This is a genomic window from Pseudolactococcus piscium (assembly GCF_002441695.1).
GTDB lineage: Bacteria > Bacillota > Bacilli > Lactobacillales > Streptococcaceae > Pseudolactococcus > Pseudolactococcus piscium.
In genome coordinates, this window is record NZ_JXJW01000001.1 from 173,015 (window position 1) to 213,454 (window position 40,440).

The following is a 40,440-nucleotide window of genomic DNA, read 5'->3' on the forward strand; positions in this document are numbered from 1 at the left end:
TATGTCCTACCCAAATCTGGTATCTTACCTGAGACATTTCCTCAATATATGTTCCCTGGGATAATTGGGATGAGCTTACTGCTAACAGGTATTCATGGGACGGCAATACCACTCACGATGGATTTTAATATGTCACGAGAAATCGAGGATAGGCTACAAGCGCCAATTAAAACAAGTTACATTGCTATCAGTAAAATGATTGTCGGGATTATTCAGTCATGGATTGGTGCGCTCATCGTCTTACCAATTTCTCTCTTGTTCATGCGACACTATATTGTTGTTTCAATGACTAGCGGTCAAATAATCGGGTTTTTCTGTGTAATATTTTTAGCGTCCTTCACATCAGCAGCTCTAGGACTTTTGGTGGGGACAATCGTTAAGCCAAATCAAATCGCAGCCATGTTTCCCGGCTTTTTAATGCCAATTGTATTTACAGGTGCAATTTTCTTTACTTGGGATTCTCTGGCAAAAACACCACTTATTCAAAAATTAGTGTTAATCAATCCGCTCTTGTACATTAACGAAGCCCTAAGGTCGCTAATGATTCCAAATGCACCATCAATTCCTATTTTTTATAGCCTATTAGGGATTATTGGGTTTACAATTTTAATGGGTGCTATCGGATATAAACGATTTAAAAGGTTAGTTGTAAAATAAATATCTACTCAGGTTTCCTAAAAGAATAGGCATGAGCAGATATTTAATGATCTAACTAGATGTTTTTGACAGAACAATGAACAAAAAATGTTAAAAAACTAGTGATTTACAAAAGGTTTGAGGGACTTTTTAATGAGAAATTTTGTAATTGATAAAAGTAATTGACATCGCTTTCATGATATGCTAAAATAAAAATTAATAAGGGCTTGTTACCGTAATAAGGGCAATACCTAAATATATGTGTCATCTTTAACGGTGTTTTTCGTATATTTTGGGGTATTGTTCTTTTTTGTTTGGAGAAAATAATGAAAATCAAAAAAGTGCTAAATAATAATGTGGTGATTGCTTCGGAGACAGAAACGGGGCAAGAAAAAATAGTGATGTCAAATGGGTTGGGTTTCAATAATAGCATTGGAGATGAGATAGACAAAACAGACAGTCAAAAAATATTTGTTTTGTCTGATGATGTCTATCAAAAGTACGTCACCTTAACACAACATATTGATCCTAAGGCATCCGTATTGGCAGAAAAAATTATTTCTTATGCACAAGAACAGTACCACATGCCGTTAAATGAAATTATTCATTTAACGCTTACTGACCATGTCGATTCTGTTTTATCACGAGTTGAAGTTGGTCAATTACTGACCAATAAATTGACATTAGAAATCAGTAGAATATACGAAAAAGAATTTCAAATTGGCCAATATGCTCGCCAATTGATTTCAGAGATGGTTGGAAAGGAGATTTTAGCTGACGAGGCAGCATTTATTGCCCTACATATTTTGAATAACAGAATTGATTTAGATGAAAGTGAAAAACAAACGAACACAACGGTGAAATTTATTTCAGATATAGTAAAGGTTGTTGAAACTTATTTTCAGTGTCAGTATGATGAAACATCTTTTTCCTACTATCGATTCGTTATGCATCTAAAAGGATTGGTCAAAAGGTTAGGCTCTAGTAAGTTTAAGGATGATAATACCTTATTTGAGACGATGGTCGTGACTTATCCAGAGGCTGCAAAATGTGCAATAAAAGTTGAAAAAATGATTTTTCTAAAATATCATAAGGGCATCGGGTCGGAAGAGAAAGCTTATTTGATTTTATATATTGAAAAGTTAAACCGTGAAAAAGAATAGTACTCATGCATAGTAAATCGATCCGATTTATTATGCATGGGCATACGTGAAAGAATTGATTGGAGAAGATATGGATTACTCAAAAATTGCATCTAAGATTTTAGCAGGTGTTGGTACACAAGATAACGTGGGGTCGTTAACACATTGTATGACACGTCTGCGTTTTGTTTTAAAAGATGATAGTAAAGCTGATGACGACTTAATTGCTGACCTAGAAGGTGTTGTTGCAGTTAAACGTCAAGGTGGTCAATACCAAGTCATTATTGGTAATGAAGTGGCTAAAGTTTACGATGAAATCAATAAAGTTGGTGCCTTTTCAGATGCTGGTAATAGCAATGTGAAAAAAGAAAAGCAAAATATTTTTTCAACTATTATTGAGTTTATAGCTGGTTGTATGTCCCCTTTATTTCCAGCACTTATTGGGTCTGGTTTAGTAAAAGTGGTCTTGTTAATTTTAGGGCCTAGTATTTTCAAACTGATTACGGACACGAGTGATACTTATATCATTTTGAATGCCCTTAGTGATGCAACATTCTATTTCCTACCTATTTTGGTAGCTGCAACAGCAGCACAACGTCTAAAGACAAATATGTATATGGCGATGACCATTGCGGCATTCCTAGTCTATCCTGGCTTAATTACGCTATTAGGTGGTGATAAGGCAACGCATTTATTTAATGTCTTCCCTGTCGTGCATGCATCATATGCGTCATCTTTATTGCCAGCTATGCTGTCTACTTTACTCTTGAAACATGTTGATATCTCAGTAGATAAAGTAACACCTGAGTGGGCTAAAAATTTCTTTAAACCACTTGCTACATTATTCATTACAGGGTTACTTGCCTTGGTCATTTTAGCGCCAGCAGGCGCTATCTTGGGTGACTGGCTCATGGTAGCAGTTGACACGCTACATACTTATGTACCTTGGCTCACAATTCCTTTATTAGCTGCATTTATGCCTTTTATTGTTATGACTGGTATGCATTGGGCATTTTTACCAACAACAATCATGGCTTTGAGTAACCCAAATATTGGTTTTGATATGCTTTTACTACCAGCTATGTTTGCATCAAATATTGCCCAAGCAGGTGCTGTATTCGGCGTCGCTTTGAAATCGAAAAGTACTGAAGTTAGAGGGATGGCTATCCCTGCGGGTATCTCTGCCTTACTTGCGGGTGTAACTGAACCTGCCTTGTACGGCGTTAGTTTAAAAAATAAAAAAGTACTCTATGCACAAATGCTTGCGGGTGGTGCTGCAGGTCTAATAGCCGGTATCTTTTCTCTAAAATCATTTGCGATGGCAACACCAAGTTTGTTGTCAATTCTACAGTTTATCGCGCCAAAAGATGGTAACAATTTCATCATTGCGTGTATCGTTTTTGTTGTTTCCTTTGTTGGATCACTTGTTGGTGCTTACTTCTTGATCAAACCAAATACGGTTGCAGCAAGTACATCAGATCATGACGTGATCAGTGAAGCAGAGTTGACTGTGAGAAATCCGATTGAAGGCAATGTCATTGCTTTATCAGATGTTGAAGATGCGACTTTTGCATCTGGCGTTTTAGGTAAAGGCTATGCAGTTGAACCAAGTGAAGGCGTTGTGAAAGCCCCGTTTTCTGGAACAGTCGAGTTAATGATGAATTCATATCATGCGGTTGGCCTAAAATCTGATAGTGGTATCGAATTATTGATTCATGTCGGCATTGATACGGTAGAACTTGCAGGCAAATATTTTACGCCGAAGGTAAAACAGGGAGACCAAATTAAACTTGGTGATACATTATTAACTTTTGATATTAAAGCAATTAAAGCAGCAGGTTATCCAATTGTCACACCAATCATTGTCACTAATACGGATGATTTTTCTGAAGTGAAAATTGGTGAATTGGGTGATAAATTACTTTTAGAAACAATGATTGAATTTAAGAAATAGGAGATAGGACATGACAGCAGTATTTAAAGAAGGGTTTTTATGGGGCGGGGCCATTTCTGCCAATCAAGCTGAAGGTGCTTGGAATGTTGGTGGTAAAGGTATTTCAACATCTGATATTTCAACAGGTGGTAAATTCGGTCAAAGTAAGACGATCACGCCTATCATTGACGAGAATACATTTTATCCCAGTCATGAAGCGATTCAACATTATGACCGATATAAGGAAGATATTGCACTATTTGCTGAAATGGGATTCAAAGTATTTAGATTCTCAATTAACTGGACAAGAATATTTCCAAATGGTGATGAAACTGAGCCCAATGAAGTTGGCCTACAGCATTATGAAGATGTGATCGACGAGTGTTTGAAATATGGTATAGAGCCATTAATTACGATTTCACATTATGAAGTGCCATTTGGGTTAACTAAAAAATGTAATGCTTGGGTTAGTCGTGATATGATTGATTATTTCTTGAATTACTGTCGTGCTATTTTCACGCGCTATCAAGGTAAAGTGAAATATTGGTTAACGTTTAATGAAATCAATTCTGCGACTGAGCCTATGGGTGCCTTTCTTAATCAAGGGATTTTAAATGATTTAGAAAATCCAACGGCGTTTATGGCGCAGCCAGATATCCCACAACAACGCTATCAAGGCTTACATCATATGTTTGTGGCAAGTGCTCTAGCAGTTAAAATGGCCAAAGAAATTGATGCCAATTATCAGATTGGGAACATGATGATTTACATGGCAAGCTATCCATTGACATCGAACCCTGATGATATTTTGCTAAATCAAGCTTATAATCAAGTCAACAACTATTTTTGTACCGATGTCCAAGCAAAAGGTCGCTATCCTTTTTATGCAAAAAAATTATTTAAAGAAAAGGGTATTGAGCTTGTTGTAGCACCAGAAGATGAGGCGATTTTACGAGAAGGGACAGTTGACTTTATCAGCTTTTCATATTACATGTCAACTTGCCAATCTAGTGATCAGTCTATCGAAAGTGGGGAAGGTAATATCCTGGGTGGCGTTCTCAATCCTTACTTGACAGCTAGTGACTGGGGCTGGCAAATCGATCCTAAAGGGTTGCGCTATGCACTAAATGACTTATATGAACGCTATGATCTACCGTTAATGGTAGTGGAGAATGGTCTTGGTGCTAAAGATGAGATCGCAGCTGATGGTAGCATTAATGATGATTACCGGATTGATTACCTCAGACAACATATCCAACAAATGGCTGAAGCAGTCAAAGATGGGGTAGATTTAATCGCTTATACCCCTTGGGGCTGTATTGACCTTGTGTCAGCATCAACCGGAGAATATGCTAAGCGATATGGTTTCATCTATGTAGAAAAATATGATGATAACACGGGAGATTTTGCAAGATTGAAGAAAAAATCATTTGACTGGTATAAAGACGTGATTGCCTCAAATGGTGAAATCTTATAAGGATTATCATACAAAAGAAAATGCGTAGGAAATGATTTCCGATCGCTTTTTCTTTTGTAAGCTATTTTATATCCGATAGATGATGCCTATCAAAAACGAATCTAACAGAATCATTAGGTTTTAGATTATCACAAAAAATGACAAGCAAGAAGCAAAAAATGACCTAGAGATTATAGTTGAAAACGGATACAATGAAAGTATGCAAAGTAAATGAAAGAGGTAATGCAATGAAAATTCAAGAAGTAATTGATCGTTTGATGGCCTACCATCCAGATTTAGGTGATGCAGAAACGTGTGATGGTATTAAATTTGGCGATGCACAAGTAGCCTGTACAGGTATTGTCTCGGCTTTGGTCCCAACAGTTGAGGTCATCAAACAAGCTATCTCATTAGGCGCTAATCTTTTAATCGTTCACGAGCCAACATCATATCTGACGCCTGATTGGTCAGAATGGCGCGCAGATTTTGACTGTCAAGTTTATGATGAAAAAATAGCCTTAATTCAAGCGCATCAACTTGTGATTTTTCGAGATCATGATCACATGCATGCAGATCAGCCAGACCAAATTTTTACAGGTGTCTTAAGCTATTTAGGGTGGCTACCTTATTTGACGGATACACAAACTGTTCCTTTTGGATTTACCATCGAATTTCCAGAGTCAAAAACACTTCATGCGATTAATCAAGAGTTGATGATGAAGATTGGGATGAATGGCTTACGCTATGTTGGCAATGGCCAAGCTAGGATTAAAAAACTTGCATTTGTCGGTCATCTTTTTCCAGATGCTTTTATCCCACAACAGGAAAAAGAAGACGGGACTTGGACAGATTATGCAACAGAACTCATAAAAAGCATGGCGCAGGATGGCATCGAGTGTATCATTCCAGGTGAGGTGGTAGAGTGGACAGTGCTATCTTATATTCGTGACGCAAATGCTCAGGGAAAAAATCTTGCTTGTATTAATCCAGGTCATTTTAATTGGGAGGAATTGGGGGAAAAGTATGCAGTAGCATGGCTTAAAGAGATTACAGACGCGCAAGTACCTGTGACCTATGTGGCATCTGGGGATCTTTGGCAATACGAAATTAAGCAATGACTAGCATGCAGATTGTCTTAAATATACTTATGGTGCCATAAAGTCATGACATAACTAAACCGGAGTTGCATCTCTGGTTTTTTAGTGGCTTAAATGAGCGAAAAGTGCAAAAAATGACAAGTATTCTGAAAAGAAAAGGAAAGATAGCTAGAAAAGAAAGCGCTATCATTGTCTTAGATATAAAAATAACGAAATTACATAGGAGGCTTTACGATGAATGAAGTAAGTCAAAAAATGCCATTGTTGGAGAAAATCAGTTATGGCGCAGGTAATATGGGGATTTGTCTAAGTACAACAGTCATTACAACATTTGCCATGTTTTTCTATACCAACGTCATTGGTATCAATATTTTACAAGTAGGCACGATTTTACTATTTGGTGGTATTGTTGATGCCATCTCAAATGCTTTTATGGGTGTGATCGTTGATCATACAAAATCACGTTGGGGAAAATGTCGACCTTATTTGATTTTTGGTGCCATTCCAATGGCAGCAGCTTGTTTCTTTGTTTTCCATGTTCCTGATGCAAGTGCCTCAACAAAATATATTTACGCACTCATTACCTATATCATCTATACTTTGGCTTGTGCCGCAGTCTTGATTCCACAAAATGTCTTGATGGCAGCAATTACAGATGATCAAGATGATCGCTTAGCCACTAATATGTTTGGCTCACTAGGCACTAACTTTGGTCAGCTGATTCCAAGTTTAATGACCTTAGGCTTGGTTGCATTCTTGGGGAATGGGTCAGACTACAAGGGGTTTAACTATGTGATTCTAATCTTTGGTGTCATCGGTGCAGCATTAACCATGATGGCTGGTTTCAATACAAGAGAACGGATGAACATGTCCGCAATTGGCCAACAAAAAATTTCAGCTAAGGATACCCTTCGATCTTTTAAAAATGGGCCATGGCTACTGGTGACACTGATTACCTTATTTATCATTGCCCAAGTTGTCGTTAAAGCATCAACGACGGTTTATTATACAACCAATGTCCTGGGTAATCCTGGGGTTTCATCTGCCTTGCTATCGATTTTAAGTATTATTGGTGTGCCTATCACACTCATTATTCCGATTATTGCTAAAAAAATCGGGAAACACAAACTTGTCCTGATGGGTGCAGCCATGGGTATTATTGGGAATATGGGCTTACTTGTTACTAAGGGCAATATTCCTGGTGTGATTGCTTGTACAGCCTTTGCAGCAGCAGGATCAGCCTTTATTACTGGGATTGTATTTGTCATGTGTGCTGAAACAGTTGACTATGGGGAATGGAAGACTGGTATTCGTGTACAAGGCTTTCTAATGGCCTTTATCGGTTTTGCAGTCAAGGTCGCTAATTCTATCGTACAACTGTTAATTTCAGGGATTCTTAATTCTGGTGGCTTTAATGGTCAAGCAAAAGTTCAAACTGCGTCGGCAGTTAACGCCATTGAATTCTGTTATGTTTGGTTACCTATTATCTTTTTCGCAGCGGTTATTATCTTGAACTATTTCTACAAATTAGATAAAATATACCCACAAGTTATAACTGATTTGGAAGCCAGACGTGCAGCTTTATAAAAATAAGACATGTGGCGTCAAGTGAGACAAACATGTCTGATGATAACTTAAAAAGGAGAACATTATGTCAATATTTAGAACTTCATTTGCTTCAGCTTCCCTGTTTCGGACCGTCAATTTAACGGTCATTGTGCCGATTGAGTCTTACGGTAATCCTGAACTTGAGGCAAATAAACCCCAAAAATTTAAAACACTTTATCTTTTACATGGGTTTGGTGGCAGCCAAGATGATTGGTTGGATTATACTAATTTGAGAAGCCTGGCTGAACTGCATAACTTAGCGATTGTCTTACCAGCTGCTGAAAATAGTTTTTATGAAAATATTGGCGGTATCGGTGGTGATTATAGTGATTTTGTCGGACAAGAAATCGTTGACTTTACACGCCGTGCTTTTCCTCTCTCAGACAAGCGAGAAGATACTTTTATTGGCGGCTTATCAATGGGCGGATTTGGCGCGTTAAGATTAGGTATGCTGTATCATCAAACATTCAGTAAAATTATTTCTCTATCCGGTGCTTTTATTATCGATAATATCACAGATATTAAGCCAGATCATCGTGACATGATTGCTGATTACGCCTACTACACAAGGATTTTTGGCGATTTAAAACAATTAAAAGGTAGCGATAAGGACCCGCTTTATTGTGTGGATCAAGCAATTAGTTCAGGTCTTGTGCCAGCAGTTTATCAGGCAGTCGGTACGGAGGACTTTTTACTAGAAGAAAATCATAATATGCGTGATGCTTTAACAACACGTCAAATTCCCCTAGACTATCATGAAAGTTCAGGAATTCATGATTGGCAATTTTGGAATACGTATTTACCAAAAGCCATTGATTGGCTGTTAACCGAATAAAAAATGGCGTATACTGGATTTGTGACATAAAAAATTGTTAAAATTGACTCAAAAGATGAATTGCTAACAAAGGGAGCGCATATGCCAGAACTCTATGAGACTGAAGAATTTACCAGAGATCAAATTCCGATTCGTATATTTAATCACTATTTTGAAGGAAAAGACATTTTTACACCTGCGCACTGGCACCAAAATGTCGAATTCAACCTCACAACTGGTGGTTGTATTCAACATATGGTAGCTGGTGAGCTATTTGAGCATCAACCTGGTGATGTTGTGATCGTGAATAGCGGTGTCCTGCATAGTAATCATTGGATAGCCCCAACAGATTATTTTGAAGGGGTAACGGTTCAAGTCTCTAAAGCATTTCTTGATCAATGGCTGAGCAGTCGCTTATCATTTCAGGTTCCTGATAAGGCTTATGAACGTGAGGAGTTGATCGCAGTCTTACTGAAGTTTGGTCAATTAAAAAGCCAACTTGGTGATGACACGCGTTATGATGAGGCTGACAAAAATGAAGCGATGACACAATTGATTCAGTTGCAATTGATGGCAACTCTCTTTCAACTGTTATCTGTGTTAAAAGCCTATTGTTCAGTTGAAAAAACAATTGATCACCAGCGCGATATTAGGTCATCCGAGACTTTAAAAGAAATTGTCAACTATATTGATGGTCATTATCAAGAAACGGTTTCGTTGGCAAGTGTTGCGGCGGCCTTTCACTATACGCCCGCCTATTTATCACGGATTTTCAAATCACGTATGGGGATGAAATTTCATGATTACCTGCAATATAAACGGCTACATAGCTGTATTTCGGTTATGAGAAATCATCCTGACCGTCAACTAGCGGCTCTAGCCCTGGATAACGGTTTTCCAAATGTCAAATCCTTTATTGAAACCTTTAAAAAACACTTTGATTGTACCCCATCAGAGTGGCTGAAAAAAGAATAGGAGTAGCTAATGGCTTATCTTGAACTACAATTTGCATCACAAGCAATTTCAAAATATACAACACTTAAAGTGTACTTACCATCAGATGGGACTAGTGGTACACTTTTTGAACCACCTTATAAAACAGTATACTTTTTACCAGGATTTAGTAATGACGCGACTGCTTTGATGACTTATTTAGGACTTCGAAAAGAATGTGAACTCAAGGGCATTGCAATCGTTATCATTGATGGTGACAATTCATTTTATGTTGAGCAGGCTAACCATCAAGCCAATTATTCGACTTTTATCAGAGAAGTTGTTGAGGTCACTCGGAAACTCTTACCTTTGTCAGAAAATCGTAATGATACATTCATTGGTGGTATCTCAATGGGTGGCTATGGTGCCTTACTGAATGGCTTACGTTTCCGTGATATGTTCTCTAAAATCGTTGCCTTGTCACCAAGTGCAGACTGCTATGATTTGATTTGCCACCACGATATGTTGTTTCAAGAAGCCCTGTTTACCACGACATTTGGAGATAAAGCCACTTATTATGCTGAGGATACAAATCTGGCAAAATTTTATGGAGAAGTTGATCAAGCTGATATGCCAGAACTTTTTATTGCTTGTGGCGAACAAGATGATCTGGTCTTAAAAGGTGTGACTGACTTACGTGACAGCTTGATAAAGGAAGGGATTTCATTTGTCGATAGACGTGGCACAGGGAAACATGAGTATGCTTACTGGGAAAAACAAATGGATCCAGCATTTTCATTTTTAGCTGACATCCAACCTGGCACACAAGCTGACCTTATTTTGAAATTTTAGCAGTGAGAGGAAGTCCTATGGTATCAAGAGCACTCATGACGCAGTTCTTATCTGCCTGTCCGATTTTACCCCCTAAAGATAATGTGTTGGCTCAAGAAGCAGATGAAACTGGACAAACCTGGCTTCAAGTTAAGGCTGACCAAGCAAAATCAGTCCAATTAGCGATTTATGATCAAGTATATGATTTCAAGAAAAATGACGCAGGTATTTGGCGCTTAGCCTATCCCATGTCAGATGGGATTACGATGGTACAGTTACGGATTGATGAGCAAGACGTGTTAACGCCCTATCTTCCTATTGGCTATGGCTATAGTAGGCCTTATAATTATGTGGCTCTTGATACAGATGAGGCTAGTTTTTATGGCTTAGCTGATGTCCCCCACGGCACCATTCATCACGAGTACCTTAAGTCTCAGGTCACTGGTAATTGGGAACGCTGTCTCGTTTATACACCGCCCGGTTATGAAGCACAGACAGATACAAGCTACCCAGTCCTTTATCTACAGCATGGTCATGGTGAAAATGAAATTGGATGGACCAGTCAAGGAAAAGTCAATTTCATTTTGGATAATTTACTTGCCAAAGGCACATGCAAACCGTTTATCGTTGTCATGAGCAATGGCATGGTACAAGTCACGGATGCGTCTGGTCAAACCGTTGTGGATCATACCTTATTTGAAAGCTACTTACTTAAAGATGTTATTCCGACGATGGAAGGTAAATATCGGATCATCGGTGACCGGGACAATCGTGCGATGGCTGGCTTATCGATGGGGTCAATCCAAACCAGTATCGTCACCTTTAATCATCCGGAGCTTTTTAGTCAAGTCGGCTTGTTCAGTGGCTTTCTACACGATTTCATTCAAGGTCACGCCCTCATGGATATGGTCAAACGTGATCCGTCTGACAACGCACATTTGATGAGGTTAACTGATGCCAATAGGTTTTTAACTGACTACGATGTCTTTTTCCGAGCAATAGGCGAACAGGATATTTTTATGGCAGAGTTTGAAGCAGATAATGTCTTACTTGATAGCAAAAATATTTTGGATCAGCGTAGTCTGTATAAAGGTGGTCATGATTGGAATGTATGGCGCAAGTGCATCAGAGACTTTGCGTCTCTACTATTTCAAGATAGTACCCATAAAAAAATATAAGGAAAAGACAGAAGAGAGAAGCAGCAGGTTCATTCAAAATATTAACTACAAAATAAAGCCTTAACTCTAGTTTGGTCGAGTTAAGGCTTTATTTGTTAATCATGTTTTTGATATTCTAATAGATCACCAGGTTGGCAATCTAATGGCATCTAAAGTTAAAAATTTCTTCACATTTTTAGGCGGAATACTGAATTAACTAATAATAAAATTAGACAAAAAATGAGAGTATAAGTCTGTCAAAGTTACCCTACAACCCTTACGTGCCATAGAAAACGGCTTCAAAGGCATCAGCTTTTATTTATATAACTCTAACTATATTACGAAAGCGCTTGCATAAACTAAAATCAAATGGTAATATAATGCTGTAGGTGATTTGTATGCGGTTTCATTTATCTAAACAAATTATCGACGCATTTATTTATTGTAAAAATTTATTTAAAGATAAAGGAGACATATGGACGACGCACAGATGGCAGTTATTATGCCGTTGATTATGTACGGGGGAGAGGCAAAATCTTCAGCGGTAGAAGCAATTCGCGCAGCTAAAACAGGTGATTTTAAAACCGCTGACGAACGGATCGCAGCAGCAAGTAAATCAATTATTGAAGCGCATCATAGTCAAACTGAATTGTTGACTAAAGCAGCAAATGGTGAGGATGTACCTGTATCTATTTACATGGTACATGCGCAAGACCATTTAATGACAGGCATTGCTTTCGTTGATTTGGCGAAAGAAATCATTGATTTGTACAAGGTGATTAAAGCTTAAAAACAAACCCCTTCGTGTCTGGTTACACCTAACCAAATAGAAGGTTGATGTTTAAAGGGGAGAAAAAATTATGAATGCATTACAACAGTGGATGGAGAGACACATCGTCCCAATCGCAGCTAAAATTGGGTCGCAAAAACATTTAGTTGCCCTTCGTGATTCGTTTGTCGGCATGTTACCAGCAACGATGGTAGGGGCTATGGCGACATTAGTCTCTGTACTGATTGGTACTGTACCCAGTGCGATCCAACAATTAGTTGAAGGACCTACGAAAGCCGCAGCAGCAGCTGCTGCAGGCAATGCTTGGACATTGTCAAAAACACCTGTTTTTGAACAACTTGCTGGCATTTCAGGACTCGTGAGCCAAGGGACATTGACAATTATTGGTCTTATTTTTGCCTTTTCATGGGGGTACAACTTATCAAGAGCCTACAAAGTTAATGAACTTGCAGGTGGTATCGTTGGGGTGGCAGCGCTAATCGCTGGCCTACCTAATATTTTAAGCGTTGCGACAGCTGGCCTTTCTGAAAAAGCGATGGCGACTGTTAACAGTAACATCGAAGCGCAAGGTATTGCGACTTGGAAAATGGCCCTTTCAGTTGGTCAACTAGATGCGGGTGCTTACTTCGCCGTGATGATTATGGGTGCGCTTGCCGTTATCATCTATGCAAAATTAATGTTGGCAGACATTACAATCAAAATGCCTGAATCAGTACCACCAGCAGTATCTAAAGCTTTCTTAGCGATCATCCCAACAATCGTTGCAGTATATGCAGTTTCGGTGATCTACTACTTCATTAAAGTATGGACTGGCAGTGACTTGATTTACTTGATTGGTAAATACATCGCTGAACCATTCCAAGCCTTGTCACAATCACTTGTTTCAGTATTAATCGTGACCTTCTTCGTCTCTCTCTTCTGGTTCTTTGGTATCCATGGTACTAACGTTTTAGGTCCAGTACTAGATGGTATCTGGGGTCCACTTCAATTGGCCAACATGGACGTTTATAAAAAAGTTGGTTTGGCAGGCGTTAAAGAACTTGTTGCCAAAGGGGCAACAGATAAAGCACACGCCGTTGATGGTAGTTTTGTTACCCTCTGGGTACGGGGTTCTTGGGACGCTTATGCTTGGTTTGGTGGTACTGCGGGTACGATTACACTGATCATCGCTATTCTTTGGTTCTCTAAACGTGAAGACTACAAAACAGTGGCAAAACTATCAGTTGCGCCAGGTGTCTTTAACATCAATGAACCAGTCATGTTCGGTATGCCTTTGGTATTGAACTCACTCTTCTTCATTCCACTTTTACTAGCGCCAATGGTATCCGTAACCATTGCTTATCTTGCAACTGCAGCACACTTGGTATCACCGGTTGTCTTGCAAGTACCGTGGGTAACACCACCATTCCTTAACGCTTACATGGCAACAGGATTTGACTGGCGTGCAGTGATTGTAACCATGGTAACCTTTGCAGCTTCATTTGCTATCTGGTTCCCATTTGTTATCGCATCAAACTCAATGGAAGAAGAAGTTTAATCATTCCTCCTTCGTTGGGCAGATGCTCAAAAAGACGGCGGAAGTCGTCTTTTTCTATTAAAAAATGATAAAATAGGGACATAGAAATAGCTTAAAAATAGGAAGAGGTAACGCATGTTAGTCGTGAATATGGCAATGAAGCAACAAGATGTTATTGCAGTTTTGGAAGCAAATGGATATGAATTTTTAGAAAAAAAGGGCATTCGCCTATACTTCAATACTGCTGGTGACTTGGCGGAAAAAGCGGCAGAGGCTAAAGCGCTAATTAAGGCACAACCTTGGGGAGTCGCCCTATACTTTAATGTAGAGGTGGTAAAATAATGCTACAAAAATGGGGATGGGCTTTTATTAGCTTGGCACTTTTAATCTTTATCTCAACGCTACAAGGTGCTGGTGCCTTCCTAATCTTAAGTATCTTGGTTTTCATCCTTGGTCTTGGGATGGTCATTGTGGGCGGCAAAAAAGATAAAGCAGAGCAAAATGGGGAACCTAAGGTATGAAAATAGTAAAAACTTTGGCTGTACCTCGCCAATTTGTCTTTGAAAAAATTCTTGAATCGGGTCTGTATGATATTGAAAAAAATACTGGTAAACGCCCTAAAACAGCTAGTTTATCTGGATTTAAGTACAAGAAAAAATTTGGTGCCAAGCAAAATCAAGCAGGTGAAATCGTTATTGATGAGGTCATCGAACCTGCTGTTTATGCCTTTACAACAAAAACGGTTAGAAATACTTACACCACACGTTGGGAAATGCATCGGATTGATGACAAGCTGACAGAAGTAGTGATTTCAGAAGATATGATCTCACACGGTTTTTTCCAAAATTTGAATGATATGATGATGCAAATTGGTCTGGGCTGGGTGAAGAAACGACAGATGACAGCCATTTTAAACAGTATTTCAAGCGCCTATAACGGACGCTAATCAGTCACTAGTTTCATATTAAGCAATTAGAAGTATTAAAAAACACAGATTAGTTGCCTCTTTCTCGGATAACTAGCTATTTTAATTTAAGCGTATAGAAAAGGGGTAATATGGAACATGAACAATTAGTAGACTTTCCTAAAGCATTTCTTTGGGGAAGTGCATCAGCTGCCTATCAAGTAGAGGGTGCTTATAACGAAGATGGCAAAGGGCTATCAGTTTGGGATCATTTCGTTCGTATCCCTGGTAAGACCTTTAAGGAGACGACTGGTGATGTCGCGGTTGACCACTATCATCGCTATCAAGAAGATGTCAAACTCATGGCTGACATGGGGATGAAGGCCTATCGTTTTTCAATTGCTTGGACGCGTATTTTTCCTGAAGGAGTCGGTCAAGTCAGTGAAGCGGGACTCAAATTTTACAGTGACTTGATTGATGATCTCTTAGCCAACGGTATTGAACCATTAGTTACGATTTACCACTGGGATCTACCACAAGCACTGCAAGATAGGTATGGTGGCTGGGAGTCACGTCAAATTATTCCTGACTTTGTTAATTATGCAGCAACCTTATTTAAAGCCTATGGTGATCGTGTTAGCTATTGGGTGTCATTAAATGAACAAAATATCTTCACACATATGGGCTGGCAGACAGCGACTCATCCACCGGGAAAAAAAGATCCTAAATTATTTTACCAGGTCAATCATCATGCCAACTTGGCCAATGCGGCTGTGATTAATAAATTCCATGAGATGGGAATTGACGGTAAAATTGGACCTTCATTTGCCTACACGCCACAGTACGCGATTGATTCAAACCCTTTAAATGTCTTGGCCGCTGAAAATGCCGAAGAAATGATGGCGCATTTTTGGATGGATGTCTATGCTTATGGCGAGTATCCAATCGTTGCCCTAAACTACTTGAAAGCAAGAGGATTAGCACCTGAATTTGCACCTGGTGATGCAGCATTACTCAAATCTGCCAAGCCTGATTTTATGGGTCTTAATTTCTATCAAACTGCTACTAACGCTTGGAACCCAATCGGTGGTGGCGTTGAAAATAAAGACAGCTACCAGATGAACACGACAGGCAAAAAAGGCACTGCAAAAGAGTCAGGTATTCCTGGTCTACAAAAAACAGTTCAAAATCCTTATGTTGCCACAACAAACTGGGATTGGACGATAGATCCAACTGGCTTACGCATCGCATTACGCCGCATCTCATCGCGCTATCGCTTACCAGTCCTCATCACTGAAAATGGTCTGGGAGAATACGATAAACTTGAAGCAGGTCAAGTTCATGATGACTACCGAATCGACTACTTGAAAAAACATGTACTAGCGATTAAAGAGGCGTTGACTGATGGTGTTGAAGTACTGGGCTATACGACATGGTCCTACACTGACCTCCTCAGTTGGTTGAATGGCTACCAAAAACGCTATGGCTTTGTCTATGTTGATCAAGATGAGACCATGACGGGTTCCTTAAAACGCATTACAAAAGATTCTTACTACTGGTATAAAGCTGTTATGGCAAGTAATGGAGACGACTTGAGTCTGTTGCAGTAAGTCTATAGCCAATGACTCTTGACGACTTGAAAAATTAGGACATTCGATACTGCATATCAATGCAGGTGTTGGGTGTTTTTTTGAAAGCCGATTTTAGATTTGGGATGAGAGCCGCTAAAAATGAATAAATAGCAAAGTAGTAATGAAATAGATTAATTAACTAAAAATTTATAAACTAATAAAATATAATTATCGATTAAATTGGTATAATAGATAATAGTGAATTAAAATAACGCGCTAGCGGGATCATTTTGAGCGTCATAAAGTCATCTGGCAGTCTAGATGACTGATCAAGGTACTTTATTATGACGTGGTTATCAATTAATCACTTTAACATGACGCAATTAAATATGAAGTAGGAGATGTTGATGGACAACTATAATGAATTATTTTATCTTATATTTCAGCCAATAATAGAAATAAAAAAGGATAAATCAGTAGATATTGTGGAATATGAGGTATTACTTCGATCTTATGAAAATGATCGGTTTCCGAATCAGGCATTTAATGACCTATTAGTTGTACCTGAAAAACACAAGTTGTTTATGGCCTGGTATGCTGAAAAAATAAATGATATATTAAAAGAAAATGGAACGATATATTTGGCAATTAATATTCATCCAAAACAGTGGGAAGAACCCGCAATTTTTGATTTTTTTAACAAGCTAACCCCTTTTTCAAACAGGATTAAAATAGAGTTAACTGAACATAAAGACCCGATGACATCTAATATTTGCCAAAGATTTGAGTCAGTATATGCTGAATTGGCTAGATTTGGGTATGATTTTGTCATAGATGATGTTGGTAATGGCGTTAATGATATCGACTTTGTCATTGCGCATATTGAACAGATATCCAGTATAAAATTTACCATATTACCCTTTAAAAAATTAAAAGAAGAAACGTTACTATTGTTTATTGATGCCTGGTTTCAATTGGCAAAAGACTTTAACAAAGCCTTTATTGTTGAAGGGATAGAGTGTCAACCTTTTTCTTCACTTTTACTAGATAAGGGCATAAACTTGCAACAAGGCTTTTTATTTGGTGAAGGCAAGCGTGACCTAGTAACGACTGATGGAAAATGATTTTTTAAAAGATGTCATTGTTTTATAGATAGGATGAGTTAGATGTTTATTAGTATTTTGGCCAATATGAGCATTTTATTAGTTTCTCTTTATGGTTATTTAAGTTATTATGCGAATTATGGCAAGTTTCATTCTTTTTTTAAAGCGAATGAAACAGTTATCAATTCAGTTTTTGTGACGATAGTGGGCACACTTTTATTATATTTTGCGATTGTGATTGGCGGTGCAAGATATGATTTACGTTTCCTTTTACTCGCATTTACAGTGAAATATTTTGGCGCCAAGGTTAGTGTGATAAGTGCGACATCATTGATGTTTGTCAGATTATTCTGGGGGGTAGATCATCATATTTCTATCGCGATCATCTATAGTTTAATGTTAGTCATTATGCTACCGTTATTAAAGGTTTTTGTAAGTAAAATAAAAAGTGACATCATTCAACTATTGATTTTGAATTATTGTTGTTTAGCTATTGGAAATTTTTTGAATGTCATTATCCTTCATAATCCATTGAAAGATATACATATTTATATATTTTTATATCTCATCAGTACGATCATGATCTTTATTTTTTACTTTATGATTAATGATATCAGAAGGATGCAAAAACAATCTAGTCATGATTATTTGACAAAAATGAAAAATCGGAGTGAGTTCCAAAATAAAATCGACATGCTAGTGAAAAAAGAAAAAGTCTTTTCTCTCGCTATTTTGGATATTGATTATTTTAAACTGTTCAATGATTCATTTAATCATCTGGTCGGGGATTTAATGTTATTAGAAGTAGGTAAGGTTTTTTTATCTTTCGAAACGGATAAAATTAATTGTTATCGCATTGGTGGAGAAGAGTTTGCCTTTACTTTCGAACAAACTGAGTTTCATGAAGTTGAAAACAGGTTAGAAAAAATTAGACTGACAGTCCAAAAAATAAAAATTAATACACTATTATCACATGAAGAAATAAAAGAGGTCACTATTTCAATAGGTGTGACGCATGTCAGCACTTTTTCAGATGTTGACAACTTTATGTTGCGTGCTGATGAAGCACTATATAAAGCAAAAGAAGCCGGAAGAAACCGAGTAGTGGTTAGTGATTAACTACTATAAAAGGATATGTCAACAGATTAATAGTGACATCATGCACTAAAGTGAACGAGTAAAGGGAAAAAATTGGAAAATTATTTATATTATATTTTAGCGTTAAATGTTACGTTAATTGTCATCTACTTTCTATCAAAAAAACAGTTGATTTTTAGGAAAATATTGATTAGTTTATATATCATAAGCATGTCAATTTACATTCTGTGGCGTGCTTTTTATACGCTACCCGATAGCTCGATTATCAGTATGCTCTTAGGTCTAGCACTATTAATAGCCGAGATAGGCTCTTTTATTTTATCACTTCTCTTTTATTTTTTATTTTGGCAAAAAAATACAAAAGAAGAAAAAGAATTAGTCGCACTTTCCCCTAATTATCCGACTGTAGATATATTTATTGCAACCTATAATGAGTCTGCTGCCATATTAAAAAGAACGATTGTTGCGTCAAGTAAAATTAGCTATCCTGATTTGCAAAAAGTACAAGTCTATATTCTGGATGATGGAGATAGAGAAGAGATTGCCTTACTTGCTGAGGAATTACAGGTTAACTACATTAGAAGAGATGACAATGCACATGCAAAAGCCGGTAATTTAAACCATGGGTTGACTAAAAGCAAAGGCGAGTTAATTGTCACTTTGGATGCGGATATGATTCCTAGGGTAGACTTTTTAGAAAAAACGATAGGCTATTTTGAGAATCCCAAGATGGGCTTCATACAGGCCCCACAAACATTTTTTAATAGTGATCCCTATCAATTTAATTTATTTTCTGAGAACAACCTTAATAATGATCAAGATTTTTTCATGCGTCGTATTGAAAACCAAAAAGATATCTATAATTCAGTCATGTATATTGGCTCAAATGCCGTTTTTAGAAGAACGGCGATTGAAAGTATTGGGGGATTCTCGACAGGGGTCATAACAGAAGATTTAGCTACCGGCATGTTTATTCAAGCTAAGGGATGGGAAACCAGATTTGTTAACAAAAATTTGGCAAGTGGTTTAGCTCCGGAAAATTTTGCGGATTTAATCAAACAAAGAGATCGTTGGTCAAGGGGGAATATTCAAGTAGCCAGAAAATGGTCCCCATTAAAAGTTAAAGGCTTAACTAAAGTTCAAAAGTTTTTATATATGGATGGGATTCATTATTGGTTTTCAGGCATCTATAAAATGATTTTCATGCTTGCGCCACTATGGTTTGTGCTTTTAGGGTTTTATAGTTTAAATGCGACACTTAGTGGTATTCTGATTTTTTGGTTCCCATCATTTCTTGCTTCACAACTTGCTTTTAATCGCGTGAGTCAAGGGACCCAAAGTATTTTGTTAACAAATATTTATGAAACTGTTATGGCGCCATTCATCAGTTATGCTGTGATTAGTGAGGCAGTATTAAAGAGTAAAAAAGGGTTTTCAGTCACTAACAAGGGCTATAATACAAGTAAAAAGTATTATAATTGGCGCTTGTCCTTGCCACTGTTAATCTTACTTACTTTATCTGTCCTTGCCTTAGCTAAATCATTATTAATTATTTTTGATGTGTTACCGTTTGCTTCAGGAAAAGCAGCGCTCTATATCAATGTGTTTTGGTTAATGTATAATGTTTTTATTTTAATTTTTGCGGTTCTTGTTCCTTTTGAAAGACCACGCTTTAGAAAATCGGAAAGATTTGTAAGCTCCGAAAAGGCGCGAGTGCTTGATGAAAGTGGTCAGTTAATTGATGTATGTACCATGACTGATTGGAATGAATTAGGTGCTGGAGTGGTGATCGATCACAGTGAGCAATCTGACATAAAACTAGGACAAAAAGTGCTACTTGACATAAATGGTTATCAGCTTGAAAGTGTTGTTAGAAGAGTTAGGCCAGGAAAGGAAAATCTATATGTTGGCTTGGCATTTGTATCATTAACCTATGACCAATATGCTCATATCATTACTCAAACGTATGCCATCGCATCAGATAAGTTACCAATCAAAGAAGAGAGACCTAATAAAATAGCAAAGGTTTTACTGGCACTTTTGAAGGGACACCTTAGTTTTAGAAAGCGATACTAAGTAAAAAAATAAACGCCATCAACATACCTGTTGGTGGATTTTATTTTGTATGAAAAAGATGACGATAAAACTACTGGAAACTAAGGACGTACCACAAAAGAATAAACAGGTAACTCATAACAGTCTTATAAAATGGTAGACTGATGTTAAAAAAATTAGCTAGTTTGGTCTTTTAAATGATTCTGATAGCGTATATTAATGTATAATTGTATCATAATGCATCTCTTACGATACATAAGATGCTAGCGTCATTGTGCACCTATAAATAATCAGATAGTTAGATTTGGAGTAATATGATCAATAAAATAATTGAGCGTACTGTAAAATGGGATCAGGGTGTCTTAAAATTACCTGCTTTTAACGCTATTTTTACAGCAATGCAACAAACCCTACCCTTACTTACCATTAGTGTTTATTTACAATTAATCATCAACTTATTTTTAAAGCCGGATGCATTTTTTATTAGACTATTTCATCTCTCAATAAAGGTTCCGATGTTAATGCAGTTGCAAGACCTGTCTTTACTGCTTGATCTTTTAGTTTTAATGTTATTTTCAGCAATATATACAGGGACGTATCTCTCTTCACGTCATGTTTTTCAAACAACATTACCAATTATCACTAATTTTTTGGGTACATTTTTTTTATTACTAGGTAAAGATAAACTGCTCAGTTATGATAGCACGCAATATTTATTACTTGTTATCATCGTAACATTGAGCAGCGAGAGTTTTGTACATTATCAAAAAAAAGTGAGTCGACCTAATGTACAACCTTTTGCAATGCGTTTTCTATTATGGGCCGGCATCATTTTAGGTGTTAATATAGGCTTACAAATGGTGTCACCCAGTACCTTCATTTATCAGGCTATGAGCAGTTTAACCGCTCATGTATTTTGGACTAGTTTTCTTGGACTACTACTCATTAGTTGCTTGATACCTCTATTTTTTTGGTTAGGTATTTCGATACCCAGAGAGCTAGTGACGGATCAAATTAATATTCCTGCAGTCGTTAAAAATTTAAATGTCGTCATAAAAAATGAAAATGGTAGCTTACCTTATCCGACTAACTTGTATAGTGTCTATCATGCGTTTTCTCAATTTGGTGGTATCGGCAATACAGTAGTGCTGAGTTTTTTATTATTATTCGCAGTTTCAAAGAAGCGTCAAAACCTAGGTTTGCTATCACTTGTTCCAAGTCTTTTTAATCAAAACCAATTACTTTACTTTGGCTTACCCATCTTTTTACGGCCGCTTATGTTAGTGCCGATGCTCGCAACAAGTGTAGTGGGGACTTTAATTGGGTATATAGCAATTATGACGCATTTGATTAAACCGGCTACTTTGGTGACGCCGAGTGGCATGCCTAATCTTTTATTAGCCTTTTTAGGCAGTAATGACGGCTGGTCTTTACTTGTTGTTGCTATTATTTTCGGCTTATCAGTCATCATCTATATGCCATTTATTAAGATACAGAACAGTGAGACTATCTATGAAAAATAAAATCATTATCGTTTTAAGTCTCCTACTCATGATTGTCAGTGGCTATTTTGGCCGTGAATGGGTTATAAGTACCAATAATAAGCAAGCAAAAATTCAAAATTCACATCTCAAACCAATTATTTTTATTCCTGGATCAAGTGCGACGATTGACCGTTTTGATAGTTTAATTTCTACACTAAATAGTAAGGGGACTAAGCATAGCGTCCTAAAAGTTCAGGTCAATACAGATGGTCATCTCACCTATTCGGGTCGTATTCGCGCCAATGATCAGCAACCATTTATTATCATTGGTTTTCAAAATAACAATGATGGCTATAGTAATATTAAAAAACAATATAACTGGCTAAATATCGCCATGAATAGTTTACAAGCGCGCTATCACTTTCGAAATTTCCAAGCCATTGGTCACTCAAATGGGGGGCTGATTTGGACGGGTTATTTAGAAAATGATTACAGTGAAGACCAATTTCATATGTCAGTATTGATGACTTTAGGGACACCTTATAATTTCTCAGAAGCTTCTCAAACACGTCCCACAGTTATGCTTAAAGACTATATGGAGAGTAAAAATAATTTACCAAATAGTCTATCGGTTTACTCAGTAGCAGGTACAGAAGATTATACCGATGATGGCGTCGTACCAGTCCAAAGTGTGACAGCTGGGAAGTATATTTTTCAAAATCAAGTAAAAACCTATACACAAATCACTGTTTCTGGCAGTGATGCGGAGCATTCTAGTTTACCTGAGAACAGTGAAGTGATCACATTAATACAAGAATATTTACTTAGTGTGCCAAAAGGGGGAGAAAAAATAGTACCTAAAAAGATTACCAGTGATATTAATTAATGACTCTCTATCAGGACCTGTATAAGATATAACTAACACGTTTAGCCTATGATAAACAGGATTCAGATAGGCATACTGAGCTTTCATATGATGTGACCGCTAAAATTTATCTTTTGAAATCAAGTATTGACTGCTTGATTTTTTTTGTTAGTTTGATAATTAAAAAAATAAAAAAGTAGGTAATGCAGTAAGTTAAGAACTGCTTTGAATCAAATTCCATAAGTAATGTATATAGTTAACCAGTTGACTTTATTTGCAAAACGATATATACTTAACTGGTAAACTAATTATCGAAAAAGATAGGAGAATATGTTGGCTAAAAAATCCAAGATCGCAAAATTTGAGAAGCAAAAAAAACTTGTTGAACAATATGCAGAACGTAGGAGAGAGTTAAAAGAAATAGGTGATTATGAAGCACTGCGAAATCTTCCTAGAGATGCTAATCCAAATAGAATGAGACTAAGAGATAATTTGGATGGCAGACCAAGAGCCTATATGCGAAAATTTGGCATGTCTAGAATCAATTTTAGAAGATTAGCACATGAAGGCAAGATTCCAGGTGTAAAAAAAGCAAGCTGGTAAAACGGCTTGGCTATAGTGAGGTATAATATGGAGCGAACTGATTTATCTAGTGCATATCGTCGTTTAAAAAGTGCGAATATCAAGACACGTAAACGTGCATTGAAATTGATAAAGGCAGAAAAACGTAAGAAAAAATAGGTTAAATATAGATTAAAGTCTATCAGTGAATGATGGACTTTATTTTGTACTCAAAAGGCCTATGCATATTTAACTGCAAATATCCGTAGCTATTTGGGCCTTTTTCTGATAATAGATATAGATATAGATATAGATATAGATATAGATATAGATAGTTGTAGGAGAATAGCCAATTAAATCTGCAATTTTCCTTATTGATAAGTTATCAAACCCATCTTTATTAATGATCTTAATACTAGCATTCAGAATTTAGTACTTTATTTTTTCTTTTTCTATTGAACATCTCTTTTTGATAGCCATTGCTACCCTCTTTTTTGGTTAACGTCGTTAAGTATATTTACATCGTTATCTCATCGCTATTTAAACAGTATGTCACCTATTTTATAATAACTAAAGTAAAATTAACCTATAAACTTTTAATTTAAAGGCAAAATGGCGTTTGAAAACAAGTATAGATTGAGGAAATATAAGAAATCAGTGGGGGATTTCTATTAATGTAATTAATGTTCACTACAGTAGTCTTTGATTTTTAGACTTCAGTAATGGCAGACCTATTCCTTGTCGATTTATGATATAATTTGATTATCTTATGTAAAAAAGGAAAAACGATGAATATAATATTTTCAGATATTGACGGAACTTTTCAAGACTTAGGCGCTGATGTACCGCAAATAAACGTTGCTGCTATCAAAGCGTTACAAAAACATCAGGATAAATTCGTTTTTGTGACAGGTCGAGGATTGGAAATGGTTGAAGAATTGCAAGAAGCTTCAGGTTTAGCGTGTGATGCAATCTTTGCCAATGGTGCTGGACTAAAAAAAGTTGGACAACCAGCAACTTATCAAAACTGTCTTTCTATTGACACATTAAAGGTGATACTGCCTATCTTAGATGCAGAGAACATCCTATATTTTGTCCATACGACGCATGAAGTCTTGATACATCCCGTTAAGCAATATCATAAAAATCTTCAGGATTTACGTGAAAGTTTGACCTATATGGGAGAGCAAGGCATCTCATTAATGGACTATAAAACAAATTATTTTGAAGAGAGCTGTTATCATGTAACAGATATGATTGCATTTTTAACACAGCATCCTGACCGAGCTATTTTAAAAGTAGAATTAATGGAAGCAAGTGATATAAAACATCAATTGCTTCGAGAAAAGCTAAAAAGTCCATTAGTAAGTGTCTTTACGTCTTTTGTGAAAACATTGGAAATTGTCCATCCACTAAGCAGCAAAGGGAGTGCGATACAGAACTATTTAAAAGACTATACTAATGTGACGAGTTTTGGATTCGGTGATGGCGAAAATGATTTACCAATGTTTGAAGTTGTGGATGTTGCAGTTGCTGTCGAAAATGCGACTGAACATATCAAACAAAGCAGTCACCACCAAACAGTCAGTTGCCAAGAAGGTGGCGTAGGGAAATTTATTTTTGAAAACATACTACCTAAATGAGTCATGATAGCTGTGATTTAAAGGTACGATAATACGATCTGACTTGCGAGCAAGCGTCTTAGTATTTGTGATGTTTATAGGGAGCGCTGCATATACTATTTGTCCAATTTTTATAGAGCATCATTTTAAAAGAGGAGAGAATTATGAATTGTCTATTAATAGGCTTAGGATCGCATGCTAAAAAAATTTATTTAGAGTTTCTAGAAAAAGAAGCGTTTATCAATAAAGTTATTATTGTTGATTTAGTGACTGAGCATGACAGTCTAGAAAGTATTTTATCGAAAATAAATATCAACTATGACTTACTACTATTTGATAATCTGGTACGACATACCAAGTCACTCCCACCAGAATATGAAAAACTTTTAGAGGAGAAAGTCAGAGAAAATGATATAAAGAAAGTCATTATTTCAACAGAGCCACGAAGTTATAAACTATATATCGACTTTTGTTTGAAACATGGGTTGGATATCATGTGTGGTAAGCCTATAACGACTCCTTTATATGCAGAAGCAGGTAGTGATGGAGAGATTAAGGGTAATCAAATAGGTGGGCTGACTCACTTTGAAATTTTAGTTTTGGGAATAGATGATAGTAAGTATGATTTGGTACAAAACGAAGTTGCAATGTTTGATAGGCTGAGAGATTTTTTTCTTGACAAACACGCCTACTCAAATATAAGAAGACATAAAACATCAGTTTCGTTAGTATCGGAACTGCAATATAATATACCGCCACACCCCAAAAATGAGAATTTTCGATTTGCTGTGGAGCTTTTAATTAAGCATAATGGCAAGTACTTATTGTGTAAGAGAAGTTCAGACGCAAAGATAGCGCCTGGAATTTGGAATATACCTGCTGGTAAGGTTAAATATAATGAGGGAATAGAAGAAGCCTTAATAAGAGAATGCGAGGAAGAAACTAACCTTAAAGTCAGTAATGTCTGCTATCTAGACTGTAATTTTATAAATAAAGAACATAAAAGAATTGTCTATCTGTATGTTACGGAAGTAGCAGATATCTCAGATTTAAGAATTGATGCTGGAGAGTTCGATGAATGGGAATGGATTAAAGCAGAAGACGTTGATAACTATGAATCAGTAAATCTCTATATTAAAAGATGGCTATCTGAACTAGGCTAAGTGTGTGGTTTTTATGAAAATTTTAGTGTATAATATTCAGATAGCTGTTTGAAAATCCAATCAAAAATGGTGAGATTAGTAAAATGATAGGAGAATTAGGGAAATGTTGACTCTAAAAAAAGATAAAAGCGGGATAAAAAAGGTAAATAGCATTGCTATATTTGTTGCAATTATTGTGGTAAGTGGTCTTGTAGTTTATCAAATGGGTCGAAATAAGGCGGTGATCTATACAGTAGTAGCCCTTCTCTTTTTATTTGTTTTGTCTTTTTTAGTTGCTGTTTTTATTAAAAAGATGTCTAAAAACGCGGACAAAGTGGTGCCGTTTGTGATGCAGGTTAATGAGGATGAGTTGCGCTATTATCCAATAAACGATAGCAGTATTGTTTATGCTATCGTCTTAAAAGAGATCAAAGCTATTCATGTGTTATGGTGGGGGAATGGCGCTAATAGCGTTAGAGTTGAATTTTTAGGACAACCCAATAGGTCTTCACGCATAGAAGCAGATGAAAAAAAAGTGATAGAAAAGACCACATTATCGTTTGAGCGCCTTGATGTCAGCTATAAGGACTTTCATCAATTCTTTAACGCTATGAATGATAGTGTCTCTTTTCCTATTATTTTTGATAGGCGATAAACTACTGCTGTTGTGCCCCCGAAACTTTGAATTGTAGTGCGCCCATAAACTGGACAAATGCTCGAATGATTATTGGAAAGGTTATAATAAACTAGACACAAAGTTAATAAAAATCGTTGAAGGGTTTATTAGGACGAGAAGAAAATTCGATAAACAATTTAAATACACCGCAGTAAAACTCATTCTTGAAGAGGGTTACTCTTTTAAAGAAGTTAGTCAAGAACTTTATGTTCACGCCAATAGTCTCTATCGTTGGGTTCAAGAAGATGAAAAATATGAAGAAAATGATCGTTAATGTACTAATAAGCAAAGCAAAAAGTTGATAAAGCTTCCCGAAATACTGAACAAAAATCTGAGAGATAACAAAATGGTGTAGCCGTAGTATCGGAGAAAGAAAAAAATCCAGGTTAAAGTTCTTTAAGTAACTTTATTATGCTATAATCTTGATATCATAATAACTTAGGACAAGATAATTAATGTTAGATACTAATAAAATTGGAAAAAATATAAAGGCACTCCGTGAAGTATATGGAGAAACCCAAAAGGAGCTTGCTGCTGCACTTTATCTTAACGTCAATACAATTTCAAAGTATGAACGTGGTGAAAAAGTTGGAAGTGGTCAAAAGAAAGCTTTTGACTATGATTTACTAAAGAATATTGCCAAGCATTATGGTATTGCAATAGAATGGATTGCCGAATCGGACTTATCAGATATAGAGTTTCCTGAGTATTTCAATCAAGAAAATCCTGATATTTTAGATTTAAATAAAAAAATCTATCCTGTCTTGAAACCAAAAACTAAGGTTGAAAATCAGGAATTTTATCGCGCCTATCATGCTCACCTTAATTTTTTTGAAATAACTCCTGACACCTCGACTAAAGAATTCAATCAACTTATCAACGATATTTTTGATGGTTACAGAAATAGTTGTGAAAATACCTTAGTATCCTGGATTAATTTAGCGAGCTTTATGATTTATCTTCGTGTGAATTATAAAATAATCAGTCAAGCTGGAGAATTCTCTAATATTAAGAATCCAAAGTTGAAAATCTATTCAAAAATTAATGCTTTATCTGAAAATGAAAGAAAAATAGATTTAGAAGACTGGGCTGATTTCCAGGAAACAATTTTTGAAATTTTTGCAGAACTAAAGAAAAAACATTTTTGTTCGGATTTAGTGGATTATTTTATTGCACAAATGTATAGTAACCAATTGATTGAAAATGATTTAAATGAAACCAATTCAATAGTTGGTCTCGAAATGATGAATACTTTAACATTACTCAGAAATCCCTATGCCGTACGTTTTATGAAAATTATGTTAAATTATTAGATGATTGAATGTACACAAAATATACGACTAAAAGCTTGCCATAGTTAACGATAAGCTTATTTTTTTATGTTAAAATATCTTTATAAAGAAATTTGTGGAGGTAGAAAATGAATAATGAAAAAAAAACTAACTTTTATCAACGGCATAAAAGAGCAATTTGGATTATTGCTGGAGTTGTAGCTGCAAGTTTCGGAGCAGTCTATATTTTTAAAATAATAAATCTAGATCCAGAAAATGAGGAATCTTCATTTTCTACTGATACAGGTAGCATAACTAATGCTACGATTGATGATTTAAGTATTATTTCAGATAATTCACCTATTCAAGAACATGTTTCAGTGAGAGAACACTATAGAACTCTCCCTGAAGGCTGTCACCCTTCTGTAGAAAAGCAAGCAGAAGCTGAAAGTCTCGGAATTCCTATTCCTGAAGGGAAAACCTTTGTTAATGCTTATATAAAATAATTTAGAGTTATTTACCTTTTTATCCATTGCTTTGGTCTTTACTTTAACAAAGACTGCAGATTATTCATCTTGAAGATACTGTTGAATATAAAGTTATATAAACTAAAAATACGGATGGTGATTATACCATTAACCAAGTAATATTAATCAAATAGAAAGAATAAAGTTATGTCTATAATTTATACAACCAATGAGTGGAACGGCTATGGTAAACAAAACTATTATTGGAATGAATATCGAGTTGAAGGAAATCGAGTATTTAAATACAAATGCCACCGTCAGAAATTTTTTGATGGAGACGAGAATAATTGGGAAGAGAGCGAAAACATAGAATGCTCTTGGTCATTTGATGATCCCAATATTCCAGACTGGCTAAAACAAAAAATCTAAAATAATGAATAAAAAGAAATTAACCTACAAATATTTTTGTAAGTTAATTTTATTTGCAGCTAATTTTCGTATTCAAACTCCCTCAATCACTTTTTCAGCATAACGTTTGTAAAATTTACAGAAAAACTTAGTGGATTGTTCCATTCTGACAATACGCGAGTGTTCCAGTCTGATTTTACTATTCTTAAATATAGAAAATATTATTTAATTTATTTATATTGTACAGTTTTTTTATTTATATGATAGAGTTGACCAAATTTTGACCAAAACTATTTTTTTATTATAGAAGTAGTGTTAAATTCACTAATTTTAATATCGTCTAAATGATAAGGTAGATTTAAAGTATTCATTATATTTGGAGTAGATTCTTGTTTCAAACCTTGGTGTCTACTTTATTATAATCTTTCCAAAGAGTGTTACTGATAAAAATAATTTAGTTCATGATAGGTAAATCAAATTTTACTTTATCATTAAATAATTTTGAAATAAATATAAAAGAAATTTTTTTACTAGGTGTTACTAATAAGACTGTTGATGTAAAAACTTGAGTATCACCATCTTGAACTTCATAGTTTTCTTTTTTTGTTTTAAGTTCGCTGTCTAATTGGTATGAACCGAACTCAGTAGTAGTGGACCTCTCATCTTTCCAGCCTCCTACATTGTTTATACCTGCATCATCTTTAATTTTTACATCATCTAAATAGGGTGCTCTTATAACTTTTCCGCTTGAATTTGTTATCTTTATTGTAACTCTAACAGCCTGCTTTCCTTGATTGGCTGAATAGAAATTAAGATAGTTTGTATCATTCATTAGTTTATTTTTTGCATTTTCAGTTACGTCCTTAACTTCGGTTACTTCTAGAGTATATGCAACTTTATTATCGTTTTTGATGAAAGCCTTAGAGTTTAAGGTTGTAATAACTGGTACTTTTTCTGATTTGCTATTTTCTTTTTTAGATCCCTCAGTCTTGGAAATTGAATCAGATTTTATAGAGTTTTTATTGTTGTCTTTTATTTTAGAAGAGCATCCAGCAAGTAAAAAAACTGGTAAGATTATTATCAAAACTGTAATTTTTTTCATTTTATTTCCCTTTACTTCTCATTTAATATTATTTCGGTTGGTTTCAAGTAGTTCAAAAATATAATTCATAAAAATAATCTGGATCATAATAAGTCTCAATTGCAAATTTATTTGATATGATATCATGAAATTCATCAACAACTCTATCAAGATGATATGGTGATTTAAATTTTCAATAACCTGACTATTTTTTTATTTGGAGCAAATTCATATTTTTAATGTAAGGTTTTTATGTATTAGATATTTTCAAGTGACAGATATACTTAATAGATAAAGTATATCCTATATGCTTAACTTAATTTAAAATCTGTCTCGTTAATCATTTAATTGCCTGTATCACTTACTGACCATTTTCTTTTCTGACATGACTAATTTTACTAATTGTTCAACCATATTTTTTATTAATTTTTTTATGCTATTACTGAATTCTTCGCTGGACAGGTACTTAATTATTTGAGCTGTAATTAACTTCATAACAGCTGTACCTACTTTAATTGCTAAAGTTGCAACGGCTTTATTTATCATTTGCTCTCCTTTATTAACTCTTTTAATATTTTTTTTAGAAATTTATTTTTAGTATTTTTTTCTAAATAATTATATGCTGATATAGTTAGTTTTTTTTCTGACATGTGTTCATCAAGTTCCAACTCAGATTTCAAGGCATAGTATAAGGCCTTAGGTTTTAAATCAATATCATTATTGAATTCTAATATTTTTTTATCAACTTCTTTTTGAATTTTAACATCCAAATCCTCTGTCAAAATTTCATTAGGTAATGTTTTTCTATATAATGATATTTCTTTATTAATATTATTTTTAACGATAGCAGTATTATCTGCTTTGAATTCTTCTATGTTGTTAATTACAGTACTTAGCTTTTCATTTTCCATTTTATGCCTCATCAATCTATACTATACAATCTATTAGCAAATAGTATTGTAGTACATTATATTATTTACCTGCTCTTTTATTTTGGTTAACCTTATTATTTGTGAGACCACCTAATTTTATTTTTATAGCATTAGAACAAACCTCTGTTAAAGATATTCCAATTGCTTCTTTATAGTTGAAACAAAGCAACTGCATAGTTTTAGGGTATCTTTATTTAGTAATGCAATGAATTAGTCCATAGATTTGGTACTCTCTTTATCTTCATTACCATTAAATGCATTTAGTAACTGTATAGCCTTTTCTAGAGTATTATGTAAATAGTCAATATCATCATCTCCAATGCTTACTTTTTCGTATTCTGCTTTAAATGAAAAATCAAAACAAAATATGAGAAGTACAAAGAGGAATAGTTGAACTTTGAAAAAAAAATCAGAATCGTTATGATAATGACTTATATTCAGTTGTAATGGTACCTAGACACTACTATCATAACTGATTGTAAAGCTGTTGTCAAAACGATGATGACCGTTGATCCGTGTAAGCACACAGGGATCTGTAGAAATCTCAGAACACTGCATAGATTTAGTGGACAAGACCTTTAAACAAGTGAGCCACGAACAAATCTCGGTCTATGTAGTGACCCTTTCTAACAAAGGAATGCATGGCGCCCGAAAAATAACTAAAATTTTTCATATAGGTAATATGTAAGCTGACTTATGAAAGTATTTCAGCCTCATTTAAAACAAGTACAAACGGTGATAGGTTCGATTTTTCCATGTCTTGAAAATGAAAGACTAGAGATTATATTGACTATAAATGAAACATAAAATAAAAGGTATCAGCTATGCTAATCCTTTTAAATTTTCAGATAGAAAGTGAAAACTGAACATTATACGACATGAATGTGCTTGTTTCTATTAAGTCAGGAAAATAAGTCAGGAAAACAATTGTCAATGAATGCCAACTTCGGTATGTTTGTTTCCTGTGAAAATGACAATAGACGATCCTTGTCTGTTGTAAACTGCTTATAAGTATTTTCCCAACTTTTCTTATAGGTAGTTTAGAGCAGATAATTTCAATCACTAACAAATGAAAACATTCGCTAACGTTTTTTGCTTATTTATAGTATAATGTAGCTAGATAAGGAGGATTAGACATGGCAACTATACAGATTTCTACAAGAGTGGATGATAAAATTAAAGAAATGGCTCAAAAAGTATTTGAGCGTCAAGGTCTTGATATTTCTACTGCGCTAAAAATGTTTATTACTAAGACTGCTTATGAACAAGAGGTCCCGATATCTTTAAAGAATAGTGAGGATACAATTCCTTATCCTGCTGGTTGGTTTAATGAGGAATGAGTGAAAAATAGGCAGAAGATAACTGATTTAGCCTTTAAAAATACTCAAGTTCAGAAATTAGATTTATCTAAAAAGGAAGATGTAAGGGAATTTTTTAGTGAATAAAGATATTAGAGAACATAGTATCATGATTGCTAATTTGGCATATGACGAGGGCAGGGAATTTGGTTCAAAAACTAGACCTGCTTTTGTTTTGAAATTTGATAATGAGATTATTAGTTATTTCAATATTACAAGTCAATTTAGATCAAAGTCTGATTATTACCAATCTAAATATTTTGAGATAAAAGATTGGGCATATTCTGGTTTGGATAAGCCTTCTTGGATCGATACTTTCAAGATTAGACGGGTAGAGGAATCATATGTCATCATTAATTTTGTTGGTTATTTATCTTCACAAGATGAAGCAAGAATGATTGATTTTTTAGCAGGCGTCAAATAGGATCACTCATTGTTTTATACCTGCCAGTGTCATAGAATCTAGTAAATTTAGAGAATAGAGGGGGGGGTGTACTATGGAAGAAGTCTACCTGACGAAACCAAGTTTGGCATTTGAAAAGGAAATTTTGACTTATCGAGATGAATTTCATAATCCTGATGATCATGTTCCTGGGTCAAATATGTTGGAACATTTTAATACTGTCGAAGCGTGGTTAAATAATATAGAGTTGTCTGTGAGTTACGCAATGCTTCCCGATAAAAAATATGTACCGTCTTATGCATATATTTTAGTTAAGAAAAGTAACAATAAAATATTAGGCATGTCAAATTTAAGACCAGAGCTAAATGATTATCTACTAAATTTTGCTGGTAATATAGGGTATTCAATCGCACCTTCTAAAAGAAGAAAAGATTATGGAAAAGTCCTTTTGAAAAAGACATTATTAGAAGCAAAAAAAATGGGATTGGATCGTGTTCTCTTAACTTGTGATGAAGGAAATATCGCTTCTGAAAAAAATATTATCAATAATAATGGTATTTTTGAAAATAAAGTATATGATGAAGATGATAAATACAAAGGATATGTAAAACGTTTTTGGATAGCACTTATATGACAGCATTTGGACTTGAGAAATCAGGTCTTTTATTGTTGTTAAATGATTGACCTGAGCAAGTCATAAACTGTTTAGCTATATTAAAATTAGTGTTCAGGCTGACTTTATCAGTCGAGACTAGAACAGGGTTTTAAAAACTGTTTAATCATTAAATAAACTGAGATTAAAAACAAGGTGTTGCGTATCATATTATTTTGTGACTGTCGTCTGGTTGATGAGATCTATTAACTAAGTTACGTTTTAGATTCCCTGTAACTATTGGGGTCAATTCCTGTTGGCCGCATAAAATAAAATATAAAGAAATAGTGGGATAGAGAATGGTTGCTGATGTAAAATAGAAAGATTGACGTTCTGTGTAAGAAATAAATCAAATAAACAATTTGATTATTTCTCAGATATACGGTCATGTAGTTTTTGTGGAACAAGTCAAGGATGATGGATCTGTCTTGATTTCAGAAATGAATGTGACAGGACTACCACCACTTACAGTGTCTTATCGAACTTTTTCGGCTGATGAATCTAAACAATTTTGGTATGTAGAGGGGAAATAAGTTTGTTTATTATTTTTAAATGAGATATAATCTTGTTAGAAGATAAAAACACATCTTGGTTGGTAGTCCAAGAACGCTAAATCGTAAGTAACCCTCCTCCTAGGTTGTCCGTTCTTCAAGTAATACATTAGGAGGTATTATTTTGAATACAATTAGTGTCACACTTACAATTTTATTTGAGCCACCATTTTGGGTAGGCGTTTTTGAACAGAGGTTCGATAATAAAATTGAAGTGGCTAAAGTGACTTTTGGCGGTGAGCCTAAGGATTATGAAGTTTATTCATATATCTTAGATCATTACTATGAGTTGCGGTTTAGTCCACCGATTGAAGATGAGGTGTTTTATAAAAAGAAAGTAAACCCAAAACGTCTTCAAAAGTTAGCTAAAAAGCAGATGATTGAATCTGGTGTTGGTACAAAAGCGCAAAAAGCATTAAAGCTTCAGCAAGAGCAAGGTAAACTAAAACACAAAAAATTATCTCGTAATCAGAGAGAAATTGAAAAACAGAGACAATTTGACTTGAGACAAAAGAAACGGAATGAAAAGCACAAGGGACATTAATAATGTCGTCTGTGTTTTTTTATTTAAAAAATATTACTGACTATATTAAAAGGAATGATTTGAATTAATTACTGAATATTTTTTAGAAAGAAATGGAGGGAAATAATCAATGCACTCAACAGATTTTATTATCCGTGAAATGAATGATGAAATATGAAGCACAGATTGATTTGTTGTGTCAGGATGCCAAACAGATGATATAAGACAAGATGCTAAAAATCATTTTAGCAACAATGGGGAATCATTATGAAAATGATGAAAAAACAGTTGCAAGTCAAATTAGTGTAATGCGTAAAAATCAAGCTTATCTTAGCACTAATTGTTTCAGACTATCAGGAAGAGTTTGCTTACAAGCGTTTGAAAAATTTTGATGGCAGTAAAAAGAAGCATTTTAAGATATATACCATCAAATAATAATTTAGAAAAAAGACAAATATAGTGATATAATTAGTAGTAATTGCTATCTCTATTCTTTTTTATTTTACAGAGATAACTAATGTGAGACATGAAAATAGATAGCGTCTGGCTTGGCAGATAATATGTAAGAAAACCTTGTTGGCTTGATAGATAATGAAATAAAAATAGCATCCCAATCAATAAAATGGGTTGAGATGATTGTTACAAAAGGAGATAACCGGTGGCAAAATTATATTTTAAATATATGATATAGTCACATTAAGCCTTATATAGCAGGTTCCAGAGTTTATTAACTAAAATTCTGGGCAAAATCTGGGCAAATGTTTTGAGAATAGTCATTAAAAATTGAATACAGAGTAAAGTTTATCATCATATAAATTGGTAAACTTTATTTTGTATTTTTTATCTAAAATTTTTATAACTTCATGGATCATATATTTATTTGTTTCATACTCAAAGTTATAATTTTGTAAATGTTTAACAATATATCTTATACAATCACTATCAAGGAAAACTGTAGTCTCATGTAATAGATACTCCAGTCGAAAAAGTTTTACTCTAAATATAATTTAATGGAACCGATGGGCGGGGTAGACTCCGCAAATGTATTAAATTTTTCTCATCTCCCTTTTTAAACAATGATTATGATAAAATAGTAATCATGAATGATATTTTACAAATAACGATAATACTTGCTTTTTCTTTTATTGCTACCATTATTTCTAGACGCATACAAATACCAGAAGTTGTTGGTTTAATGGTTATTGGTGTGATATTATCACCATCTCTTTTAGGATGGGTAACTGGAGGCCACACTATAGAAGTAATATCCGAAGTAGGTCTGATATTGCTCATGTTCTTGGCAGGTTTAGAAAGTGATATAGAGTTATTAAAAAAATATTTAAAACCCTCCTTACTTGTAGCTTTAACTGGTGTGTTTATTCCGATTTTAATTTTTGGGGCAGTATCAATTGGTCTGGGACATGATATATCTACCAGCTTCTTTTATGGCATTGTATTTTCAGCTACCTCGGTTTCTATAACAGTACAAGTCTTACAAGAATATGGTAAGTTATCAACAAAAGCTGGGAATATTATTTTGGGTGCTGCAGTAGTAGATGATATACTTGCAATTTTGATTTTATCAGTCTTTACAAGTGTAAAAAAGCAAGAAGGCAATCTCTTATATCAATTTATGTCTGAAATAATTTTTTTCATCTTTTTATTTTTAGTTTACAAGTTTATTCCGCACTTTTGGAAATTAGTAAATAAACTTTCTGTACCTAAAAAGCATGTTATAACTGCTTTACTGATTTGTTTAAGTTTAAGTCTGTTGGCAAATAGTGTTGGTATGTCTGCTGTTATTGGTAGTTTTTTCGCTGGTCTTGCCATTGCTCAAACAAAAGTATCTGATCAAATAGAAAGTGCAATATCTGAAATAGGTAATATTATATTTATCCCTGTATTCTTTGTCTCTATTGCTATATCTATTGATTTAAAAAGTTTATTGACTGCGCCTATGCTTATTCTTTGTTTTACTATTTTAGCTATTCTAACCAAATTTGTCCCAGCATATTATGCAGGAAAGTTATTTAATTTAGATAAAGAGGAATCGCTTTTAATAGGTGCTGGTATGGTATCACGAGGGGAAATGGCACTTATTGTCTCACAAATAGGAATAACTAGTACAATTATTAATCAAACGGTCTACTCAGATCTGGTAATAGTTATTATTTTGACAACGATTATTGCACCTTTTTTAATCAAATATATTTTAAATAAATAAAGAACTGTTAAAGTCTAAGGCTTTTATTGTATCAATAATTTTAGAGGAACTACCTATTTCGACTGTTCTAAAAAGATCCTTTTATTCATAGAAATAGTCTGTTTCATAATAGGGGGCATGCCAAATTTGTCAGCTTTAACGTTGTTAAATTCATAAATTATTATGCTATCCAGATGATAACGAAGTTTTTAAATTTCTATGATTGTGTAATAATTTGTGTCAGGTGTAAATTCATTTTTGTCAGCTAATTATTTTGTGATTCCTTATATCATGTACTTTTTTTACTTCAAATTCTATGTTATCACTATGGATTTGAGTCAAGTTTATGGACACTTTTTTGTAGAATTTTCTCTTGAAATAATCAAGCCCCCTGTTCGACTTGATTTGGTGTAAGATAGTTGATTCTACTGTGGATCCTATTTTGGTTGTACCAGCCTTCAATATACCGAAAAAGTTCTTGTTTGGCGCTTTCAAAGTCTGGATAAACTGTTTGATAAACCTCCTCTTTCTTCAAAATAGCATGAAACGACTCAATACTGGCGTTATCATAGGGATACCCTTTCTGACTGTACGAATGAGCTATCCCAAGCTCACATAAGCGTTCCTCATAGGCTTTCAAAAGATATTGACTGCCTTGTCCGTTTGTAAAATCAAGCCATCGTTTACTCGATAAGCCACTTTCTCTATGGTCTGAAGTACAAGCTCTTTTTCCATCGTCTTTGAGAAGTCCCATGCGATAATTTTCTTTGAATACAAGTCCATAATGCTTGAGAGGTAGCACCACTCATCTTTAACAGTATGAATATAAGTAATATCAGTTGACCATTTCTCATTAAGTCTGCTTGCTATAAAATCTTGTTTAAGTAAGTTTGACAAGTGTTTTCGATCAGAACTAACGGGTGTTTTCGGCTTCCATTTCTTTCGAGTATTAGCTTGTAAACCCATCTTTCTCATCAATCGCTGGACTCTTTTAAGAGAGCAGTTGTTACTTGATTGGATTAATTTCTGATGGATTTTAGATGCGCCATATCGCCCTTTAGCGTTTTGATATTCCTTATGAATTTGGAAAGCCAATCGTTCTTGTTCGACTTGCGTTTTACTCTTCTTACGATTAATTTGAGCATAGTAAGTTGAACGAGATAAACCAAGTGTTTCTATCACTGTTGAAACTGAAAAGCCTGTGATTAAGTTCTGAATCAAATTTTGGTCACCTTCAGGTCCTACTTTGTCGTGAAGATGACAATAGCTTTTTTAGGATTTCATTTTGTTCCATAAGCTTGGCATTTTCCCGTTTAAGCTGTCTGAGTTCGTCATTAGAAACACCAGAAATAGTATCTTTTCCATATAAATCAAGCCATTTGTACAAAGTACCAGAAGCAACGCCAAAATCTTCACTTAGCTCTTTAACTGATTGTCCTGATTGGTACAACTCTACAAGCGTCTTTTTAAATGATAAGTCATATTTTTTAGTAGTCATTTTTTTAGTTTCCTTTATAGAAATTCTACCAAATTCTGTCCATCAAACTATACTAACACCAACTATGATCTTGTAAATAGTTTAAAGTTAATAATTTTTAGATTGAAAATCTAAAATATCTGAATCGATAATTTCCCCTTTTTCTATGATAGTTGCTTTATTTAAAACTTTATTTTCAGTTTTAAATATTAGATCATTTAGAAAGGGCGAAATTGCTTGAGAAATACTTTTAGATGCAGTTCTATAAAGTAAACTGGGAGTATGATCAATAACATAGTGGTTGATTTGGTCTAGTTTATATAAAGGCTTGTTCATTGTTGTGATATGAGAACTTTCGATACCACCCCCAACATCAGCAGAAATATCTATAATTAAAGTTCCAGCATTCATTTGTGCTAAATCATCAAGAGATATCAAATGATCGTGTCTATTAACATCCCAAAGAGCAGCATTTACAATAACATCATACTCATTAAGGGATTTACTTAATAATTCCTCTTGATTATGTTTGAATACCGTAATGTCGGCACCAAGCCCTTGTAAAATTTTTATTGCGCCGAAAGCAACATCGCCTCGACCTATCACTGCAACTTTTGTATCGTAGGGCATTTGTCCTGTTAGGAGAAAGGCATGCATGATTGCTGCCTCACCAGCAAGTTCATTATTACGCCAAAAGATGTGTCGATTATCTAAATACATTTCTTCCCAAGCAATGGCACGAACCTTGGTTTCTACAAGTACACTTGTAATAGATTGACTTTGTTTTGCATGAAGCCATCCAAAAACAGTCTGATGTTTCTGTAATTGATATAAAAAATCAGCATCACCAATCTTTGGATCACAAATAATATCTTGTTCTAACGTAATATCTCGAGATACAATATGTGCACCTAAGACTGTGTAATCACTGTCTGAAATTCCTAAATCACTGCCATAATTCTTTTCTAAATAAATTGAATTTGGGTCTGTTAATTTAGATAATTCCTGAGGCAATAATGCGATACGACGTTCATACTTTTTATGACTCTTTAAAAAGCCAATTGTATTTTGGTTATTCATGTTGCTCGATTCATTGAGCGACTATTAATGTTTTCTGACAATCGTTCTAGTCTCAGTATAACACGAAAACGATTTCATAAACAAAAAGATTAATAAATACTGTACGACTAACAACAAGAAAGTAAATATAAAAATATTAGTTGATTGATTTGGCATTTTTTAATGGTACTAATGTGCAAATTTGGTATACAATAAATGCAGTTGATAGGGGAAATTTAAATATTTTCAATCCTATACAAAAGCTGATATTTTTTATATTAGCATTCTTAAGACCTGCTTTCAAAAATACTCGCTTATATAAATTTCAAAGAGCTTTAATTTCATGGTTTCCTTGAATTTTCAATGTTAATAATTTCAATTGATTTTAATTGATTTCAACTAAACAGTGTGTATTTTACTCTAAAAATACATGAATTGAGCTGATTAATACTAAAAATTAACACCATTGCTTAGTTGAATATTAATAAAAATATCTATTTAATGAGAGGACATACCAAATTTATTAGAAATGATGTTGTTAAATTCATCAATTATAATACCGTCTAAATGATAGAGCAAATTTAAGGTATCGATTATATTTTAAATATATGGTACAGCCATGATAATCGTTATATGGTAAGCTTCAGAGTTTATTAACTAAAATTCTGGGCAGAATCTGGGCAAATATTTTGAGAGTAGTCATTAAATTTTTGTATTTAAAATTATTTATATAATGTAAATAAGCATTAGTTGTCCAGCTATATTTTGAGTAAATTTTCACTTCAAATCTTATCAAACGTACAAATCCTTGATAGATAGGAATGATTAAATATAAGAAATGAAAACTGGGCAATTTAAGTCAAAAAAGTAATCAATATAAAATCATTAGTGGAAAAAAATAATAAAATAAAAATTACGGAAAGACTTTCCAAAAAATCTAAATTTTTCAGACATAGATATTAATTGTATTATTCCAATATCTATAAATCTACCCGAATTGCTAGTTGATTTCAATACAAAATAAATAAGCCGTGCTATTCTAATCTTAAACACCTAAGATC

At 34.5% G+C, this 40,440-nt stretch carries 43 protein-coding genes and 3 pseudogenes (1 of these 46 running past the window's edge); 37 read left to right on the forward strand and 9 right to left on the reverse strand.

Features of this window, described 5'->3' with window-relative positions:
- The 23 genes from RU86_RS00735 to RU86_RS00845 all read left to right on the forward strand — a co-directional run.
- Window positions 1-657, forward strand: partial view of an ABC transporter permease gene (locus RU86_RS00735; RefSeq protein WP_096813569.1) — the 3' portion only. 129 nt of this gene lie to the left of the window's left edge; the window shows 657 of its 786 coding nt (coding positions 130-786); its start codon lies off the left edge, out of view; the stop codon is at window positions 655-657.
- Window positions 658-962: 305 nt separating this feature from the next.
- Window positions 963-1,799: a PRD domain-containing protein gene (locus tag RU86_RS00740; protein WP_096813570.1), complete on the forward strand. Its 837-nt coding sequence runs from the start codon at window positions 963-965 to the stop codon at window positions 1,797-1,799.
- A gap of 70 nt (window positions 1,800-1,869) precedes the next feature.
- On the forward strand, window positions 1,870-3,732 hold the full coding sequence (locus tag RU86_RS00745; protein ID WP_096813571.1) for a beta-glucoside-specific PTS transporter subunit IIABC: 1,863 nt from the start codon (window positions 1,870-1,872) through the stop codon (window positions 3,730-3,732).
- Window positions 3,733-3,742: 10 nt separating this feature from the next.
- Window positions 3,743-5,188: a glycoside hydrolase family 1 protein gene (locus tag RU86_RS00750; RefSeq protein ID WP_096813572.1), complete on the forward strand. Its 1,446-nt coding sequence runs from the start codon at window positions 3,743-3,745 to the stop codon at window positions 5,186-5,188.
- A 227-nt stretch (window positions 5,189-5,415) separates the two neighbouring features.
- The gene (locus RU86_RS00755) at window positions 5,416-6,285 is read left to right on the forward strand and encodes a Nif3-like dinuclear metal center hexameric protein (RefSeq protein ID WP_179296160.1); all 870 of its coding nucleotides are present in this window, start codon (window positions 5,416-5,418) and stop codon (window positions 6,283-6,285) included.
- 213 nt (window positions 6,286-6,498) lie between these two features.
- Window positions 6,499-7,851 (forward strand): MFS transporter, encoded by a 1,353-nt coding sequence (locus RU86_RS00760; RefSeq protein ID WP_096813574.1) that lies wholly within the window; start codon window positions 6,499-6,501, stop codon window positions 7,849-7,851.
- A 64-nt stretch (window positions 7,852-7,915) separates the two neighbouring features.
- On the forward strand, window positions 7,916-8,707 hold the full coding sequence (locus RU86_RS00765; RefSeq protein ID WP_096813575.1) for an alpha/beta hydrolase: 792 nt from the start codon (window positions 7,916-7,918) through the stop codon (window positions 8,705-8,707).
- A gap of 81 nt (window positions 8,708-8,788) precedes the next feature.
- Window positions 8,789-9,661: an AraC family transcriptional regulator gene (locus RU86_RS00770; RefSeq protein ID WP_096813576.1), complete on the forward strand. Its 873-nt coding sequence runs from the start codon at window positions 8,789-8,791 to the stop codon at window positions 9,659-9,661.
- A gap of 9 nt (window positions 9,662-9,670) precedes the next feature.
- Window positions 9,671-10,471, forward strand: a complete 801-nt coding sequence (locus RU86_RS00775) for an alpha/beta hydrolase (RefSeq protein ID WP_096813577.1) — start codon at window positions 9,671-9,673, stop codon at window positions 10,469-10,471.
- Window positions 10,472-10,488: 17 nt separating this feature from the next.
- Complete coding sequence (locus tag RU86_RS00780) at window positions 10,489-11,628, forward strand: alpha/beta hydrolase-fold protein (protein WP_096813578.1); 1,140 nt, start codon at window positions 10,489-10,491, stop codon at window positions 11,626-11,628.
- Between the two features lie 454 nt (window positions 11,629-12,082).
- A complete protein-coding gene (locus RU86_RS00785) occupies window positions 12,083-12,397 on the forward strand; it encodes a PTS lactose/cellobiose transporter subunit IIA (RefSeq protein WP_096813579.1) in 315 nt (104 codons plus the stop codon).
- Between the two features lie 70 nt (window positions 12,398-12,467).
- The gene (locus RU86_RS00790; protein ID WP_096813580.1) at window positions 12,468-13,934 is read left to right on the forward strand and encodes a PTS sugar transporter subunit IIC; all 1,467 of its coding nucleotides are present in this window, start codon (window positions 12,468-12,470) and stop codon (window positions 13,932-13,934) included.
- Between the two features lie 114 nt (window positions 13,935-14,048).
- Window positions 14,049-14,255, forward strand: coding sequence for a hypothetical protein (locus RU86_RS00795; protein ID WP_096813581.1), 207 nt, complete (start codon window positions 14,049-14,051; stop codon window positions 14,253-14,255).
- Complete coding sequence (locus RU86_RS00800; protein WP_096813582.1) at window positions 14,255-14,434, forward strand: hypothetical protein; 180 nt, start codon at window positions 14,255-14,257, stop codon at window positions 14,432-14,434. Before RU86_RS00795 ends, RU86_RS00800 begins: the two co-directional genes overlap by 1 nt.
- Complete coding sequence (locus tag RU86_RS00805) at window positions 14,431-14,859, forward strand: DUF3284 domain-containing protein (RefSeq protein ID WP_096813583.1); 429 nt, start codon at window positions 14,431-14,433, stop codon at window positions 14,857-14,859. Before RU86_RS00800 ends, RU86_RS00805 begins: the two co-directional genes overlap by 4 nt.
- A 110-nt stretch (window positions 14,860-14,969) precedes the next feature.
- On the forward strand, window positions 14,970-16,427 hold the full coding sequence (locus tag RU86_RS00810; protein WP_096813584.1) for a glycoside hydrolase family 1 protein: 1,458 nt from the start codon (window positions 14,970-14,972) through the stop codon (window positions 16,425-16,427).
- 368 nt (window positions 16,428-16,795) lie between these two features.
- Window positions 16,796-17,512, forward strand: a complete 717-nt coding sequence (locus tag RU86_RS00815) for an EAL domain-containing protein (protein ID WP_096813585.1) — start codon at window positions 16,796-16,798, stop codon at window positions 17,510-17,512.
- A gap of 42 nt (window positions 17,513-17,554) precedes the next feature.
- Window positions 17,555-18,610, forward strand: coding sequence for a GGDEF domain-containing protein (locus RU86_RS00820; protein WP_096813586.1), 1,056 nt, complete (start codon window positions 17,555-17,557; stop codon window positions 18,608-18,610).
- Window positions 18,611-18,775: 165 nt separating this feature from the next.
- Window positions 18,776-20,665, forward strand: coding sequence for a glycosyltransferase family 2 protein (locus tag RU86_RS00825; protein WP_245810446.1), 1,890 nt, complete (start codon window positions 18,776-18,778; stop codon window positions 20,663-20,665).
- Between the two features lie 293 nt (window positions 20,666-20,958).
- Window positions 20,959-22,167, forward strand: coding sequence for a PTS sugar transporter subunit IIC (locus RU86_RS00830; protein WP_096813588.1), 1,209 nt, complete (start codon window positions 20,959-20,961; stop codon window positions 22,165-22,167).
- Window positions 22,157-23,014 (forward strand): alpha/beta hydrolase, encoded by an 858-nt coding sequence (locus RU86_RS00835; protein WP_096813589.1) that lies wholly within the window; start codon window positions 22,157-22,159, stop codon window positions 23,012-23,014. The genes RU86_RS00830 and RU86_RS00835 overlap by 11 nt, the downstream gene beginning before the upstream one ends.
- A gap of 312 nt (window positions 23,015-23,326) precedes the next feature.
- Window positions 23,327-23,596: a 30S ribosomal protein S14 gene (gene rpsN / locus RU86_RS00840; protein ID WP_096813613.1), complete on the forward strand. Its 270-nt coding sequence runs from the start codon at window positions 23,327-23,329 to the stop codon at window positions 23,594-23,596.
- Window positions 23,597-23,623: 27 nt separating this feature from the next.
- Window positions 23,624-23,734 carry a putative metal homeostasis protein gene (locus RU86_RS00845; protein ID WP_096813590.1) on the forward strand — a complete coding sequence of 37 codons (111 nt, stop codon included), beginning with the start codon at window positions 23,624-23,626 and terminating at the stop codon, window positions 23,732-23,734.
- Between the two features lie 69 nt (window positions 23,735-23,803).
- Here the strand turns inward: RU86_RS00845 and RU86_RS12450 are convergent, their stop codons facing one another.
- On the reverse strand, window positions 23,804-23,983 hold the full coding sequence (locus RU86_RS12450) for a TetR family transcriptional regulator (RefSeq protein WP_096813614.1): 180 nt from the start codon (window positions 23,981-23,983) through the stop codon (window positions 23,804-23,806).
- A gap of 359 nt (window positions 23,984-24,342) precedes the next feature.
- Between RU86_RS12450 and RU86_RS00855 the strand changes: the two genes are divergently transcribed.
- The 7 genes and pseudogenes from RU86_RS00855 to RU86_RS00885 all read left to right on the forward strand — a co-directional run bounded on the left by RU86_RS00855 (window position 24,343) and on the right by RU86_RS00885 (window position 29,161).
- The gene (locus RU86_RS00855) at window positions 24,343-25,197 is read left to right on the forward strand and encodes an HAD-IIB family hydrolase (RefSeq protein WP_096813591.1); all 855 of its coding nucleotides are present in this window, start codon (window positions 24,343-24,345) and stop codon (window positions 25,195-25,197) included.
- A 143-nt stretch (window positions 25,198-25,340) separates the two neighbouring features.
- On the forward strand, window positions 25,341-26,339 hold the full coding sequence (locus RU86_RS00860; protein WP_096813592.1) for an NUDIX domain-containing protein: 999 nt from the start codon (window positions 25,341-25,343) through the stop codon (window positions 26,337-26,339).
- Window positions 26,340-26,442: 103 nt separating this feature from the next.
- A complete protein-coding gene (locus RU86_RS00865) occupies window positions 26,443-26,973 on the forward strand; it encodes a hypothetical protein (RefSeq protein WP_096813593.1) in 531 nt (176 codons plus the stop codon).
- A gap of 112 nt (window positions 26,974-27,085) precedes the next feature.
- A pseudogene (locus RU86_RS00870) lies at window positions 27,086-27,259 on the forward strand (transposase); the annotation flags it as partial.
- A gap of 190 nt (window positions 27,260-27,449) precedes the next feature.
- Complete coding sequence (locus RU86_RS00875) at window positions 27,450-28,307, forward strand: helix-turn-helix domain-containing protein (protein ID WP_096813594.1); 858 nt, start codon at window positions 27,450-27,452, stop codon at window positions 28,305-28,307.
- Between the two features lie 107 nt (window positions 28,308-28,414).
- Window positions 28,415-28,771 (forward strand): hypothetical protein, encoded by a 357-nt coding sequence (locus RU86_RS00880; protein WP_096813595.1) that lies wholly within the window; start codon window positions 28,415-28,417, stop codon window positions 28,769-28,771.
- Between the two features lie 168 nt (window positions 28,772-28,939).
- Window positions 28,940-29,161: a hypothetical protein gene (locus RU86_RS00885; protein ID WP_096813596.1), complete on the forward strand. Its 222-nt coding sequence runs from the start codon at window positions 28,940-28,942 to the stop codon at window positions 29,159-29,161.
- A 433-nt stretch (window positions 29,162-29,594) separates the two neighbouring features.
- On the opposite strand, the gene RU86_RS00890 is transcribed toward RU86_RS00885, so the two are convergent.
- The 4 genes and pseudogenes from RU86_RS00890 to RU86_RS12285 all read right to left on the reverse strand — a co-directional run.
- Window positions 29,595-30,242 (reverse strand): hypothetical protein, encoded by a 648-nt coding sequence (locus RU86_RS00890; RefSeq protein ID WP_096813597.1) that lies wholly within the window; start codon window positions 30,240-30,242, stop codon window positions 29,595-29,597.
- A gap of 336 nt (window positions 30,243-30,578) precedes the next feature.
- Window positions 30,579-30,767 (reverse strand): hypothetical protein, encoded by a 189-nt coding sequence (locus tag RU86_RS00895; protein WP_245810447.1) that lies wholly within the window; start codon window positions 30,765-30,767, stop codon window positions 30,579-30,581.
- Window positions 30,764-31,132: a hypothetical protein gene (locus RU86_RS00900; protein ID WP_096813598.1), complete on the reverse strand. Its 369-nt coding sequence runs from the start codon at window positions 31,130-31,132 to the stop codon at window positions 30,764-30,766. Before RU86_RS00900 ends, RU86_RS00895 begins: the two co-directional genes overlap by 4 nt.
- 61 nt (window positions 31,133-31,193) lie before the next feature.
- A pseudogene (locus tag RU86_RS12285) lies at window positions 31,194-31,504 on the reverse strand (hypothetical protein); the annotation flags it as partial.
- Between the two features lie 785 nt (window positions 31,505-32,289).
- On the opposite strand from RU86_RS12285, the gene RU86_RS00905 reads away from it, so the two are divergent.
- The 7 genes and pseudogenes from RU86_RS00905 (at window position 32,290) to RU86_RS00930 (ending at window position 36,864) form a co-directional block, all read left to right on the forward strand.
- Window positions 32,290-32,493, forward strand: coding sequence for a type II toxin-antitoxin system RelB/DinJ family antitoxin (locus RU86_RS00905; protein WP_245810448.1), 204 nt, complete (start codon window positions 32,290-32,292; stop codon window positions 32,491-32,493).
- A gap of 97 nt (window positions 32,494-32,590) precedes the next feature.
- Window positions 32,591-32,935 carry a putative type II toxin-antitoxin system PemK/MazF family toxin gene (locus RU86_RS00910; RefSeq protein WP_096813599.1) on the forward strand — a complete coding sequence of 115 codons (345 nt, stop codon included), beginning with the start codon at window positions 32,591-32,593 and terminating at the stop codon, window positions 32,933-32,935.
- Window positions 32,936-33,008: 73 nt separating this feature from the next.
- Window positions 33,009-33,548 (forward strand): GNAT family N-acetyltransferase, encoded by a 540-nt coding sequence (locus RU86_RS00915; protein ID WP_096813600.1) that lies wholly within the window; start codon window positions 33,009-33,011, stop codon window positions 33,546-33,548.
- A 398-nt stretch (window positions 33,549-33,946) separates the two neighbouring features.
- Window positions 33,947-34,099: pseudogene (locus RU86_RS00920) on the forward strand (phage tail tip lysozyme); the annotation flags it as partial.
- Between the two features lie 142 nt (window positions 34,100-34,241).
- Window positions 34,242-34,661, forward strand: coding sequence for a YjdF family protein (locus RU86_RS00925; protein WP_096813601.1), 420 nt, complete (start codon window positions 34,242-34,244; stop codon window positions 34,659-34,661).
- A 209-nt stretch (window positions 34,662-34,870) separates the two neighbouring features.
- Entirely contained in the window at window positions 34,871-35,032 is a 162-nt protein-coding gene (locus RU86_RS11975; RefSeq protein WP_179296161.1) for a hypothetical protein, read from the forward strand.
- A gap of 707 nt (window positions 35,033-35,739) precedes the next feature.
- Window positions 35,740-36,864: a cation:proton antiporter gene (locus RU86_RS00930; RefSeq protein WP_047915134.1), complete on the forward strand. Its 1,125-nt coding sequence runs from the start codon at window positions 35,740-35,742 to the stop codon at window positions 36,862-36,864.
- A gap of 361 nt (window positions 36,865-37,225) precedes the next feature.
- Here RU86_RS00930 and RU86_RS12455 read toward each other — a convergent pair whose 3' ends face one another.
- From RU86_RS12455 to RU86_RS00950, 4 genes are all read right to left on the reverse strand, one after another.
- Window positions 37,226-37,597, reverse strand: coding sequence for an integrase core domain-containing protein (locus RU86_RS12455; RefSeq protein ID WP_096813602.1), 372 nt, complete (start codon window positions 37,595-37,597; stop codon window positions 37,226-37,228).
- A complete protein-coding gene (locus tag RU86_RS00940; protein ID WP_096813603.1) occupies window positions 37,480-38,064 on the reverse strand; it encodes an IS3 family transposase in 585 nt (194 codons plus the stop codon). The genes RU86_RS12455 and RU86_RS00940 overlap by 118 nt, the downstream gene beginning before the upstream one ends.
- Before the next feature lie 13 nt (window positions 38,065-38,077).
- A complete protein-coding gene (locus RU86_RS00945; protein ID WP_096813604.1) occupies window positions 38,078-38,341 on the reverse strand; it encodes a transposase in 264 nt (87 codons plus the stop codon).
- Between the two features lie 87 nt (window positions 38,342-38,428).
- On the reverse strand, window positions 38,429-39,400 hold the full coding sequence (locus tag RU86_RS00950) for a N(5)-(carboxyethyl)ornithine synthase (RefSeq protein ID WP_096813605.1): 972 nt from the start codon (window positions 39,398-39,400) through the stop codon (window positions 38,429-38,431).
- Window positions 39,401-40,440: the final 1,040 nt, after the last annotated feature.

Coding starts and splice junctions, on each gene's coding strand:
- RU86_RS00740 (WP_096813570.1), top strand. CDS start 963: ATGAAAATCAAAAAAGTGCTAAATAATAATGTGGTGATTGCTTCGGAG.
- RU86_RS00745 (WP_096813571.1), top strand. CDS start 1,870: ATGGATTACTCAAAAATTGCATCTAAGATTTTAGCAGGTGTTGGTACA.
- RU86_RS00750 (WP_096813572.1), top strand. CDS start 3,743: ATGACAGCAGTATTTAAAGAAGGGTTTTTATGGGGCGGGGCCATTTCT.
- RU86_RS00755 (WP_179296160.1), top strand. CDS start 5,416: ATGAAAATTCAAGAAGTAATTGATCGTTTGATGGCCTACCATCCAGAT.
- RU86_RS00760 (WP_096813574.1), top strand. CDS start 6,499: ATGAATGAAGTAAGTCAAAAAATGCCATTGTTGGAGAAAATCAGTTAT.
- RU86_RS00765 (WP_096813575.1), top strand. CDS start 7,916: ATGTCAATATTTAGAACTTCATTTGCTTCAGCTTCCCTGTTTCGGACC.
- RU86_RS00770 (WP_096813576.1), top strand. CDS start 8,789: ATGCCAGAACTCTATGAGACTGAAGAATTTACCAGAGATCAAATTCCG.
- RU86_RS00775 (WP_096813577.1), top strand. CDS start 9,671: ATGGCTTATCTTGAACTACAATTTGCATCACAAGCAATTTCAAAATAT.
- RU86_RS00780 (WP_096813578.1), top strand. CDS start 10,489: ATGGTATCAAGAGCACTCATGACGCAGTTCTTATCTGCCTGTCCGATT.
- RU86_RS00785 (WP_096813579.1), top strand. CDS start 12,083: ATGGACGACGCACAGATGGCAGTTATTATGCCGTTGATTATGTACGGG.
- RU86_RS00790 (WP_096813580.1), top strand. CDS start 12,468: ATGAATGCATTACAACAGTGGATGGAGAGACACATCGTCCCAATCGCA.
- RU86_RS00795 (WP_096813581.1), top strand. CDS start 14,049: ATGTTAGTCGTGAATATGGCAATGAAGCAACAAGATGTTATTGCAGTT.
- RU86_RS00800 (WP_096813582.1), top strand. CDS start 14,255: ATGCTACAAAAATGGGGATGGGCTTTTATTAGCTTGGCACTTTTAATC.
- RU86_RS00805 (WP_096813583.1), top strand. CDS start 14,431: ATGAAAATAGTAAAAACTTTGGCTGTACCTCGCCAATTTGTCTTTGAA.
- RU86_RS00810 (WP_096813584.1), top strand. CDS start 14,970: ATGGAACATGAACAATTAGTAGACTTTCCTAAAGCATTTCTTTGGGGA.
- RU86_RS00815 (WP_096813585.1), top strand. CDS start 16,796: ATGGACAACTATAATGAATTATTTTATCTTATATTTCAGCCAATAATA.
- RU86_RS00820 (WP_096813586.1), top strand. CDS start 17,555: ATGTTTATTAGTATTTTGGCCAATATGAGCATTTTATTAGTTTCTCTT.
- RU86_RS00830 (WP_096813588.1), top strand. CDS start 20,959: ATGATCAATAAAATAATTGAGCGTACTGTAAAATGGGATCAGGGTGTC.
- RU86_RS00835 (WP_096813589.1), top strand. CDS start 22,157: ATGAAAAATAAAATCATTATCGTTTTAAGTCTCCTACTCATGATTGTC.
- RU86_RS00845 (WP_096813590.1), top strand. CDS start 23,624: ATGGAGCGAACTGATTTATCTAGTGCATATCGTCGTTTAAAAAGTGCG.
- RU86_RS00855 (WP_096813591.1), top strand. CDS start 24,343: ATGAATATAATATTTTCAGATATTGACGGAACTTTTCAAGACTTAGGC.
- RU86_RS00860 (WP_096813592.1), top strand. CDS start 25,341: ATGAATTGTCTATTAATAGGCTTAGGATCGCATGCTAAAAAAATTTAT.
- RU86_RS00865 (WP_096813593.1), top strand. CDS start 26,443: ATGTTGACTCTAAAAAAAGATAAAAGCGGGATAAAAAAGGTAAATAGC.
- RU86_RS00875 (WP_096813594.1), top strand. CDS start 27,450: ATGTTAGATACTAATAAAATTGGAAAAAATATAAAGGCACTCCGTGAA.
- RU86_RS00880 (WP_096813595.1), top strand. CDS start 28,415: ATGAATAATGAAAAAAAAACTAACTTTTATCAACGGCATAAAAGAGCA.
- RU86_RS00885 (WP_096813596.1), top strand. CDS start 28,940: ATGTCTATAATTTATACAACCAATGAGTGGAACGGCTATGGTAAACAA.
- RU86_RS00890 (WP_096813597.1), bottom strand. CDS start 30,242: ATGAAAAAAATTACAGTTTTGATAATAATCTTACCAGTTTTTTTACTT.
- RU86_RS00895 (WP_245810447.1), bottom strand. CDS start 30,767: ATGATAAATAAAGCCGTTGCAACTTTAGCAATTAAAGTAGGTACAGCT.
- RU86_RS00900 (WP_096813598.1), bottom strand. CDS start 31,132: ATGGAAAATGAAAAGCTAAGTACTGTAATTAACAACATAGAAGAATTC.
- RU86_RS00905 (WP_245810448.1), top strand. CDS start 32,290: ATGGCAACTATACAGATTTCTACAAGAGTGGATGATAAAATTAAAGAA.
- RU86_RS00915 (WP_096813600.1), top strand. CDS start 33,009: ATGGAAGAAGTCTACCTGACGAAACCAAGTTTGGCATTTGAAAAGGAA.
- RU86_RS11975 (WP_179296161.1), top strand. CDS start 34,871: ATGCTAAAAATCATTTTAGCAACAATGGGGAATCATTATGAAAATGAT.
- RU86_RS00930 (WP_047915134.1), top strand. CDS start 35,740: ATGAATGATATTTTACAAATAACGATAATACTTGCTTTTTCTTTTATT.
- RU86_RS12455 (WP_096813602.1), bottom strand. CDS start 37,597: ATGGGACTTCTCAAAGACGATGGAAAAAGAGCTTGTACTTCAGACCAT.
- RU86_RS00945 (WP_096813604.1), bottom strand. CDS start 38,341: ATGACTACTAAAAAATATGACTTATCATTTAAAAAGACGCTTGTAGAG.
- RU86_RS00950 (WP_096813605.1), bottom strand. CDS start 39,400: ATGAATAACCAAAATACAATTGGCTTTTTAAAGAGTCATAAAAAGTAT.